Source organism: Ruminococcus sp. AF17-12 (assembly GCF_003479245.1).
GTDB classification, from domain to species: Bacteria; Bacillota; Clostridia; order Lachnospirales; family Lachnospiraceae; genus Blautia_A; species Blautia_A fusiformis.
Window position 1 is genome coordinate 172,345 of record NZ_QUGY01000006.1, and the last position, 57,671, is coordinate 230,015.

A 57,671-nucleotide genomic window follows, 5' to 3' on the forward strand; every position below is an offset into this window, starting at 1 on the left:
AGTGAAAGCCCGGAAAGTCCTGGAAGGGACAAGAATCGGTGACAGTATTGCTGTGAATGGTGTGTGTCTGACAGTTACGTCGATCCAGCCGGACGGATTTACTGCCGATGTGATGGCAGAGACGATCAGAAGAAGCAGTCTTGGCAGTTGCAAAGCTGGAAGCCAGGTAAACCTGGAACGTGCAATGGCTGCAGATGGCAGGTTCGGGGGACACATAGTAAGCGGCCATATTGATGGGACTGGAGTGATACGTTCCATGCTCCGGGAAGAAAATGCCATCTGGGTATCAATTGAGACATCGCCACAGATCTTGCATCTGATCGTGGAAAAAGGATCCGTTTGTATTGATGGGATCAGCCTGACAGTTGCAAGGGTTGATGAAGCTGGTTTTCAGGTGTCGGTCATTCCACATACAGGAGAAGAAACCACCCTTTTGGAAAAGGTGCCGGGGGATCTGGTTAATCTGGAAAATGATGTGATCGGAAAATATGTAGAAAAACTGCTTGGCATCAGAAAAAATGAAGAAGAGAAAAAAGAATCCGGAATTACGATGGAGTTTCTTGAAGAATTCGGGTTTTAGAACAGGAGGATATACACTATGTCACAAAATTATCAGTACAACACAATTGAAGAGGCACTTAGGGATCTTAAGGAAGGAAAAATAGTTCTGGTCACAGATGATCCGGACAGAGAAAATGAGGGAGATCTGATATGTGCGGCAGAGTTTGCGACCCGGGAAAATATTAATTTCATGGCGACTTATGCAAAGGGTCTTATCTGTACACCGATGAGTGCAGAAATTGCGGCGAGATTGAATTTTCCGCCGATGGTTGCTGAGAACACGGACAATCACAGTACAGCATTTACCGTGGCAGTGGATCACGCAGATACAACCACCGGTATCTCTGCGGCAGAACGCTCCTATACCATTATGAAGTGTGTGGATGATCAGTCAAAACCGGAGGATTTCAGAAGACCGGGACATGTGTTTCCGCTTATTTCCAGAAAAGGCGGGGTTCTGGTACGAAATGGCCATACGGAGGCAACAACAGATCTTATGAGACTTGCCGGACTGAAAGAATGCGGCGTGTGCTGTGAAGTTATGAAAGAAGATGGCACTATGATGCGTACATCACAGCTATGGGAAATGGCAAAAGAGCATAACCTTACATTTATTACGATCCGTGATCTGCAGGATTATATAAGAATACATGAAAAGCATGTAAAGGAGGAAGCAGCTGCAAACCTCCCAACGCAGTACGGTGATTTTAAAATGTATGGCTATATCAATGACATTACAGGAGAGCATCATCTGGCACTGGTAAAAGGTGATCTAGGAGATGGTGAGGATGTGCTTTGCCGTGTACATTCGGAGTGCCTGACAGGAGATGCATTCGGATCGCTCAGATGTGACTGCGGCCTGCAGCTGCAGACAGCGATGCGCCAGGTAGAGGCGGAAGGCAGAGGGATCATTCTGTATATGAGACAGGAAGGCAGAGGGATCGGACTGATCAATAAGATCAAAGCCTATGCGCTTCAGGAACAGGGATATGATACCGTGGAGGCTAATGTGAAGTTAGGGTTTGCACCGGATCTCAGAGAGTACTGGGTTGGGGCACAGATACTGTCAGACCTTGGTGTGAAATCATTAAGATTACTGACCAATAACCCGGATAAAGTCTATGGGCTTGGCGAATTCGGGTTGAAGATCAATGAGAGAGTACCATTGGAGATTCCGGTACAAAAGTATGACCGGAAGTATATGAAGACGAAGCAGGAAAAGATGGGTCATATTTTTAAAGAAATAAATTTATAAAAAACAGCAAATAGCAGGAGGAAGAAAAAATGAGACAGATCAATTTAGTAGAAGGAAAAGTAGTAGCACCGGAGGGAATGAAGGTTGGTATCGTGGCAGCGAGATTCAATGAGATCATTGTGAATAAATTATTGGGAGGGGCAGTCGACGGACTGGTAAGACATGGAGTAGAAGAAGAGAATATTACTGCAGCATGGGTGCCGGGAGCATTTGAGATTCCGCTTACAGCACAGAAAATGGCACAGTCAGGAAAATATGATGCAGTTATCTGCGTGGGAGCTGTCATTCGTGGAGATACTTCACATTATGATCTGGTGTGCAATGAATCTGCCAAGGGGATCGCACAGGTTGAACTTGCAACAGGGATCCCGGTCTTATTCGGAGTGATCACGACTGAGAATATCGAGCAGGCTATTGCGCGGGCAGGAAGCAAAGCGGGAAATAAAGGCTATGACTGTGCGTTATCTGCGATCGAGATGGTCAATCTGATGAAGCAGCTCTAATAGATAGGGAAATAAATGATGACAAAAACAATCATATTCGATTATGATGGAACGATCCATCATACCATTGGAATCTATGAACCGGCATTTCGTGAAACCTATCAGTGGCTGACAGAACAGAAGGCTGCAGAAGAACGGGAGATAGGCTCGGCGGAAATTGCCGGCTGGCTGGGATTTAACAGTAAGGAGATGTGGAATACATTTTTGCCGGAGCTGGATCAGAGCTATAAAGAGCAGGCGAGCAGGATGGTAGGAGAACTGATGGTCAGACAGATCAGGAAGCATAAGGCAGTGTGGTATCCGGGAGCAGAGGAGATGCTTACAGCCTTGAAGAACCGGGGATATCATCTTGTGATCTTAAGTAACTGTAAAGCTTCCTATCGTGAGGCGCACTGGAAGGAATTTGGGATGGAACGATGGTTCGATCATTTTTATGACTGCGAATCGTATGGATTCCGTCCAAAGACAGAAATTGTGCAGGAAATCATCCGGGAATATACAGGCCCTTATCTGGTGGTCGGAGACAGGAGGCAGGATCTGGAATGTGCCAGAGCCTGCAAAAGCCCATTTATAGGATGCCTGTATGGATATGGTGAGAGCGGGGAGCTGAACGGAGCAGATCGTCTTGCAGAACATATAGAGGATATACCACAGTTGGTGATATGAGGATGAGTTCAGCTTTATCCGAAAGTAGAAGCTGTACACTGACAGAAGGCATAGGACTGACGGGAACGGCATAAATATTATAAAAATCCGAAGGATCCTGAAATATGATTTCCCTCAGTCTATGTATGATCGTAAAAAATGAAGAAGCAGTTCTTGATAGGATCTTGAAGCCGGTTTCTCAGGTGATGGATGCGATCCTGATCGCAGATACCGGTTCTTCAGACAGAACAAAAGAGATCGCGGAGCAGTATACGTCGCAGGTGTTTGATTTTCCTTGGTGTGATGATTTTTCTGCTCCGCGTAATTTTCTTCTGGAAAAAGTCCGCACCGATTACTGGATGTGGCTGGATGCGGATGATGTCCTGGATGAAGAAAATCTGGAAAAACTGAAGAGTCTTAAAGAAACTCTGGATCCCGGAACAGATGTTGTAATGATGGAATATGCGGCAGGGTTTGACCAGAGCGGGAGAACAACATTTTCTTATTTTCGGGAGCGGATAATGAAAACATCCAGAAATTTCAGATGGAATGGGGCAGTTCATGAAACTGTGATTCCGGAGGGAAACATCATCTATTCAGATGTGGTGATCCGGCACCGGAAATGTGGAAAAGGTGATCCGGACCGTAATCTCCGCATTTATGAAAAAATGCTGGCAGGAGGAGAAAAGCTGGAACCCAGACATCAGCTTTATTATGGGAGAGAACTGTATTATCATCAGCGATATCCGGAGGCAGAGGCTGTGTTGGTGGAGTTCCTGAAAAATCCGTCCGGATGGCTGGAAAATAAGATCGATGCCTGTTTTGTACTTGGACAGTGCTACCGGAAAATGGGAGAGAAAAAGTCCGCACTGGAAGCTTTTTTGTACAGTCTGACTATGGATGTGCCGAGGGCGGAAATCTGTTGTGAGGTCGGAAAGATTTTTCTGGAAAGAGAGCTTCCCAGACAGGCTGGCTATTGGTATGGGCAGGCGCTTACTGTGCCGTCAGATAAGAAAAAATGTGGATTTTTTATGGCTGAGTGTCATGGATTTGTGCCATATATGCAGCTTTGCGTTTGTTATGATAAGATGGGATGTCCGGAGCAGGCATTCTTTTTTCATAAGAAAGCGAAGGGACTGAAGCCGGAAGATCCGGGAGTATTGTATGACCAGAAATATTTCTGGGAAAAATATGGTCTGGTATAAAAGAAAAGATATCTTTATTATATTTTTCCTGGCAGGGTACAAGCTTGCGGGGATCCTATGCACAGGTAAAAGCTGTTGTCATATACTGTAGGGAAAGTTATTTTCCTATGAGGTGATCGAAGAATGCTGTTCAGGCATCGAAAACGTAAGGAAATGGAAATGCAGCAGGACAGTCATGAGGATTTGTCCTGTATGTCCTGTTATGGAAATCATAGTTCCTGTGGATGTGACAGATGTGGAACAAGAGGCTGCCCAGGCCCTGTGGGACCTACAGGACCAACCGGTCCCAGAGGCTGTCCGGGAGTTCCGGGTCCTATGGGTCCTCAGGGACCGCAGGGGGAACCGGGAATACAGGGATATACGGGAGCCACGGGCCCGGCTGGAGCAACGGGTCCAGCGGGAGTCATCGGTCCGACGGGAGCAACAGGAGCCACCGGTCCTGCAGGAGTAACAGGTCCGACGGGAGCAACGGGAGCGACAGGAGCAACAGGAGCCACGGGTCCAGCGGGAACGACGGGGGTAACAGGTCCGGCTGGTGCGATCGGAGCCACGGGTCCAGCAGGTCCAACAGGAGCAACAGGAGCCACCGGCCCTGCCGGAACAGTAACCCCGGCAGCTGCTGTTGGAAATGCAACAACGGTAGATGATATTGTGGAGGATTTTAATGCACTTCTTGCAAACCTTCGTGATGCAGGACTCCTGGAAAGATAGTGAAATGATAAACACACGTTACTGTGCGGCTGCGTATTTTATGCAGCCGCTGCATATTCTCCATAAAAATATTTCATTGTAGCTTTCCGATGAAAGGTGCTATAATATTCTTATGTAAGTATGAACATGGGGGATGAAATCGTGAAAAAAAACAAGTATGAGATCGATATGTGTAATGGATCGATCATGGACAAGCTGATTTCGTTTTCACTGCCGCTGATGCTGTCCGGTATCCTGCAGCTGATGTTCAATGCAGTGGATATCGTGGTAGTGGGACGTTTCAGCGGAAGTGAGGCGCTGGCGGCAGTAGGCTCCACTACCGCACTGATCAATGTGTTTACCAACCTTTTTATCGGGATTTCTCTTGGTGCCAATGTGCTGGCAGCCAGATTTTATGCTGCCGGTAAGGATGAAGAAATGTCAGAAACAGTACATACATCGATCCTGCTGGCTCTGATCAGCGGGATCATCATGGCAGTTCTGGGAGTGATCTTTGCCAGAATCTGCCTGGAACTGATGGATACACCGGACGATGTGATCGATCTTTCTACTCTTTATATGCGTATTTATTTCCTGGGAATGCCGTTTTTTATGCTGTATAACTATGGTGCGGCGATCCTGCGTGCTGTGGGAGATACCAAGCGGCCGCTGGTCTTTCTGATCATTTCCGGCTGTGCCAATGCGCTTTTGAATCTGTTTTTCGTGATCGTGTGTCATTTAAGCGTGGCCGGTGTGGGAATCGGAACGGTGATCTCTCAGCTGATCTCCTGCATTCTTGTCCTTCGGTGTCTGTATCAGACAGAGGGAAGCTATCAGCTGCGTTTTTCAAAACTGTCCATAAAGGGAGAGTACCTGAAGCAGATCTTCCAGGTGGGACTGCCTGCCGGGATCCAGAGTACAGTGATCAATTTTTCCAATGTACTTCTTCAGTCTTCTGTAAACTCCTTTGGTTCCATTGCTATGGCAGGATATACAGCAGCCAATAATATTTTTGGATTTCTGTATGTGTCCGTGAATTCGGTTACCCAGGCCTGCATGAGCTTTACCAGTCAGAATTATGGTGTGCGAAAACCGAAACGTATGGACCGGGTGCTTGTTGACTGTATGATCCTGTCCTTTGTCGTATCCTTTGCCATGGGCTGTGGTGCATACTTTTTCGGTCCGCAGCTTCTGAAGATCTATACGGAAGACCCTAAGGTTATCCAATGCGGAATGGAGATTCTTGTCTATACCACAGTTACCTATTTCCTTTGCGGACAGATGGATCTGTTTCCGGGAGCACTGCGCGGAATGGGACGCTCTGGTGTGCCGATGATCCTGTCTATTATCGGAACGGTCGGCCTTCGAATTGTGTGGATTTTCGGAATTTTCCCGGCTCACAGATCACTGAAAGTACTGTTTATTTCTTATCCGGCATCCTGGATCCTTACGATCATCATGCAGGTGACCTGTTTCTGGTTTGTAAGGCGGAAAGTTCACAGGCAGCTTCTGGGAGAGACTGCAGAATAAAAACGAATACACAGAATATCAGAAAAAGCGGATAGAATTCCGCTTTTCTGTGTTTACGGGGAAAATAAAACAGGTCAACTCATGTCCATTTTGCAAACAGGAGACATTGGAGCTGGAAAATAAAGAATATGGAGGAAACATGGAATTATTAAAACCTGATTATTACGACGAATTTACCTGTATTGCAGACAAATGCACCATCAGCTGCTGCAGGGAATGGAAGATCAACATAGATGATGAAACCTACAGAAACTGGAAAACCATCCAGCCGCCGTCAGAGGTGCCCGGACACAGAAGCTGCCTGCAGGCCTATACCATGAAAAAGGACGGCAGCCGGATCATGAAGATGACGGAAGAGCACGACTGTCCTTTTCTTGCAAAGAACAGACTGTGCTATCTGGTAAGTGCTTATGGGGATTCGATGCTTTCAGAGACCTGCCAGATTTTTCCAAGGGAGATCCACGAATTTCAGGATCATAAGGAAGCGACCATGATGCCCTGTTGCCCGGCTGTCCTGGACATCTGGAAGGAGAAGAAAAGAATCGCTTTTCCGGAAACTCCAAAAGAAAAGGAACAGCCGCTTTTTCTTGTGCGCCGGAAGGTTATGGATCTTATAATGGATCCTGAAAAAACACCGGAGGAAATCCTTCTTGAAAGTTTTTATGTTCTGAAGGAACTTCACTGGAACATGCCGCTTACCACAGAGCTTGTGGAAGATTATTTTTCAGAGAAAACGATTCGCCAACTGGAACATGCTATTAATGAAATAGAGCTGCCTGTTCTGGATACCATGGACGAATGCAATGAACTTTTGCAGGACCTGGCTGTAAATTACCGGAAAGAGGGACTTTACCGGAAATATCTGGAGCCGGTGATGGAACTTGCGGAGGAATTGTCCGAAGAATATGAGGAAGAGGAACTGGTGGAAGCCCGGGAGGATTTTTATCGGAAATTTCGTGTATATGAAGACCTTCTCCGGAGCTTTCTTGCCAACGAAGTATATTCAGATCTTCTGACACCGGAGGGAGATTTGGAAGATGCCCTGGTCCATATGCAGTGGATCGGTATGGAATATGCCACCATCCGCCAGGCTGTTTTTCTTCGGTGGCAGAAAGATGGACGGGGATCTCTTCCCTACGAAACACTCCGGGATTATATGGTAGTGATCTCCAGAATGACCGGATATGAGGAAGACGATATCCGGGAATATCTTGAGAACAGTTTTGAAGAGCTTCTGTGGGAGTGGGGATATTTTGCGCTGATCACAGGGAAATGACTTTATAACTTAAAGTTATATTAAGTATTAAAAATATACATTTTAATTATATGACGTTTTGTGTTAGAATATAGGACGAAAAGGGTAACAGAGGAATGTTAACCCGGAAATGGATAACGATCAGAAAGGAACTTGTTTTATGGATAAGGGAACGATTTTTAAATTTCATAATGACCTTGATACCGATCAGATCATTGCATCCCAGTATCTGCTTCTGCCGAATTTGGATGAAATGAAGGACCACACATTTGAATCACTGGATCCGGATTTTTCCAAAAAGGTTAAACCGGGAGATTTTGTAGTTGGAGGAGAGAACTTCGGATGCGGATCCTCCAGAGAGCAGGCACCGGGTGTTCTTAAGGCACTTGGAGTAAAGGCAGTTATTGCGAAATCTTTTGCTCGTATTTTTTTCCGTAATGCCATTAACATCGGACTTCCGGCAATTGTCTGTAAGGATCTCCCGGATGCTGTGAAGACAGGAGATACCCTGGAGCTTCATATGTCCGAGGGAACTGCTGTTGCCAATGGTAAGACTTATTCCTGCACAAAACTGCCGGAATACATGCAGAATATACTGAATCAGGGCGGCCTTATCGCTTCTCTGAACCGTGAGGAGGAATAAGAGATGGGAATGACGATCGCAGAAAAAATCATCGCGGCAGCGGCTGGAGTGGACAGTGTAAAACCCGGAGATATCTATACGGTTTCACTGGATCATCTGATGAGCAATGACGGAACCACACATCTGACTGTTGATATGTACAACAATAAATTAAAAAATCCTCATATTGCAGATACAAAGAAGCTGGTATTAATCGTAGACCATAACGTACCGTCTGACAGCCCGAAAACAGCGGCATCCCAGAAAAAGATGAGAGATTTTGCAAGAGAAAATAATATTGATTTCTGGGAAGGAAAGGGTGTCTGCCACCAGATCATGATCGAGAATTATGTCCGTCCGGGACAGCTGATCTTCGGTGCTGACAGCCATACCTGTTCCTACGGAGCACTTGGTGCTTTCGGTACCGGTGTAGGATGCACAGATTTCCTTTACGGAATGGTGACCGGAACATCCTGGGTCATGGTTCCGGAAACCGTAAAATTTAACCTGACAGGGAAGCTTCCTGAGGGTGTTTACGCAAGAGATCTGATCCTTACCATTATCGGTGAGATCGGGGCAAACGGCTGCAACTATCAGGCAATGGAGTTTACCGGTGAGGGCGCCAGAACCTTAAGCATCAGCGACCGTATGGCACTTTGCAACATGGCTGTTGAGGCTGGTGCGAAGACAGGAATCTTTGAGGCTGATGATAAAGCTCTGGAATATCTGAAAGAGCATGGACGTGAGCCAAAAGCGGTATATCATAGCGATCCGGATGCTGTTTACGCAAGAGAGTATACCTTTGATCTTTCAAAAGTCCGTCCGGTTGTAGCGAAGCCAGACTTTGTTGACAATGTGGTTCCGGCTGAGGAAACCTGCGGCATCAAGATCAACGAAGCGTTCCTTGGCTCCTGCAATAACGGCCGTATTGAAGACCTCCGTGTAGGCGCAGAGGTGATCAAAGGCAAAAAAGTTGCAGAGGGAGTTCGTTTCCTGGTTGTTCCTGCAAGCCAGACCATTTATCGTCAGGCATTAAAGGAGGGGCTTATCGATATCTTCATGGAAGCAGGGGCTATTGTTATGAACCCGAACTGCAGTGTATGCTGGGGAAGCTGCCAGGGTGTTATCGGCGAGAATGAGGTTCTGATCAGCACAGGAACCCGTAATTTCAAGGGACGTGCAGGGCATCCGAGCTCCAAGGTTTACCTGGGATCTGCGGCAACAGTTACTGCATCTGCCGTTGCAGGTGAGATCGCAACTGCTGACAGAGTATAAGAGTTTCAGAAAAGATTTAAATAATATATTCAGAAATTATCAGAGGATGATCCGTTTCGGCGTGGGTTCTTATAACAGAGCAGACAGAAAACATTTGCCTGATGATACGGAACGGAATAAACAGGAGATATACATATGGAAGCATTTACAGGAAAAGTGTGGGTACTTGGTGATGATATTGATACGGATATCATTATCCCGACGGAGTACCTTGCACTGAAAACCATTGACGATATGAAACAGTACGGATTCAGCCCCCTTCGTCCGGAGCTGGCCGGACAGATCCAAAAGGGCGACATTATTGTAGCAGGAAAGAACTTCGGATGCGGATCCTCCAGAGAGCAGGCACCGGAGATCATCAAGGCACTGGGTGTGCAGTGTGTCATTGCGAAATCTTTTGCCCGGATCTTTTTCCGCAACTCCATTAACAACGGCCTTCTTCTTATTGAGCAGCCGGATCTTCATGACAATGTAAAAGAGGGAGATCAGGTTACGGTAGTAATGAATGAGCATGTAGAGCACAATGGAAAACAGTACCCGATCGCTTCTCTTCCGGAGAATCTGATGGATATCATCCAGGCTGGCGGACTGGTAAAAGCCATGCGTAAGCTGAACGGCCTGGACTAAAAAACGGAGAGGAGAGAAATAATGGGCGAGACGATCATTGAAAAAATTATCAGACATAATACAGGCAAGGCAGTAAAACCTGGTGATATCGTGACGGTCAATGTGGACAGAGTGATGATCCATGATATCTTTATTCCGTTTGTAGCGGAAAAATTTGAGGAGATGGGCTTTCAGAAGCTGTGGGATTCGGACAAGGTTGTTCTGATCTATGACCATCTTGTACCGGCAAGTCAGCAGGATGATACCAGACATTTCCATGTGGGAGATGCTTTTGCAGCTAAATATGGCATGAAAAACGTACACAGAAGTGACGGTATCTGTCATCAGCTTATGACTGAGGCAGGTTATGTTAAACCCGGTAATATTGTATTTGGCACAGACAGCCATACCACGACTTATGGATGTGTCGGTGCGTTTTCTTCCGGCATCGGTTACACAGAGATGGCCAGCATCTTGGGAACAGGAACCATGTGGATCAAGGTTCCGGAAACCATAAAGGTTGTGATCGACGGAGAACTTCCGGAGAATGTCATGTCCAAGGATATCATCCTCCGCCTGATCGGTGACCTTCGTGCAGATGGAGCTACTTACCGTGCTCTGGAATTTTGCGGAAGCACCATTGAAAATATGTCTGTGGCAAGCCGTATGACTATGGCGAATATGGCAATTGAGGCCGGTGCGAAATGTGCACTTTTCACACCGGATGAGAAGACAGCTGCTTACTGCAACGTAGAGCTTGATGATTATCAGAAGAGTCTTGTGGGAGATGAGGATGCTGTCTACATGAAGACCATAAGTTATAAAGCAGAGGATTTTGTGCCGGTAATGGCATGTCCGTCTCAGGTGGACAAGATCCGTGATGTCAGTGAGCTTCAGGGTGAGACCATCGACCAGGTATTCATCGGTTCCTGTACCAACGGACGTCTGGAGGATCTTATGGCGGCAGCAGAGGTGCTGAAGGGCAAAAAGGTTGCAGACTTTGTAAAGCTGATCGTGACTCCTGCCAGCCGCAAAATTTACCGTCAGGCTATTGAGCTTGGCATTCTGGATACTCTTGCGGAAGCAGGGGCTATCATTACACATCCGGGTTGCGGACTTTGCTGCGGAAGGACCGGCGGAATCCTGACAGACGGTGAAAAGGTCGTGGCAACCAACAATCGTAATTTCCTGGGACGTATGGGAACTTCCAAGGTTCAGATCTATCTGGCATCTCCGAAAACAGCAGCAGCCTGTGCCGTTGCAGGCAAGATCGTAATGCCGGAATAAGAAGCAGAAGATCCTGAGAGAAATACTGTTGCCAGAAACAGATAAAGAAACGTATGAGAAAGACAGATTTTCGCAGAGGCGTCAGTCTGTCTTTTTTTACCGGATCAGAAGGATCCGGGATAAGTCATTTTTACAGAAAATGGGATTTATTGTATTATAATAACAGCCAGTGTGACAACATAACATATATTACATAAGACTCGAGGGATAAGGGTATGGAGAAAAGATCAACCATCAGTAAAAAGACACTGAAGATCATACTTGGAATCTGCATTGGCGTAACGATCCTGGCAGTGGCAGGGTTATTTGTCTATGCATACTTGGCAGATCACAATACGCTGGGACGGAAGATTTCCATATGGGGAGTGGATGTTTCCGGACTGGATGCAAAGCAGGCAGAAGAAAAGATCACTGCGGAATTTGCAGATCGTCCGGTATCCTTTCAGGAAAATGATCAGGAAGTTTACAGTACTACTTTGAAAGAGCTGGGCTACAGTCTCAATGAAGAAGCCCTTCTGAGTAAGCTTACAGAAATTCAGAAACAGCGGGAAGAGAGCCGGAAGCTTTTTCCAAAGGAAGAAAATATAGAACCGGAATGTCAGATCGAGGAAGATGAGGAGCAGGAAAAGCAGGCTCTCGATCTTTCAAATTTCGGTACGGAAGAAAGAAAAGCTTCTGTTGATGCAGCCATTCAGTACGATAAGGAGAAAAAAGAATTCACCCTTGTGAAACAGGTACAGGGGACGGAAATCGATCCGGATAAGCTGGAGACTACCGTGGACATAAATCTGAACGCAGCATTTGATACGGCTCTGCTTGGGGATACCATCACAGTACCGATCAACAAGCATGTGTATGTAAGCCCGACGGTCACTGTAACAGAGGATATGAAAAATAAGGTTACAGACCTGAACAGCCAGCTGAAGAAATACCGCAGCAGTACAGTAACTTATACATTCGGAAGTGAAACGGCTGTTCTGGATTCCGATACGATCACATCCTGGCTGAAGGCTGAGGGGGAGACGCTGACTTTAGATGAAGAAGCCATTAAAGCCTACATCAGTGAGCTTGCCAACAAATACAATACCATTTATGTTCCCCGCACTTTTCATACATCTACGGGAACGGATGTGACCATTGAGGGAAATGAGTACGGATACCGGATCAATCAGGACGGAGAATATGCGCAGCTTCTGGAAGACCTGAAAAGTGGTACTGCTGTAACAAGAGAGCCTGTTTACAGCAAAAAAGGATACCAGAGAAACGGAACAGACGATCTGGCAGGCAGTTACATAGAGGTCAGTCTGGATGCACAGCATTTGTGGCTGTATAAGGACGGAAGCCTTGTGACGGAAACAGATATTGTCAGCGGTAAGCCGGTGAAGGGGCGTGAAACATATCGTGGTGCATGGCCGATCGCCTACAAGGCGAGTCCCTTTAACCTTACCAGCAATGAATATGGTTACGATGTAAAGGTTAATTACTGGATGCCTTTTGTCTACGGACAGGGACTTCATGATGCGTCCTGGCAATCATCCTTTGGCGGGAACCGTTATAAAACCAACGGAAGCCACGGCTGCATCAATCTGCCTAAGGATCAGGCAGCACTGATCTATAACACCATTGATGCAGGTTATCCGATCATTATTTACTGATAGGAGCAAAAAAGCTTCGGAGAGATCCGGAGCTTTTTTTATGCCCGAAAATGAAAATTATCATGGAAGCAGGATCGTAAATGATAAGGTTTTTCAAAAGTACGTTAAAAAAAACACAAAAAAATATCGAAAAAGCCTTGTCGAAACAGAAATAACATGATATGATGATTTCGGAAATCGAGCTAATACACTTCTTAATTGCGGAGGAAGAGTGTTTTTCTCTTTTATTTGGGTGCAAATTGATAAAAAAACTCAAATAAGTGTTAGTTGAGATTTCATTTTTTTATTCATATATCGTTAAAAAAAAGACAATATATGAACAAGAATATCTACTATAAACGTCAGATTTTAGACTAAGAAAGGATAATGAAAGGTATGAAGTACAGTTATTATCCGGGTTGCACCCTGAGAACAAAGGCCAAAGATCTGGATGAGTATGCCAGAGCCAGTGCCACAGCCCTTGGGTTTGAGCTTGAGGAGATCGAGGACTGGCAGTGTTGTGGTGGTGTTTATCCGCTTGGCACAGACGAGATCGCCACAAAGCTTTCTTCCGTCCGTGCGTTAAACCAGGCAAAAGAAAAAGGCCAGGATCTGGTGACGATCTGTTCAGCCTGTCATCATGTGATCAAGCGTGTCAATGATGATATGAAAAATGTGGAAGATATCCGGACCAGAGCCAACAATTATATGCAGTTGGAAGCTCCCTATGAAGGAGAGACAACCGTTCTCCATTATCTGGAGGTTCTCCGGGACAGAGTCGGTTTTGATAAACTGAAAGAAAAAGTAGTAAATCCTTTTACCGGAAAGAAGATCGGAGCCTATTACGGATGTCTGCTTCTGAGACCTGGAAAGATCATGGCATTTGATGATCCGGAAAATCCAAGGATCATGGAGGATTTTATCCGTGCCCTTGGCGCTGAGCCTGTGATCTATCCTTACAGAAATGAATGCTGTGGAGGATATATATCCCTGAAAGAAAAAGAAATGTCACAGAATATGTGTGAAAAGATTGAAGAAAGCGCAGCAGGCTTTGGCGCAGATATGCTGATCACTGCCTGTCCGCTCTGCAAATACAATCTGAATAAAAATTCCGGAAATAAAATGCCGGTTTACTATTTTACAGAGCTTCTGGCAGAAGCCCTTGGCGTCAAAGAGGAGGTGGCAAAATGAGAGATAACCATTCTGCTGCGGAAAAAATAAAGGAGATCAGCGGGACCAATCCTCTGAAATGTATGAAGTGTGGCAAATGCTCTGCTACCTGCCCATCCTTTGACGAGATGGATATCAAGCCTCATCAGTTTGTGTCCTACGTGATCAATGAAAATATCGAAGCACTTGTAAATTCAGCATCCCTGTGGAAATGTCTTTCCTGTTTTGCCTGTGTGGAGCGCTGTCCGCGAGACGTAAAACCCGGAAAGATCATTGACGGGGCAAGACAGCTGGTTGTTCGGGAAAAAGGCGGAGACTATCTTTCACCAAATGAAATTCCGGAGCTTCTTGATCCGGAGCTTCCTCAGCAGCTGCTTGTAAGTGCGTTCAGAAGATACAGGAGGTGAGAAAGTGCAGAGAATCGGTGTATTTGTCTGTCATTGCGGAAGTAATATTGCCGCTACGGTAGACGTGAAAAAGGTTGTGGAGATCATTGCAAAAGAGCCAGGAGTTGTCCATGCAGAAGATTATCAGTATATGTGTTCTGAAGCAGGACAGTCCAGGATCCAGGAAGCCATCCGTGAAAAAAATCTCACAGGAGTGGTTGTCTGTTCCTGTTCTCCGCGTATGCATGAGGCAACTTTCCGTAAAGCAGCGGAAAAGGCCGGCCTGAATCCATATATGGTGGAGATCGCAAATATCCGTGAGCACTGTTCCTGGATCCACAAGGATATGCAGGAGGCTACGGAGAAGGCCGTGATCCTTGCAAGAGCAGCAGTAGCAAAAGTCAATTTAAATGCTCCTCTTCAGCCGGGAGAAAGCCAGGTTACAAAGAGAGCCCTGATCATCGGAGGCGGTATCGCCGGAATCCAGACGGCTCTTGATATTGCCGATGCAGGCTATGAAGTTGATATTGTGGAAAAAACACCAAGTATCGGCGGAAGAATGTCACAGCTTGACAAAACCTTCCCTACTCTGGATTGCTCCGCATGTATCCTTACTCCAAAAATGGTGGAGGCTGCAGCTCACGAAAAGATCAATATCTATACATACAGTGAAGTAGAAAAAGTTGCAGGTTTTGTAGGAGATTTTACTGTTGATATCCGCAAAAAAGCGCGAAGTGTCAACATGGACAAATGTACAGGCTGTGGAGTCTGCCAGGAAAAATGTCCTTCCAAAAAGATTCCAAATGAGTTCAACAGAGGGCTGAACAACCGGTCAGCTATTTATACTCCGTTTGCACAGGCGATTCCAAATGTTCCTGTGATCGACAGAGAGCATTGCCTGAAATTTAAGACAGGCAAATGTGGTGTCTGCTCCAAAGTATGTCAGGCAGGAGCCATTGATTACGACCAGCAGGATGAGATCGTAACACAGAAATACGGAGCGATCGTGGTGGCAACCGGATTTGATACCATCAAGCTTGACAAATATGATGAATACGCATATAGCCAGAGCAAGGATGTGATCACATCTCTGGAGCTGGAGCGTATCATGAATGCTGCAGGACCTACAAAAGGACATCTTGAGCGCCTTTCCGATGGAAAAGCACCGAAGGAGATCGTATTTATCCAGTGTGTTGGAAGCCGTTGCTCCGATGACCGCGGGAAGCCATACTGTTCCAAGATCTGCTGTATGTACACAGCTAAGCATGCCATGCTGATCCGTGATAAATATCCGGATACCAATGTGACGGTATTTTATATTGATGTCCGTACACCTGGTAAAAACTTCGATGAGTTTTACAGAAGAGCAGTTGAGCAGTATAACGTAAACTACATCAAAGGTCAGGTAGGAAAAGTAATTCCGCAGCCGGATGGAACACTTCTTGTTCAGGGCTCGGATCTTCTTGATAATAAGCAGATCTTTAAGAAAGCAGATATGGTAGTTCTTGCAACAGCTATTGAGCCAAATCCGGATGTACGTAAGATCGCTACTATGCTTACTGCAAGTATTGACACCAACAATTTCCTTACAGAAGCTCATGCAAAGCTTCGTCCTGTAGAATCACCGACAGCAGGAATTTTCCTTTCCGGTGTATGCCAGGGACCAAAGGATATACCGGAGACAGTTGCCCAGGCAGGAGCTGCGGCTGTAAAGGCCATAGGGCTTCTTGCAAAGGACAAGCTGACAACCAATCCATGTACGGCAAAATCCGACGAGCTTCTCTGTAACGGATGCTCTACCTGTGCAAATGTATGTCCTTACGGAGCGATTTCCTATGAGGAGAAACAGGTCAACGATCACGGTATCCGTGAGACAAGAAGAGTTGCGGTTGTCAATACAGCACTTTGCCAGGGCTGCGGTGCCTGCACAGTAGCCTGCCCGTCAGGAGCCATGGACCTTCAGGGCTTCTCCAACAGACAGATTATCGCGGAGGTGGATGCAATATGTCGATAGAAACAAAGGAAGAATTCAGACCAAAGATCGTGGCATTCTGCTGTAACTGGTGCAGCTACGCCGGAGCAGACCTTGCCGGAAGCAGCCGTTTGAGCTATCCGGCGGATGTAAAGATCATCCGTGTTCCATGTTCCTGCCGTGTCAATCCCATGTTCATCCTCCGTGCCTTTGAAAAAGGAGCCGATGGTGTGATCATGTGCGGATGCCATCCGGGAGACTGCCATTACAGTACCGGAAACTATTATGCAAGAAGACGTATGACACTTCTGTTTTCAATGCTGGATTATATTGGGGTGGAAAACGGAAGAACACGTGTGGAATGGGTATCTGCCGCAGAAGGCGTGAAATTTTCACAGACTATGAATGAGTTTGTTGAGAAGATCCATTCACTTGGTAAAAACGTGAGATTGGAGGATATAAGATGCAGGAGCTGATAAAACGTGCAAAAGAACTGCTTGCAGATGGCACGGTAGTCCGGGTTCTTGGGTGGAAAGCCGGAGATCTTGCCTTTAATCCGGAACCAGCCTATTTTGAAACACCGGAATCTCTGGAGGATTTTGTCTATGATGGATTCTGCGGTGCCAATTTAAGCAAATATATGATCGAAGCTTCCAAGCTGGAAGGAAAAACCATGGTCTGTCTGAAGCCCTGCGATACATATAGCTTTAACCAGCTTTTGAAAGAGCATCGTGTAGACAGAGAAAAAGCCTATATCGTAGGTGTTGGCTGTAAAGGAAAGCTGGATATTGAAAAGATCCGCAAAATGGGGATCAAGGGTATCCGGGGAATTTCCGGAGCAGAGATTACCGGAGATGCTGAGACATTGACTGTGGATACTGTTTACGGAGAAAAAACCTGTGCATACAAAGATGCCATGCTGGAACGCTGCCATGTATGTAAAGGAAAAGAGCATAAAATTTACGATGAACTGATCGGTGAGTCAAAGGAGACAAAGGACGCTGACCGTTTCGCAGAAGTTGAGCGGATCGAGGCAATGAGTCCGGAAGAAAAATTTGCATTCTGGCAGAGCGAGCTGAGTAAATGTATCCGCTGTAATGCCTGCCGTAATGTATGTCCGGCCTGCAGCTGCCGCAAATGCGTTTTTGACAGCAACAAGTTCGACAGCGCCCAGAAGGCAAATGTGGATTCCTTTGAGGAAAAGATGTTCCATGTGATTCGTGCCTTCCATGTAGCCGGAAGATGTACGGACTGTGGCGAGTGCAGCAGAGTCTGCCCGCAGGGAATTCCCCTTCATCTGTTTAACCGTAAGTTTATCAAGGATATTGATGCGTTTTACGGTGAGTATCAGGCAGGCGAGGATGCGGAGTCAAAGGGTCCGCTTACCAGCTTTACCTTTGAGGATGTAGAGCCAGGGATCGTGGCAGAAAGGGGATAATGTATGTATAAGATCGCAGTAGAAAATCTGCCGGCATTATTCCGGAAAATTGCCGCAGACCAGGAATTATATTTACCGGTAAAGGTAAGTGAGCAGGTGAACTTCAAGGCATGGAGCGAGGATGCAGAAGTTTCCCTTGAAACACTGAAAACCGTGAAATCACCGAAGGATGCTTTCTTTCCGCAGAGTGAAAATCTCTATATCTGTAAAAAAGATGGGAAAAATATCAGCATTGAGCCTCAGGCACTAAAAGACCAGAATTTTGTCGTATTCGGAATGAGAGCCTGTGATGTACAGGGCGTGAAAGTTCTCGACAATGTGTTCCTTGGGGATCCGGTGGATACTTTTTACCAGGCAAGAAGAGAACATGGAACTATTGTAGCGCTTGCCTGTCATGAACCGGAGGAAAGCTGCTTCTGTAAAGTATTTGGCATTGACGCTGCAGATCCGGAAGCAGATGTTGCAGCCTGGATCATCGAGGGAGAGCTTTTCTGGAAGCCTCTCACAGAAAAAGGAAATGCTTTGACAGAAGCTGTGAAGGAGCTCTTGGCAGATTCTGATGAGACAAAGGTAGAAGCGGAAAAGAAGGCGATCCGTGATATTATCGAGCTTCTTCCATATACACATCTTTCACTGGAAGGATGGGCGCAGGAAGAATATATGGACCGTTTCAATTCTCCTGTATGGGAGAAACTGTACAAGCCTTGTCTTGCCTGCGGAACCTGTACCTTCGTATGTCCGACCTGTCAGTGCTATGACATTAAGGATTACGACACAGGGCACGGTGTTCACCGTTACCGCTGCTGGGATTCCTGCATGTACTCTGATTTTACCATGATGGCTCACGGAAACAACCGTACCAGCCAGATGCAGAGATTCCGTCAGAGATTTATGCATAAGCTTGTTTATTATCCGTTAAATAATGACGGCATGTTCTCCTGTGTTGGCTGCGGCCGTTGCGTGGAGAAATGTCCGGAATCTTTAAATATCGTAAAAGTCATCAAGGCCTTTGAAAAACAGGGAGGTGAAAAGAATGAGTGAATGTACCTGTCATAAAAATTATACACTGGATACGCTGATCCCCAAGGTTGGCGTGATCACAGATATCCGTCAGGAGACACCGGATGTAAAAACCTTCCGTGTGGAAACACCGGAGGGTGGAAAGCTTTTCGAGCATATGCCAGGACAGTGTGCCATGGTCTGTGCACCAGGTGTCAGTGAAGGTATGTTTTCTATTACTTCTTCTCCTACTGTAAAGGATTATCAGGAATTCAGCATCAAAAAATGCGGATCCCTTACCGATCATCTCCACAGCCTTCAGGTTGGAGATGAGATCGCAGTCCGCGGACCATACGGAAATCATTTTCCTGTGGAAGATAAGTTAAAGGGAAAAAATCTCCTGTTCATCGCAGGTGGAATCGGTCTGGCACCTCTTCGTTCCGTGATCAATTATGTGCTGGATAACCGTGAGGATTACGGAACAGTAGATATTCTCTATGGTTCCCGTTCCGCAGATGATCTGGTGCAGCTTAAGGAAATCCAGGAAGTATGGATGAAAACAGAAGGTGTAAATGTATATCTTACCATTGACCGCGAGCAGGAAGGCTGGGACGGTCATGTGGGATTTGTTCCGAATTATCTGAAGGAGATTGGTTTTGATACCAATAAGACCGCTCTGGTCTGCGGCCCGCCGATCATGATCAAATTTGTTCTGGCAGGACTGGAAGAGCTGGGCTTCTCCAGAGATCAGGTATATACCACACTGGAGCTTCGTATGAAATGCGGTGTCGGAAAATGCGGCCGCTGCAACATCGGAGACAAATACGTCTGCAAAGACGGCCCGGTATTTAGGTGTGATGAGGTTGATGAATTACCTAATGAGTACTAAGTTATAGATTGCACCTTAAGAAACTTTCAAATATATGCGCTGGTTATAGCCAGTACACAGCCATGTGGAACAGCCATCTCGCTAAGATGCCCATTTTAGGAGCGGTTTTAGCGGCGCTGAAATCCAGTACTTACGAAGACTTAGGAGTGAAGTCTCTCCTGAACTCCTTAGTCGCAGTTAGTACTTAGTTCAGCAGAGCGTTGCGATGGGCACGTGTGAGATGGCTGTTCCACATGGCGTACGATTTGGATAAAAGAAAGGACACCAACATGGAAAATAATATGGTAAACGTATATTTTTTCGGTAAAAAATACAGCGTTCCCGGTGATCTGACCATTATGACAGCTATGGAATATGCCGGTTATACATTAAAAAGAGGATGCGGCTGCAGACACGGATTCTGCGGTGCCTGTGCGACCATCTACAGGATCAAGGGACAGAATGAGCTGAAAACCTGTCTCGCCTGTCAGACACAGGTGCAGGAGGGAATGTATGTGGCAAGTATCCCGTTCTTCCCTACAGACAAGAGACTTTATAATATAGAAGATCTTAAGCCGAACCAGCAGGTAATGATGGAGCTTTATCCGGAGATCTACAGCTGCATCGGATGCAATGCCTGCACAAAGGCCTGTACACAGGACTTAAATGTCATGCAGTATATTGCATATGCTCAGAGAGGCGAACTTGAAAAATGTGCAGAGGAATCCTTTGACTGTGTAAGCTGCGGCTGCTGTTCCGTAAGATGTCCGGCAGGAATTTCCCATCCGATGGTAGGCCTTCTGGCAAGACGTCTCACCGGAAAATATATTGCGCCGAAAAGCGAGCATCTGGAGAAACGTGTGGAAGAGATCCACGAGGGCAAATTTGACGATATGATCGAGAAGATCATGCAGAAGCCGATCACAGAGATGCAGGAACTTTACAACAGCAGAGAAATCGAGAAGTAGGAGGGCGTAAAACATGTATGCACCATATCCAGAAAATATGATGGAATCCATCAAAAAGGTAGAGGCTACAAGAGCGGAGCGTATGGCAACAGAGCCAAGACGTCTGAGTGCAGATGAGAAAGATGCTCTTCTCAAAAAATTCCATCCGGACTATAACCCGGATGCATTTGCAGAGATCAAGGTAGGACCGAACAAGGGACAGAAAGCACCACTGGAACTGACAAAAATGCTCCATTCAGAAAGCCGTCTGCTCAACGAAAAAATCGATCTTACAAAAATCGATTATGATGTAGATGTACTGATCATCGGCGGTGGCGGAGCAGGCTCTTCCTGTGCCATCGAGGCCCACAACGCAGGTGCCAACGTTATGATCGTTACAAAGCTCCGTATCGGTGATGCCAACACCATGATGGCAGAAGGCGGGATTCAGGCAGCAGATAAAGAAAATGATTCCCCGGTACAGCATTATCTGGACTGCTTTGGAGGCGGACATTTTGCAGCAAAACCGGAGCTTGTAAAAAGACTGGTAATGGAAGCACCGGATGCGATCAAATGGCTCAACGACCTTGGTGTTGAGTTTGATAAAGCAGAAGACGGAACCATGGTCACTACACATGGCGGCGGTACCTCCAGAAAGAGAATGCATGCTGCAAAGGATTATTCCGGATCAGAGATCATGCGTACTATCCGTGATGAGGTCTTAAATCTTAAGATCCCGGTAGTGGAATTTACCTCCGCTGTAGAACTTCTGAAGGATGAAAAAGGTCAGACTGCTGGTGCAGTTCTTCTCAACATGGAAACCGGAGACTATTCCGTTGCAAGAGCAAAAACAGTTGTAATTGCAACCGGTGGTGCAGGAAGAATGCATTATCAGGGATTCCCGACCTCCAATCACTACGGAGCAACTGCTGACGGACTCGTGCTTGGATACAGAGCAGGCGCTTCCCTTCTTTACCAGGATTCTATCCAGTATCATCCAACAGGTGCGATCTATCCGTCACAGATCCTTGGTGCCCTGGTAACAGAGAAGGTTCGTTCCGTTGGTGCACAGCTTGTAAATGCAAACGGAGAAGCTTATATTCATCCGCTGGAAACCCGTGACGTAAATGCTTCCGGTGTTATCCGCGAGTGTGAGGAAGGCCGTGGCGTGGAAGTTCCAGGTGGACGAAAAGGTGTATGGCTGGATACTCCGATGATCGAGATTCTGGGCGGTGAGGGAACTATCGAAAAGAGGATCCCTGCCATGTTCCGTATGTACATGAATTACGGCATTGATATGAGAAAAGTCCCGATCGTGATCTACCCGACCCTTCATTATCAGAACGGCGGACTTGAGATCAACGGAGACGGCTTTACAAAAGAAATCCCGAACCTTTTGGTTGCAGGAGAGGCAGCAGGCGGAATCCACGGAAGAAACCGACTGATGGGCAACTCTCTTCTTGATGTAATTGTATTCGGACGAAATGCAGGTAAAAAAGCAGCTGCCAAATGCAAAGAGGTAGAGCTTGGCACCATGAATCTGGATCATATCAGAAAATATGAAGAGGAACTGAAAAATGCAGGAGTTGATACAGGAGATGTATCTCCTATGCTTCTGCCGAAATATGCCCGCCACGAACGTTAACAATATGTTATGATAATAAAAACATATGAGATAAGCGAAAGGAGTCTATTATGAGAGAAATCGAAGTAAGCAGACTTACAGAGGTTATCGAAAAACTCTGTATCGAAGCCAATGAACATCTCCCGGAAGATGTGAAGGATGCTATCAAAACCTGCCGTGCCTGCGAGGACGGCGAGATCGCAAAAGGTGTCCTTGATAACATTATCGAGAATTTTGATATTGCGGACAGTGAGAATGTTCCGATCTGTCAGGATACCGGAATGGCATGCGTATTCCTTGAAATTGGTCAGGATGTCCACTTTACAGGCGGAGATTTAAATGATGCCATTAATGAAGGTGTACGCCGCGGATACGATAAAGGTTACCTGAGAAAATCCGTTGTCAAGGATCCGGTACGCCGTGGAAACACAGGTGACAATACACCGGCTATGATCTATACAGAGATCGTTCCTGGAGATCAGGTGAAAGTAACTGTAGGACCAAAAGGCTTCGGAAGCGAGAATATGAGCCAGATCCGTATGTTCAAGCCATCTGCAGGCCTTCAGGGAATCAAGGATTTCATTCTTGAGGTTGTAGAAACTGCAGGTCCGAACCCATGTCCTCCTATGGTAGTTGGTGTTGGTATCGGAGGAACTTTTGACAAATGTGCACTTCTTGCAAAGAAAGCGCTGATGCGTCCTCTGAATACAGAGAACCCGGATCCTTACTATGCAGATCTTGAGAAAGAGATGCTGGAGAAGATCAACAAGCTTGGTATCGGACCTCAGGGCTTTGGCGGAAAGACCACAGCTATCGGTCTGAACATTGAGACTATGCCTACTCATATCGCAGGTATGCCATGTGCAGTTAATATCAACTGCCATGTAACACGTCATAAAACGGAGGTGCTTTAATATGGAAAGAAGAAAGATCACACTGCCTCTGACAAGAGAGCTGGCAAGAACTCTCCATGCAGGCGACCAGGTTTTACTGACAGGAACCATCTATACATCCCGTGATGCAGGTCACAAGAGAATGTGCGAGGCCCTTGCAAAAGGAGAAAAGATTCCTTTTGACCCTACAGATGCTACCATTTACTATGTAGGTCCGACTCCGGCAAAACCAGGCGAAGTCATCGGCTCCGCAGGCCCTACAACCAGCGGCCGTATGGATGCTTATGCACCGACCATGATGTCCGTAGGCGCCAGAGGAATGATCGGAAAAGGTGCCCGCCTTCCGGAAGTCGTAGATGCAATGAAAAAATATGACGGCGTATATTTCGGAGCCATCGGCGGTGCAGGTGCACTTCTTGCAAAATGCATCAAAAAAGCAGAGCTTATCGCTTACGAAGACCTCGGAGCAGAAGCACTCCGCAAGCTTTATGTGGAAGACATGCCGCTTGTAGTCATCATTGACAGCGAGGGAAATAACCTCTATGAAGAGGGGCGTGCAGAGTACCTGAAAGACCACGCAGAATAATCTTTTGCTCTACAATATGATATTGTGATATATTTCAAAAAGGAATAAAAAGGATAAAAGTCCGACAGTAAATGCTGAAGATCCGTGCAGAAGCATTTATTGTTGGGCTTTTTAATTTTATCATTTCACTTTCAATTTAATCATTCTTGCGAAAATGATCAAATTAAAGTTGACAATGATAAGATTGATTTATATACTTGAAGTAAATAAAATCCAAAAAGAGTGATAAAGAAGGTGATGAAAAATATATGAGACAGTTTGATTATCGGGAAAAGTGGAAAAATCTGTTGACTCCTGAAATTGTATCTTACCTGACACAGATACATGAATTTAAAGGAGAACAAACTCTTTTTATTGAGGCCAAAGCAGATACTCTTACACAATTAGTTGAAATCGCCAAGATTCAAAGTACGGAAAGTTCCAACAAAATAGAAGGTATTTATACATCAGACATCAGATTGCGGGAATTGGTAAAAGACAAAACAAGGCCAAGGACAAGAAATGAACAGGAAATTGCCGGATACAGAGATGTACTGAATACAATTCATGAAAGCCATGACCATATCCCACCAAAGTCTGCGATTATTTTACAGCTTCACAGAGATTTGTATAAATTTGAAAGTTACAATATTGGAGGGAAATATAAAACTGCAGATAATGTCATTGAGGAAGAAGATTCTCAGGGAATAAAAAAAATACGGTTTAAACCAGTACCGGCATGGGAAACACCGGAAGCAATGGAAGAACTATGCAGAGCATTTGAAGAGGCAATGGCAACAGGAGAAATAGATCCGCTTCTTTTGATTCCAATGTTTATTCTGGATTTCCTATGCATACATCCGTTTAATGACGGCAATGGAAGAATGAGCCGTTTACTTACACTGTTACTTTTGTACAGATCCGGCTATATTGTGGGAAAATATATCAGTATCGAGAGAATGATAGAAAATTCAAAGGAATTATACTATGAATGTTTAAGGGAAAGTTCTGAGAACTGGTATGAGAATAAGAATGATTATATACCATTTATAAAATATATGCTTGGCGTTATAGTAGGAGCATACAGAGAGTTTTCTTCAAGGATAAAATTGCTGATAACACAGAATATATCAAAACCGGAGCGAATAGAAGAGATTATAAAAAACACTCTGGGAACAATTACAAAAAAGGAAATCGCAGAAAAGTGTCCGGATATCAGTGTGGTAACGATACAGAGAACACTGGCAGAATTACTGACAGCAGAAAAAATTTTAAAAATCGGCGGCGGAAGGTATACGAAATATACCTGGAATAATGAGCGATAGATGGGAGATAAAAAATGATCACTGGTGAATTAAAAAACAAAATAGATGGTTTATGGGATATATTTGCGGCAGGAGGACTTGTCAATCCACTGGAAGTAATCGAACAGATTACATACCTGATGTTTATTCATGATCTGGATGATTCCGATAATATGCGGGCAAGAGAAAGTGCAATGCTTGGATTGTCATTTCAGAGTATTTTTTCCGGAGAAGTAAAAATAGGTGAGAGAACAATTGACGGAAGTCAGCTGAAATGGTCCGTATTCCATGATTTTCCGGCAGACAGAATGTATATGATCATGCAGGAATGGGTATTTCCGTTTATAAAAAATCTTCATAATGATAAAAACAGTGCATATTCCAAATATATGGACGATGCGATATTTAAGCTTCCGACACCACTCCTTTTATCCAAAGTGGTGGATTCTCTGGATGAAATTTACAAACTTATGAATGAAATCCAGACAGCAGATGTCAGAGGAGATGTATATGAATATCTTCTTTCAAAAATAGCTCAGTCCGGACGGAATGGACAGTTCCGTACACCAAGACATATTATCCGGATGATGGTTGAGATGATGGATCCGTCCAGTGATGAGATTATCTGTGATCCGGCATGTGGAACCTCCGGATTTCTGGTTGCAGCAGGAGAATATCTGAAAGAAAAAAGAAAAGAAGAAATTTTTTATGATAAGCAGAAAAAAGATCATTACATGAATCATATGTTCCATGGATACGATATGGACCGCACCATGCTTCGTATTGGAGCCATGAATATGATGACTCACGGAATAGAAAATCCTTATATTGAGTATCGGGATAGCTTATCTGATCAGAATGCAGATAAAGATCAGTATTCCCTTGTGCTGGCAAATCCTCCTTTTAAAGGAAGCCTGGATGCAGAGTCCGTTTCTGGAGATCTTCTTAAAGTTTGCAAGACAAAGAAAACAGAACTTTTATTTCTTGCTTTGTTCCTGAGGATTATGAAAATTGGAGGAAGATGCGCCTGTATTGTACCAGATGGTGTACTTTTCGGATCATCACGGGCACATAAATCCATCCGTAAGGAAATTGTTGAAAATCAGAGACTGGAAGCTGTAATATCTATGCCTTCCGGTGTATTTAAACCCTATGCAGGAGTATCCACAGCAATCCTTATTTTTACAAAAACAGAACACGGCGGAACTGATCAGGTATGGTTCTACGATATGAAAGCAGACGGATTCAGTTTGGACGATAAACGTACTCCGGTCACAGAGAATGACATTCCGGATATTATAGAGCGTTTCAAAAATCTTGATAAAGAAGCGGACCGGAAGCGAACAGACCAGTCATTTATGGTACCGAAAAAAGATATTGTAGAGAATGATTATGATCTCAGCATCAATAAATACAAAGAAATCGAATACACTCCGGTGGAATATCCGCCAACATCAGAAATCATGGCCAATATCCGGGAGCTGGAGCTGGAGATTGGAAAAGAAATGGATGAGTTGGAGCGGTTGTTGGGATTATAGAAGAAAGGATGGCAGATTCGAAAATTCGGGTTTGTAGGGATGATGATATGAAATTAAATGAGATATGCGAGGTGTATTCTGGTTATGCACTCAAGGCATTTAATGATGCTGAAGATGGTTTTCCAGTTATAAAGATTGGCAATATTTTCATGGATGGAACATTAAATCTTGAAGAATGTCAGTATACAACAGATGGTGTTAATGAAAAATATTATTCTCAAAGGGGTGACATTTATATAGCACTTTCAGGAGCAACTACTGGAAAAATTGGAATAATGGATGCCAGTGAGAAGTATGTAATAAATCAGCGAGTAGGAATTGTAAGACAGAAATCAGATGATATTCCACAAGAGTATATAAAGTATTTTTTGTTAAGACAAACTGATAGAATTCTTCAAGAGGCCGCAGGTTGTGCTCAACCTAATATTAGCCCGAGGCAAATTGCAGAGTATGTTGTCCCTGACACATCACAGGAGAAGATGCAAGAAATATGTGAAGTGTTAGATAGAATAAAAAAAATAATAGATAGTCGCAAAGTACAAATTTCTGCGTTAGATAACCTCATCAAAGCCCGATTTGTCGAGATGTTTGGTGACCCTGTCGCTAATGAAAAAGGATGGACAACAAAGCCTTTATTAGATATGGGGAAGTGTAAGAATGGAATGAATTTTCACTATGATGACAAAGGTATTGAAATTAATTGTTTAGGGGTGGGTGATTTTAAGAATCTTTCTATTATTGATAATACAGAAGAACTACCAACAATTTTATTAAATGAAATGCCCTCAGAAGAATATCTGCTAAAAGATGATGATATAGTTTTTGTACGTTCTAATGGCAATAAGGCTCTGGTTGGTCGTAGTTTAGCAGTGTATCCAGGCGATGTTCCAACAACTTTTAGTGGATTTTGCATTAGATATAGAAAACATGACAATGAGATTACAGTTCCGTATTTGTTAAGAGTATTAAAGACAGATTCAATGAGAATGAAGATGGCTGGTAGAGGAGCAAATATTCAGAATTTGAACCAACAGATACTGGGAACGCTTGTTATACCAGTTCCGCCAGTAGAACTTCAAAATCAATTTGCTGCTTTCGTAACAGAGGTCAACAAATCAAAAGTTAAAGTACAAAAAGCACTGGATGAAACACAAAAGTTATTCGATAGTCTGATGCAACAATACTTTGGCTAGAAAGGGGAGAAGCTGAATGGCGATAATGACGGTGTATCATGGTGGATATCAGGCTGTAGAGAAACCGGAAATCAGAAAAGGTCGTAATACAAAAGATTTTGGAACTGGTTTTTACTGTACGATTATAAAAGAACAGGCTCAAAGATGGGCCAGGAGATATGATACGAAGGTTGTATCTGTTTATGATGTGCGTTTAAAATCGAATCTGAAAATAAAAGAATTCAAAGATATGACAGAAGAATGGTTGGATTTTATAATTGCATGTCGGAGTGGGAAAGACCATGAATATGATATTGTAATCGGTGCAATGGCAGACGATCAGATTTATAATTTTGTTTCTGATTACATGGACGGTACGATTACCAGAGAACAGTTCTGGGTTCTGGCAAAGTTCAAGTATCCAACTCATCAGATAGCATTTTGTTCCAAAGAATCATTGAAATGCCTGAAGTATAGAGATTGTGAGGTGCTATAAATGGCAGGAGAAGGACGTGAAAGCAAAAAAGATAATGATTTATTTTACACATGCAGCCTGATTGATTACATTGCACGGAAAACAAAGAATACACGGGCAGATGTTGTAAATAAGCTTGGAAAGCAGAGGATTGATAAAATTTATGACCTGGCAGATGTCTACCATTGTGATAACATTGACAGAGTCAGCGATGATTTTATCGAAGAAGCAGGAATACAAGAGGGAAAATTTGACAATGTGGGTGATTGTAAATACAGCATTCCATCACATTGGGATATTGGAAAGGTATATAAGCGGCTGATAAAAATGGTTGCTACAGACGAAAATATCGGAATCATAGATGCTTTAATAAAAGTATACAATTCCTTTATCGGTGCAAAGATTGATGACTACAACAGCAGTGTATATTACGAAAATCCGTCATATATATTTGAATCGTATCGGGAAAACAGAATGCTATAAACAAAATGGTTGAAAGATGTTGGCATATCTTGAGACAAAAATAAAAGTCAGTTATCAAGGATTCCTTGATAACTGTAGTTGATAAGTACAATTATAAAATAAAACGCTAAAGAGGGAGGTTTCATAATGGTAACAAACTTTGATTACTTAAAAAATGAATCAAAATTCTCTGCATTTGCAAATGTTGCCATATCTGCGGAGAAGATCATATTGGCAGATCCGGATGCGAGTATTCTTAACAGCCGGCGGGCTATGGAATTTGCTGTGAAATGGTTGTATTCTGTGGAGAACAGTTTGCAGATTCCGTACCAGGATAACCTTCACACTTTGATGAATACAGAGGAATTCAGACAGTTAGTGGGACCGGATCTTTGGAAACGGATGGATTATATCCGCAGATGTGGAAATAGTGTGGCACATAGCAATAAAAAACCTGGCAGAGATGCAGCTTTGCTCTGCCTTGAGAATCTGTCAATTTTTTTGGATTATATTGCATACTGTTATGGGGAACAGTATCAGGAGCATTCGTTTGACAGGTCGATGATTGATGGCAGAATTGAGAAGGCAAAGGCATCCAGGGAAACAGCCAGAAAAGCAAAGGAAACACTTCTGAAAGAACAAGAAAAAACTGCCCAGCAGGAACTGGATCTACAAAAATTGATGGCAGAAAATACTTTTCTCAGGGAAGAACTGTCCGCACGCCACGAGAAACAGCAGCAGACATATGTTCCGAAACCTCTGGATCTGTCTGAATATGAAACCAGAAAACTTTACATAGATTCCATGCTCATTGATGCAGGATGGACACAGGGAAAAGACTGGTTAAATGAGATGACTGTGACAGGAATGCCGAATAAATCAGGGATTGGACGTATTGATTATGTTCTCTATGATGATATGAATAAACCTCTGGCAATTATAGAAGCAAAACGTACCTGTAAGGATATTGCTGAGGGTAGGCAGCAGGCGAAACTTTACGCAGATCTGCTGGAAAAAAAATATGAACGGCGTCCGGTAATTTTCCTTACCAATGGTTTTGAAACCCGGATCATAGACGGACAATATCCGGAAAGAAAATGTTCAGTTATTTATTCCAAACGGGATCTGGAGAAATGTTTTAACCTTTTGAGTATGCGGACAAGCCTGCAAAATATTTCTGTAGATAAAAAGATAGCAGACCGCTATTATCAGGAAGCCGCGATAAAAGCAGTATGCCAGAGCTTTGATGAAAAGAATCGGAGAAAAGCCCTGCTTGTTATGGCCACAGGTTCCGGAAAAACCAGAACAGTAATGGCTTTGTGCAAGGTACTGGTTGATGCGGGCTGGGTAAAGAATATACTTTTTCTGGCGGACAGAAATTCACTGGTAACACAGGCGAAAAGAAGTTTTGTAAACTGGATGCAGGATTTTTCCTGTACAAATCTGGTTGAAGAAAAGAATAATTATATGTCGCGATGTGTTTTCTCCACATATCAGACCATGATAAACTGTATTGATACGATAAATGACAAAGAAGGAAAAGTTTTTACCAGTGGTCATTTTGATCTGATCATTTGTGATGAAGCGCACAGATCCATTTATAATAAATATAAAGATATTTTTACATATTTTGATGCACTGCTTGTAGGACTTACTGCAACACCAAAAGATGAGATTGACAAAAATACATATGAAGTATTTGAACTGGCAAATGGAGATCCTACTTATGGTTATGATCTGGCGCAGGCGGTTAAGGATGGATATCTGGTTGATTATCTTTCGGTGGAATCCAGGGTGAAATTTATTGATCAGGGAATTGTATATGATGAACTTTCAGAAGCAGATAAAGAAATCTATGAAAATACTTTTGAAGACGAAAATGGAAAGCTTCCGGAAGCGATAAATTCGGCTGCATTGAATACCTGGATTTTTAACGAAGATACCATTAAAAAAATTCTTCATGTCCTGATGAGAGATGGAATTAAAATTGAATACGGACAGAAGATTGGAAAAACAATTATTTTTGCGAAAAATCATGATCATGCGGAAAAAATTCTTGAGATTTTTAATAAGGAATATCCGCATTTAAAGAATTATGCTATGGTGATCGATAACAGAATGAAATATGCACAGAGTGCAATTGATGAGTTTTCAGATCCGAAAAAACTACCGCAGATCGCAATTTCTGTAGATATGTTAGATACCGGAATTGATGTACTTGAAGTTCTTAATCTTGTATTCTTTAAGAAAGTTATGAGTAAAGCAAAATTCTGGCAGATGATCGGACGAGGAACAAGACTATGCCCGGGATTGTTGGATGGGGAAGATAAGAAAAAGTTTTACATTTTTGATTTTTGTGGAAATTTTGAGTTTTTCCGAATGAATAAAGGAAAAGCAAGCGCAAATCTGATGGCGTTGCAAAGTGCAGTTTTTAATCTTCAGTTTGAGATTTCGTACAAGCTTCAGGATATTAAATATCAGACAGATAAATTAACTGCGTACAGGACTGCACTTGTAAAGCACATGACTGAAAAAGTAAAAGAGCTCCCAAGAGATAGTTTTACAGTTCGCCAACATTTGAAATATGTAGAATTATATTCAGAAGAGTCGAACTATCAGATGCTTACTTATGAAGATACTTTACTTGTACGGGAAGAGGTTGCACCCTTGATTTTGCCTGAAAGTGATGAAGTAACAGCAGTACGTTTTGATGCACTTATGTATGGAATAGAACTTGCATCTCTGGTTGGAAAGAAATATACAAGTGCGCGAAAAGATCTTTTAAAAAAGGTTTCCGGAATTGCCGGAGTGGCAAATATACCGGAGATTCAGGCACAAACAGGGTTGATCGATCAGATTTTGCATACAGATTATGTGGAAAATGCAGGAATTGATGAATTTGAAAATATCAGGAAAAATCTGAGAGATCTTATGAAGTATATTCCGGATAAGAGCAGGAATAAATATATGACCAATTTTACAGACGAAATTCTTTCAACGGAATGGAAAGAAGCAGAATTGGAAAACAATGATCTGGAAAATTATAAGGTACGAGTAGAATATTATGTCCGACAGCATCAGGATAATTATGTGATATCAAAGCTGAAAAAGAATCAGCCACTTACAGAAAAAGATGTAGCTGAACTGGAAAAAATTCTCTGGAGCGAGCTTGGTACAAAAGAGGATTATGAAGCAGAATTTGGCAGAAAGCCATTGGGAGAATTTGTCAGAGAAATGGTAGGTCTTGATATGAATGCAGCAAAGGAAGCTTTTTCAAAGTATCTTGAGGATGTAAATCTGGACAGCAGGCAGATTTATTTTGTAAATCAGATCATTGAGTATATTGTTCATAATGGAATGATGAAAGATCTTTCTGTTTTGCTGGAATCTCCGTTTACGGATCGTGGGAGCATTTCGGAAATCTTTACAGATATGGGTGTTTGGCTTGGAATAAAAAAAGTCATTGATACGATCAACGCAAATGCTGCTGCATAAACATCCACCTCTGTAAAACATAAAATTTCAACCGGATTTACAATAAATTTAACCATAAATCCGGTTGACAAAACCCGGCTGGGAACGTTATAATGGCCGGGTTGATAAAAAAAATTAAGAAAAAAAGGCAGGTGAACAGAATGGACAGTTGTGATTCTCATGGGCGAAGTTGTAGCTCTCAGAGTGAAAGATGGAAAGAACAGAGCGAGATGAGGCTGTTTCATTCTGTTTTAAGTGTACGGAATATCTGTGGGAATATTATATCTATATATCAGAAGGATATATTTGACAGGATGTATCGGTGTCATCAGAATCTGTACGGTATTATTACATTATAATTTCAGCAGGATTATAATAGATATATTTTTCATTCTTCTCATTCTGAGAATCTTACAGTAAGGCGATCATGTATAAATTCATTTCGCTTTATACTCAAATCCCAAGGAAACACAATCGAAAATCAAACAGCACATAGACATGCTTTAACATGTCTGTTTTTGGTGTGCGTGTTTTGTGCGAAACTATGTGAGGAGGATGAGAAAATGACAAAAAGAAATCAGGATTTTTCAAAAGATATTCTGAGTCTGATCCGAAGCAGTGTTTCTCCGGCAGTTTTAAGTGAAAGGCTGCAGGATTTCCACGAAAACGATCTGGCGGAAGTATTAAGAGAATTAAGCACTGCGGAGCGCAGCAGACTATACCGTATCCTGGAAAGCGGTATGCTGGCAGATGTTTTTGAATATCTGGAGGAAGAAGAAACTGTACAATATCTGGAAGAGATGGATGTAAAAAAAGCGGCAGCCATTCTTTCCAAAATGGAAACCGATGCCCTGGCAGATGTTTTAAAGCAGATCGATAAAGAAAAACGCAAGCTTCTGATCCAGCTTCTGGATGAACAGGTGCGGAAAGATATCGAAATGATCCGCTCCTTTGATGAGGATGAGATCGGAAGCAGAATGACAACGAACTGCATTGTGATCCGTGAAAACCTGACCGTAAAGCAGGCCATGAGTGAGCTGGTTTCCCAGGCGGCAGATAATGATAATATTTCTACGATCTTTGCAGTGACGGACAGAGGGGAGTTTTATGGAGCCCTGGATCTGAAGGATCTGATCACAGCAAGACAGGACCACCCTATGGAAGAGCTGATCGTAACTTCCTATCCATATGTGTATGGTACTGAGCAGATCGACGACTGTATGGAACGGCTGAAGGATTATTCTGAAGATTCCATTCCTGTACTGGACGATGACAATCGTTTCCTTGGAGTGATCACATCCGCAGGGATCATCGATCTGGTAGACGATGAGATGGGAGAGGATTATGCAAAGCTGGCCGGTCTGACTGCAGAGGAAGATCTGAAAGAACCTCTTTTTGAAAGCATGAAAAAAAGAATGCCCTGGCTGATCGTTCTTCTGGGCCTTGGTATGGTGGTATCTTCTGTTGTGGGAATGTTTGAAAAAGTAGTTACCTGTCTGCCGATCATCATGTGCTTTCAGTCTCTGATCCTGGATATGGCAGGAAATGTTGGAACCCAGTCCCTGGCTGTAACCATCCGTGTACTGATGGATGAGACGCTGACGGGCAGACAGAAAGCAGAGCTTGTGCTGAAGGAAATGCGGATCGGTCTTTGCAACGGTGGTCTGCTCGGTATTCTGTCTTTTGTACTGATCGGATTGTATATTTTCTTATTCAAAGGAAAAACACTCGTATTTGCCTATGCGGTATCCGGCTGTATCGGATTATCCCTGTTGGTGGCCATGCTGGTATCCAGTGCAGTAGGAACCTGCATACCGCTGTTTTTCAAAAAGGTTGGTGTGGACCCGGCAGTAGCCTCAGGTCCTCTGATCACTACGATGAATGACCTTGTAGCCGTGATAACATACTATGGAATGAGCTGGATATTCCTGATCGAGATGTTCCACCTGGCTGGCTGAGAGTAAAATGCAGCTATGCTTATAAAAACAGACAGATATCAGAAATCTGTCGAATAACAGAAAAGTTACCAATACAAAAAAATTCCGGATCGAAAGATTCGGGATTTTTCTTTACATACAAACAGAAAGCTATTATAATGAAAGACACGCTTTGCCCGTTTAAAACGTTGCAGAAATAAATACAAACAACGGGCAGAAAAAAGAGAACAAAACGATCACATGGGGTGATTGGGGAAAGGAAACAGTAACATGATAGTAACAATGATCGAAAAGGTCTATACATTTCTGTGGGGAGATCTGGTAAAGATTCCGCTTCCGGGAGGAAGTACGCTGGGAATCTCACTTCTGATCCTGCTTCTGATTCCGACCGGTATCTATTTTACCATCAGGACAAAGCTTCTGCCGATCCGTCTTTTTCCGGATATGGTACGAGCCCTGTCAGAAAAGAAAAGTGACAAAAATAATCTTTCAGCATTTCAGACGCTGATCGTATCTACAGCTACCCGTGTGGGAATGGGAAACCTGGTCGGTGTGGTAGCTGCGATCTCGGCAGGAGGTGCAGGAGCGGTATTCTGGATGTGGATCACGGCGCTGATCGGTTCCTCCACTGCTTTTATCGAAGCGACCCTGGCACAGCTCTATAAAGAAAAGGATCCTCTATATGGTGGCTACAGGGGCGGTCCTGCCTACTATATCCACCGCTACTGGGAAGAAAAACAGGGCAGAAAACGAAAAAAGGTTCTGCTTTCCGTTCTGTTTGCCATTTCCGGCCTGATCTGCTGGTGTGGGATCAGTCAGGTTATCAGCAATTCCGTCACGGCGTCTTTCAAAAATGCTTTTGATATTCCGCCGCTGTATACTACCATCGTGCTGGTAGTGATCGCAGCTGTGATCGTGCTTCGGAAGAATGCAACGGTTAAAGTTCTGGATCTTCTGGTGCCGGTGATGGCAGTGCTTTATTTTGTGATCACGCTGTTTATTATATTTACAAATCTTGGAAGTATGCCGGGAGTATTTAAACGGATTTTTGAAGAAGCTTTCGGATTTCGTCAGGCTGTTGCTGGCGGATTTGGCGTCGTGCTGATGAACGGAGTAAAAAGAGGCCTTTTTTCCAATGAGGCGGGAAGCGGCTCCGCTCCCTGTGCAGCAGCGGCAGCAGAATGTGACAGTCCGGTAAAAGCCGGATTTGTCCAGGCCCTGGGTGTATTTGTGGATACGATCGTGATCTGCAGCTGTACAGCTATGATCATGCTTCTGGCCCCGGAAGATCTGGTACAGGGACTTTCCGGAATGGAACTTCTTCAGACTGCCATGCATTATCATATGGGGCAGTTTGGAGTGATCTTTATTGCTGCAACACTGTTTATGTTCAGCTTTTCCACATTCCTGGGAATCCTGTTTTATGCAAGAGGCAATGTGGCTTATCTTTTTGGTGATAACTGGGGTTCACAGACAGGATATAAGGTGCTGGCACTGGTGATGCTGTTTATCGGTGGGATCGCGGCTTACACATTTGTATGGGATCTGGGAGATGTAGGAATCGGCCTGATGACGATCTTTAATATTTTCATGCTGTATCCTCTTGGGGAAAAAGCACTGAAAGAGCTGAAGATCTATGAAGCGGAAAAGAAGAAAAAATAAAACTGTTTACAGACCTTGAGAGCATATGGTAATATCAGGGTAAAGCGCTAAAAGATTAAAGAGTTCTGACAGCCGGAAGGAGTCAGACTCTGTGAAATATCAACGGTAAGTTGGATCAAGAGGAGGATATGAAAGATGTATATTACATGTCTGGACGTAGAAGGTGTACTGGTACCGGAGATCTGGATCGCATTTGCAGAGGCAAGCGGAATCCCGGAGCTCAAGAGAACAACCCGTGATGAGCCGGATTATGATAAGCTGATGAACTGGAGACTTGGAATTCTGAAAGAGCATGGTCTGGGATTGAAAGAGATCCAGGAGACTATTGCAAAGATCGATCCCCTTCCGGGAGCAAAGGAATTTCTGGATGAGCTGAGATCTTTTTCCCAGGTGATACTGATCAGTGATACCTTTACACAGTTTGCAACTCCGCTGATGGAGAAGCTTGGACGGCCGACACTTTTCTGTAATTCCCTGGAAGTAGCAGAGAACGGAGAGATCACAGGCTTTAAGATGCGCTGTGAGAAATCTAAGCTGACAACTGTGAAGGCACTGCAGTCCATGGGATTTGAGACTATCGCAAGCGGAGATTCCTACAATGATCTCGGAATGATCCAGGCAAGCAAAGCAGGATTCCTTTTCCGCAGCACAGAGCAGATCCGTGCAGATCATCCGGAAATTCCGGCTTACGAAGAGTACGATGAACTTCTTGCAGCGATCAGAGAAGCAATGAAATGAAGAAGGGAAAGTCGGAATGATCAACGAAAGAATTGTGATCGAAGAAAAAACAAAGGACTATAATGAGGCATGGATAGAGACCTATTTCTGGCAGGAGTCGGAAGAACTCTATCCGGGACAGAAGCGTCCGGTCATAGTGATCTGTCCGGGCGGAGCTTATGGCATGACTTCTGACAGAGAGGCAGAAGCCATTGCTGTCCGGTTTATGGGAATGGGCTATCACACAGTGGTACTTCGTTATAGTGTGGCACCTGCCAGATATCCGGTGGCTCTCCGTCAGCTGGCAAAAACAGTAGCTCTTCTCAGAGAGAACAGCGATAAGTGGCATATTGAAAAGAATAAGATCATTGTGTCCGGTTTTTCGGCAGGAGGCCATCTGGCAGCTTCTTTGGGAGTATTCTGGAATACGGAGGAGCTTGCAGGGATCACGGGAATGGAAAACGAGAGGATCCGTCCCAATGGCATGATCCTGAATTATCCGGTGATCACTTCAGGGGAAGTTGGTCATGAAGAAAGCTTTCGAAATCTTCTGGGAGATCGTTATGAGGAGCTGAAAGATCGGATGTCTCTGGAATTTCAGGTTACGGAAGATACACCCAGAACCTTTATCTGGCATACCTTTGAGGATCAGACGGTGCTGCTGGATAATACACTTCTCTTTGTTCAGGCACTCTATAAAAAGGGCATTCCAGTGGAGTATCATGTTTTTCCGCAGGGACCCCATGGGATCGGCCTGGCAAATGAGCTGACTGCCAACGAAAACGGCAGAGGAATCGCAAGAGCCTGTGAACCATGGAGTGAGCTTGCAGGAAAATGGCTGAACCGAGAATTCCCATGGTGGAACGGGGCAAAGATCGAAAGATAATACGAGACTGCTGTGTCGGATAAAATATCCTTTTTACCGGGAAACCGGTAGAGAGGGTATTTTTTATGATTGTGATGCATGTGATGACTGCTGTATTTGTCGGCTGTTTTGTCTGGCTCATCTGATGATAAAAGCTTTGCAGGGCTTTGGTGTGGATCTGGATCAACATTCACATTGCAGAAAGAAAGGAATTTTGATAATTATGGATAAAAATCAGATTTTTATTACCAGTGGTACGGAATATAAAAGAATGACAAAGGAGCTTCTGGAAAAAGCGGATCTTCAATCTCATATCGGGGACAGAAAGAAAAAGATCGGGATCAAGCCGAATCTGGTTTCTCCTTCAGAGGCTTCCTGGGGTGCAACGACTCATCCGGAAGTGGTTGCAGGAATTATCGAGTATCTGAAGGAGCATGGCTTCCGGGATATGGTGATGCTGGAGGGATCCTGGGTAGGAGATAAGACAAGGGAGGCCTTTGAGACCTGTGGCTTTGACAGGCTTGAGGAAGAGTATCAGGTGCCGTTCTGGGATATGCAGAAGGATAAGGGTATTTCTGTGGACTGCGGCGGAATGGAGCTGAATGTCTGCGAGCGGGTAAAGGAGCTTGATTTTCTGATCAATGTGCCAGTTCTGAAAGGCCATTGTCAGACAAAGATCACCTGTGCCCTTAAGAATATGAAGGGGTTGATCCCAAATAAGGAAAAGAGACGGTTTCATTCTCTGGGGCTTCATAAACCCATTGCTCATCTGAATATGGGGATACAGCAGGACTTTATTGTTGTGGATAATATCTGCGGGGATCTGGATTTTGAAGATGGCGGAAATCCTGTTGTGATGAACCGGGTGATTGCTGCCTGTGATCCGGTTCTTGTGGATGCATATGTGTGTCAGATGATGCATTATGAGGTAGCTGAGGTTCCTTATGTGAAGCTGGCAGGTGAGCTTGGAGTGGGCTGTTCAGATATTTCAAAAGCAGATGTCAGATTTCTGGAGGATGGTGCGGATCAGAGGATGCCGGTATCCAGAAAGGTTGTGGAGCTTGCAGATGCCGTGGAGGAGGTGGAATCCTGCAGTGCCTGCTACGGGTATCTGATCCCGGCATTGGAGATGCTGAAGGAAGAGGGGCTTTTTGAGAAGCTGGATGAAAAGATCTGCATCGGGCAGGGGTATCGTGGTAAGACGGGAGTGCTTGGTGTGGGACACTGTACCTGTAAGTTTCAGAATTATGTGGAGGGGTGTCCGCCGTTGGAGGGGGATATATATGAGTTTTTGAAAGAGTATATTGGTGAACGGACGCCGGGGAAGTGACAGTCCTCCGGGCCGGACTCCGTCGGGGGATGCTGCTAAGGTTCCGTGAGCCGGCTAAAACCATTGCGGAAGGGTCCAGAACTCGCCTTCGGCTCAAACAGCTGGGCCCTTCCGCAATAACGCCGTCTCCCGCAACCTAACCATCATCACCCCTTCTCCGTAGCAGCCCGGAGGACTGTCACTTCCCCGGCTGACGTTTCAGCCGGAGAGGTAGAAGCGGACGCGTGGTGTCCTGTCCTTACGTTTTGATGAGTTGAGCGTCCGCAGTTGGAGGTGTGGGAAGAATAGCGTCTGGTCAATAAATATTTTGGTGTTGCTCAATGTGTTGGAATGGTGGGAAGGATACGTCTTCTTGTTGAAAGGTGTTATGCCGATGAGATCGGCACAGCCTGGCGTTTTAAACAAACGCAGAATCCATCACCCTGTCAACAACGTAACATAATCAAAACGTACGGTTCATAGCGGGGCCTGAGGGAAGGGGTGCAGGGGAGGGGAAACGGCCTTTCGCAACTACGAGTGCTTCCCCTCCCTTGCGGTTTCACTTACGCTTCCAAAGCGTAAAAACATTTTTCAGAAAAAATTTTCAGAAAAAAAGAATCCTAAAGACATCTCTTTACAATCTCAATAATCTGCTCCATAGAAAACCGGCTGCTGTCAATACAGAGATCATACTGTGTCATATCCAGCCATTTGCTGTCTGTAAAGTATTCATAGTAAGCCTTTCTCTCTTTATCCATTTTTTTGACCAGCTTCCGTGCGCTGGCTTCTTCTCTGCCGGTACGGCGTATCACATTCTGAATTCTTTCCTCAAAAGGTGCATGGATAAAAAGTTTAAGTGATTTATCCTTCAGGATATTGGTCGCACAGCGGCCGACAATTACGCAGTCCTCTCTCTGCGGAAGAGACAGGATGATCTTTCTCTGGAGATCATAGAGCACATCGTTCATTGGTACAAAAGAGAAATTATCTGTAAACTGCAGCTCACTGTCAACGGGAAATACCCACTGACTGGCTTTTTTCTCGTCTACCTTTGCCAGGGTGTCGAAGGGGATATTGTTTTTCTTGGCAGCCATGTCAATCAGTTCTTTATCATAAAAACCGATGTCTAGGTTTTCAGCCAGAGTCTTGCCGATAAGGCGTCCGTTGCTTCCAAACATACGATTGATGGTGATAATACGTTTTGCCATAAAGATACCTCCTTTATTTCGGACCGGAAGCAGGAATATCTGATTTCCGGTAGTTTTTCTTACTTCTTTTATAACATATTTCAGTAAAAAATACCAGAAAATAATATATAATTTTTAAAATAATATTTAATATATACAAAAAATAATGACAGCAGACAGAAAATATAATTAATTATTTGTATTTGTATATGAAAAACAGGATGCCTTTTTCACCGGGTTTTCACAGATCACACAAAGTCTTTATGCATTTTTCTTTTAAAGTATTTTTAAAACAGAGAGAACATACACAGCATATTTTGAGGTTAAGGAAAATGAAACGACGGCGTAAAAGGCTTATGGTGATCATCCCGGTGGCGACTGTCTGTGTGGCAGGTGCGGGAACTGTGGGATATTTTAAAGTGGCGCATACGAAGCCGGCGCAGAAAACAGTAGCGAAAACGTAATCGGCGGAGGCGAAAAAAGGGAACCTTTCCAAGACAATTGTGAGTACCGGTAATCTGGACCTGGCAGAAAATGCGCTTACAGAGCTCCTGATGGAACGCTTTGAGCAGGACGAAGACGCTTTTTCCATTGTGGATCAGTCAGAGATCATGGAAGCCATGTCCGGTGTCACCAACACCATGTCTCTGATGATCAGAACAAATCGCGTTTTTTTATCTGGAAATCCGCACATTGATAAGGTATAATCTATAACAGTTAGAGGAATATCTCTGCCGGGAGGACGGAACTGCCGGCAGGGAACTGCCGAGAAAGGGATGACAGTAAATTTGAACATCGTGGAGAAATGTGTTTCATGCCTGAATATAAAAGAATCTTATGATCTGGCCAGGTGCATGGAACAGGAAAAAACAAATCCGGTTCTGGGATACCGTACAGCAGGCTCCCTGGCAGAGCGAAAAACCGGAGATATGCTTTTGGAAGAAATGAAAAAAGCCGGTCTCACACAGGTAGAAAAAGACAAGATCCGTGTGGATGCATGGGAATTTAAAAAAGCGGTGATGCGCTGCCATGACAGAGAGGGAACCTGCCGGGAGATTCAGCTTGGCGCATATCAGACGGATTTTAAGACCAATGGCTTTCAGAGGTTTGATCTTGTATATCTTGGAAAGGGTACAGCTGACGAATATAAGGATATCGATGTGAAAGGAAAGCTGGTTCTTATCGAGATCAATCAGAGAGAAGAATGGTGGATCAACTACCCGGTGTATCAGGCACACCTGAAGGGTGCAGCAGCTCTGATCGCCGTACAGAGCAGAGGATACGCACAGATCGATGATACGGCTTTGAATGCACAGGATATCGCAGGACCTTCCTGTGCGCCTGCATTTTCCATGTCACGGGCAGATTTTCTTATGATCCGTCAGCTGATGGAGGAAAAAAATGAGAATGGGAATCGTGTTCCGGAGCTTTCCGTGGAATTTGATGCGGACACAGAGGTGATCAAAGACCAGTATACCTACAATATCGTTGGCAAAATCCCGGGAACTGATTCGGATTCCATGATTCTGTTAAGTGCTCACTATGATTCCTATTTTGAGGGATTTCAGGACGATAATGCGGCAGTGGCCATGATCATTGGAATTGCCAGGGCGCTGCTCCGTGGTGGCTATAAACCTCGCCATACTATTGTGGTATGTGCTCTTGCAGCAGAAGAATGGGGGATTTCCGACACAAAATATGACTGGTCCACAGGTGCTTACCGCCAGGTATTTGAGGTGAGACCGGAGTGGCAGGGGCACGTGATCGCAGATCTGAATTTTGAGCTTCCGGCTCATGCACACAGTACCAGAGATGCAGTACGATGTACCTATGAGTATGCGGATTTTGTGCGCAGCTTCGTGGATGCTGTGCAGATGCCGGAGGGGATTTATCCGGAGGGCATGACCACGTTGTATCCCATTGAAACCTGGTCTGATGATTTTACCATGGCTATTTCCGGGATCCCGTCCATGGTTAATGATTTCAGCGGTGGCCCGTTTATGGAAAATTATTATCATTCCCAATACGATAACCAGGATGTTTATGAGGAAGAGGTATACAGATTCCATCATGAATTTTATCTGAAACTTCTTCTGGCTATTGACAGCCTTGCTCTGCCGCCAATGGATTTCGGGCGGGTACTGGACCAAAGTATTAAGACCCTGGATACGGATCTGTGTATGCAGATCGGCGCCGACAGTACACTCCTTCTGAAAAAAACAGAAGAGGCAAAAAAAGCGGCTGCCATCCTTGCAGAGCAGGTACGGCACTTCAACAGCCTTCCGGAAGAAAAACGTGACTGGAAAAAAGCCGATGCCATTACCGAAAAGCTTCTCGGTGTATTCCGGAAATCCCAGGATTATCTGGTACGTCTGGACTGGGATGACAATGTGATCTTTCCGCAGCAGGCAGTGCAGAACAATCTTTATGCACTGAAGAAAGCGATGGGATATCTGGAAAAAGGAGAGATCGCACCTGCGCTGGAGGCTTTTTACAGTATTGACAACAACTGTTATGCCTTTCAGTTTGAGCGGGAAGTCTTTTATCATTTTACGGAATATATCTTGAAGCAGTCCCCGGATCGCCTGATGTGGGGGAAGGGCAGGATCATCCATCATGAGAACCTTTATGATCTGGTGGAAAGCCTGAAGGAAAAGAAACCGGGTGACAGTCTGGAGGCAGAAAAACAGAGCCTGAAAGAAGCCTGGGATAGGCAGAAACATTGCTATGTGGATGATGTTGAATATCTGATCCGCGCAGCGGAAAAACTTACAAACCTGATCTGCGAGGTCAGCGATATGTTTGAAAAAGGAACAGAATAAAACCATACCTGGAGGAAAGAATGGAAAGCCATAATTTATACCGAGTGAAAGAAGAAGATCTGGACAGGTTGATCCGGATATTGACCGTATGTTTTTCGGAGGATCCTCTGTATCATGCACTGATCCCGGACAGGGATACCAGAGAACGTCTGATGCCGGAGCTTTTTACCTGTGATCTTACGGAGTTTTTTGAGACCTGTGAGATCTATGCAGACAGCAGTGAGCTGAACAGCATCCTGGTAGTATCCGACGGAACGGAGCATGAAGCAGCCTTACATAATCTGATGGTGGATTTTTTTGCCCTTCTGAAAACAGATGGCTATCTGATCAAAGAGGATCCAAGTCTTGCGACCCTGCGGAAATTCATCCAGGGAAAAGACTATCTGAATTCCAGCTGGACTTCCCAGCTTCATACAGCAGAAAGGCTTCATGTGATCTATCTGGCAGTGGCGCCGAAGATGCAGCATCACGGTCTTGCTGAAAAGCTGATGGATGAGGTGATCGATTATGCGGACAGGCATAAGCTGATGATCTCTCTGGAAACCCATAATCCGGCAAATGTTTCCATGTATGAGAAATTCGGATTTAAATTATACGGCATTGTACAGAAAAAAGGATTTGATCTGAAGCAGTACTGCATGATCAAACAGGCATAGGAGGAATTACGATGAAACGAAAATGGTGGCATGACAAAGTGGTATATCAGATATACCCCAAGAGCTTTTATGATTCCAACGGAGACGGGATCGGAGACATCCCGGGAATCATCAGCAAGCTTGATTATCTTAAGGAACTGGGAGCAGATATCCTCTGGCTTTCCCCAATCTATAAATCTCCCCTTGCAGACCAGGGATATGACATTGCAGATTATTATGCGATTGATCCGAGGTTTGGGACCATGGAGGATATGGATCGTCTGATCGCAGAAGCAAAAAAAAGAGAAATGTACATCCTTATGGATCTGGTGGTAAATCACTGCTCCGATGAGCATGAGTGGTTTCAGCAGGCCATTAAGGATCCGGACGGAAAGTATGGAAATTTCTTTTATATCCGGGACAAAAAGGATGATAAAGCTCCCTGCAACTGGAGAAGCTATTTCGGTGGTCCGGTATGGGAAGAGCTTCCGGGACATCCTGATAAACAGTATCTCCATGTATTCCACAAGAAGCAGCCGGATCTCAACTGGGAGAATCCTGAAGTAAGAGAGGAAGTCTACAAAAACATCCGCTGGTGGATGGAAAAAGGGCTTGGCGGATTCCGTATTGATGCCATTATCAATATCAAGAAGAAGCTTCCGTTTTCCGATTATCCTGCCGATCGTGCAGATGGGCTCTGCAGCGTCGGGAGGATGCTGGAGGAGGCAGAAGGGATTGGAGAATTTCTGGGAGAGATGGCTGAGAAGTGCTTTCATCCCTATGATGCTTTTACTGTAGGAGAGGTCTTCAATGAAAAGGAAGATGAGATCAAAGATTTTATCGGAGAAAACGGATATTTTTCATCCATGTTTGATTTTGAAGAAACCTGTTACGGAAAGAGCGAGGATGGCTGGTATGCATCCAAACCGTACCTGACTCCGGAAGAGTACAAGAAGTGTATTTTCCATACGCAGAAAAAGATTGGGGATACCGGCATGATCTCCAACATTATTGAGAATCATGATGAGCCAAGAGGTGTCTGTCACTATATTTCTCCGGAAGACCGCTGTCCGGATTCAAGGAAGCTCCTGGCAGGTGTTTATTTTCTGCTGAAGGGAATTCCGTTTATTTATCAGGGTCAGGAGATCGGTATGGAAAATATGGAGTTTACTTCTATGGATCAGATCGATGACATCAGTACCATCGATGAATACCAGGTAGCGCTCCGTGCCGGATGCAGTGAAAAAGAAGCGCTTGATGCTGCTTCCGCATTTTCCAGAGACAATGCCAGAACTCCGGTACAGTGGAGCGCAGAGAAAAATGCGGGATTTTCAGAAGGAGAGCCGTGGCTTGGGGTCAATCCCAATTATAAGGAGATCAATGTAAAGTCCCAGTTAACGGACAGTGATTCCCTCCTTTCTTTCTACAAAAAGCTGACTGCACTGAGAAAAGCTCCGGAATATAAAGAAACGCTTGTATACGGAACATTCGCTCCATATCAGGAAGAACAGAAGAATCTGATCGCCTATACAAGAAACGGTGAGAAGGATCTGCTGATCCTGGGAAATATGCAGGCACAGTCTCAGAAGGTATCTCTTCCCGGAGAAATGAAGAAGGTGCTTCTGAATAATCAGGAAACAGCGGAGATCACAGGAAAAGAGATCATTTTGAAACCGTATCAGTTTATCGTTCTGGAGATCGCTGACTGATACGGCGTCAGAACAGCAGCAGAGAAAAAACAATAGCTATTTAGCTGACGGTCTGTTAAAATAAATGTCTGGCTGAAAAAACAGCCGCGATGAAAGAGAATGAGAATTCAGAAGGGAATAAAGTATGCTGAAGATAAAGAATTACGTAAAGGCAGAAAGCCTTGAACAGGCATATGAACTGAACCAGAAAAGAACAGCCTGTGTGCTGGGCGGTATGGTCTGGCTGAAAATGGGAAACCGGAACATCATGACAGCCATTGACCTGTCAGGTCTTGGGCTGGATACTATTACAGAAACGGAAGACGCATTTGTGATCGGCTGCATGACACCACTTCATGCGCTGGAAACCCATAAAAAGCTGAATGCCTATACAAACGGTGCTATCCGGGAAAGTGTACGGCACATTGTGGGTGTGCAGTTTCGAAACTGTGCCACAGTGGGCGGAAGTATTTTTGGAAGATTCGGATTTTCCGATGTACTGACCATGTTTCTGGCACTGGATACCTGTGTGGAGCTGTACAATGGCGGAACCATTCCGCTTGCACAGTTTGCATCCATGGAAAAGGATAACGATATCCTGGTAAATATCATTGTAAAAAAACAGCCGCTGAACAGTGTGTACTTAAGTCAGCGGAACAATTCCACAGATTTTCCTGTGCTCACCTGTGCGGCCGCTCTTATTGACGGAAAAGCAAGAACTGTCATTGGGGCCAGACCCGGAAAAGCAATGATCGTGGAAGATGAAGAGGAAATCTTAAAAGATTTTGTACAGATGAATGCACAGCAGAAAAAGGATGCAGCAGCATCTTTTGCCGCATATGCAGCGGAACATGTTTCTACAGACAAGAACATGCGTGCTTCAAAAGAATACAGAAGTCTTCTTGTGAAAGTCCTTACAAGAAGAGCCTGGGAAGAGATCGGAGGGAGAGCAGAATGAATATCACTTTCTGGCTGAATGGTGTAAAACGGCAGGCAGAGGTACGTCCGGATGAACTGCTTCTGGATTTCCTGCGGAAAAACAGCTGTTACAGCGTAAAACGTGGCTGTGAGACTGCAAACTGTGGTCTCTGTACTGTGCTGATGGATGAACGTCCGGTACTGTCCTGCTCCATGCTGGCTGCCCGCGCAGACGGGAAACGGATCGTGACTCTGGAGGGAATGCAGGAGGAAGCAAAGGAATTCGGCGCTTTTATGGCAAATGAGGGAGCAGAGCAGTGTGGCTTCTGCAATCCGGGATTTATCATGAATGTATTTGCCATGTTAAAGGAACTGGAAGATCCCACAGAAGAGGATATCCTGGAGTATCTTTCCGGAAATCTGTGCCGTTGCTCGGGATTTGTGGGACAGACCAGAAGTATCCTGAAATTTCTCGACTATAAAAAAGGACAGGAGGAAGGAAAATGAAATACGTAAACAAGCCGGTGCCAAAAACAGATGCAATGTCGCTGGTAACCGGAAAACCGGTCTATACCGATGATCTCGCACCTTCTGACTGCCTGATCGTCAAGATCTTAAGAAGTCCTCATGCCAATGCCTGGGTGGAAGAGATCAAGACAGATGCTGCAAAGAAGATCGAGGGGATTGCCTGTGTTCTGACCTATGAGGATGTTTCCCACAAAAGATTTACCCTGGCCGGGCAGACAGCGCCGGAGATCAGTCCATGGGATCGCTATATCATAGATAAGCATGTGCGTTTTGTAGGGGATCCGGTTGCCATCGTAGCTGGTGAGACAGAAGAGGCAGTAGATAAAGCCCTGAAACGCATTAAGGTAAAATATCGTGTGGAGGAAGCGGTTCTGGATATCCACACAGCCAAGGATAATCCCATTCTGGTGCACCCGGAGGATGATTGGTATATGCCGATCCCGGCCGGCGGAGATAATAAGCGTAATCTCTGTTCCTCCAATGTAGAAGAAGTGGGTGATGTGGATGCCATGCTGGAAAAATGTGCGTATACAGTAGACCAGGTTTACCATACAAAGGCAAATCAGCAGACCATGATGGAGACCTTCCGTACCTACTGTTATATGGACCATTTTCAGAGACTGACGGTGGTTTCTTCCACCCAGATCCCGTTCCATATCCGAAGGATCGTAGGAAATGCGCTGAACATTCCGTCTTCCAAAGTTCGTGTGATCAAGCCTCGTATCGGCGGGGGCTTTGGTGCAAAACAGTCTTCTGTCAGTGAGGTTTTCCCGGCACTGGTAACATGGGTTACCGGGCGTCCGTCCAAGATCGTTTTTTCCAGAAAGGAATCCATGATCGCGTCTTCTCCGCGTCATGAGATGGAAGTCCATATCCGTATGGGTGCAGACGAAAACGGTATTGTAAAGGCGATCGATCTTTATACTCTTTCCAACACCGGTGCCTATGGAGAGCATGGGCCTACAACCGTAGGACTTTCAGGCCATAAATCCATTGCGCTGTATCGTCATACGGAAGCCTACCGTTTTGCCTATGATGTTGTTTACACCAATATGCAGGCAGCTGGCGCTTATCGTGGCTATGGTGCCACACAGGGTATTTTTGCTGTGGAGTCCGCAGCAGATGAGCTGGCTCATAAGATGGGGATGGATCCGGTAAAATTCCGCGAGCTGAACATGCCTATGGAGGGAGAGGCACTTCCGGGATATCCGGATGTACCGATCAACGGCAGCTGTACCATGGATAAATGCCTCGCCCGTGCAAAGGAAATGATCGGATGGGATGAGAAATATCCGTTCCGTGATATGGGTAACGGCAAAGTACGGGGTGTCGGTATCGCTATGGCCATGCAGGGCTCATCTATTGCAGGGATCGATGTCGGCGGAGCAGACATTAAATTAAATGAGGATGGTTCCTATACCCTGGCACTTGGATGTTCTGATATGGGAACCGGCTGTGATACCATTCTTGCTCAGATGGCAGCAGACTGTCTGGATACAGATATGAAAAATATCGTGGTATTCAGTGTGGATACAGATATTTCTCCCTATGATTCCGGTTCTTATGCATCTTCCACAACCTATGCAACCGGAAATGCCGTGATCCAGGCCTGCGGAGAACTCAGAAAGAGAATCCACGCTTTTGGCGCACAGATGCTTGGAGTATCTGCAGAGGATTCTGATTTTGACGGAGAAAAAGTCCGCACAGAAGACGGAAAAGAGGTAACGCTGCAGCAGATCGCAGGAAAAGCGACCTGTGGAGTCTGCAGTGAGCTTCAGGTTGTAAAAGAATATTCTTCTCCGATCTCTCCGCCACCGTTTATGGTAGGTGCCGCTGAAGTGGAGGTCGATAAAGAGACCGGACAGATCGATGTCATTGATTATGTGGGCGTGATCGACTGTGGAACTCCGATCAATCCAAATCTTGCCAGAGTGCAGGCAGAAGGCGGTATCGGTCAGGGAATCGGAATGGTTCTGTATGAGGATGTGCAGTATACAGATAAGGGAAAGATCCGTAACAATTCTTTTATGCAGTATAAGATCCCCAACCGTATGGATATTCCGAAGGTGCGGATCGAGTTTGAGAGCAGCTACGAGAAGACAGGTCCTTTTGGTGCAAAATCCATTGGTGAGCTTGTGATCGATACACCTTGTCCGGCTATTGCCAATGCGGTTTATAATGCAACAGGTGTACGTGTCAGAGAGCTCCCGATCACTCCGGAGAAGGTTGCAATGGGAATCCTTGCCAGAGAAGCCGGGGAGAAGGTGTGAAATGCAGGAGCTGATACTGGCAATTGCCGGACTGATCCTGGAGCTGCTGGTATTTTTCTGTGCAGGAAGTCTGCTGACACGGATACTGAAAATGAAGGCGGAAGTAACCATGGAACTGGTCTTGGGATATCTTCTGTATTTTGCGGTTTTTGAGATACTTGCAGTTCCTATGACACTGAAATGGGTAAAACTGAGTACCTTTTCGTATCTGTGGATGGTGATCATGGCAGCTTGTGTACTGGCAGCATGTCTGTTTGCGCATAAACTTTGGAAAGGACAGCTGGACCGGATAGGAGAAACATTTCGGAAGCATTCACTGCTGCTGCTTTTGACCGCTGCGGCAGTGATCCTGCAGTGTTTTCTGGTGGCTGCATATCAGGACGTTACTGCAGATGCAACACATTATATTGGTGCAGTAAGCACTTCCGTGTATACAGACACTCTTGCCCGATACAGTCCGCTTACCGGTGTTATCCAGAGAAATTTTAATCTCCGCTATGATCTTTCTGCATATCCGATGAACAATGCGGTGTGGTGTGTCCTTCTGGGCATCCACCCGATCGTTCAGTCCAAGGTCGTGATGTCTGTGATCAACATGCTGATGATCAATCTTCTGATCTACCAGATCGGAAAAAGCTTTTTTCGTGGAGATGAAAAAAAAGCAGACCTGATGGTTCTTTTTGTGTGTCTGATGCAATTGTTTTCTTTTTCTATCTATACAACAGGAACCTTTGCGTTTATGCGGGTTTATGAAGGGAAGGCCCTGCTGGCAAATATTTCCATTCCGGCAGCGCTTCTGGTAAGTATACGGCTCTGGCTCAACAAAGATGGCAGAAATAAAGAGAGCTGGGTGCTGCTTTTCATTGCTGCAGTCAGTGCGTTGACGTTTTCAGGATCCTCCCTTATTTATCCTGCAGTAGTCAGTACGGCGATCCTTCCGGTGATGGTGCTGAAGAAAAGGCTTTCCTACGCGATTCCCTATGCGCTTTGTATGCTGCCGGGATTTTTGTATGCCCTGGTTTATTTTTTGGCGAAGCTTGGATGGATCGCATTTCCGGCATCATAGGAAACTGGGAGGATACTATGGATAGGAGAAGAAAATGGCGGGAGTAACGATTGAAGAACTGGGACTGCGTTTTGTGCAGATCTGTATGGAAAATTACTGGAGTGGCTGTCTGCTGCCTGTATTTTTTCTGGCAGGTATACTCTGGGATATTTTTTACCGCAGGAGAAAAGAATCCAGAGTGTTCCTGTATTATCTAGTCTTTCTGGCACTTACGGTATATAATCCGGTTCTTGTAAAATATGTGATACCAAAGGTACATTTTGAAAATGAATATTATCGTTTTATCTGGATCCTTCCGGTGATCCCGGGTGCTGCCTATTATGCTGTACGGATCGTGGAAGCGGTAAGGTTTCGATGGCTGAAGGCTGTAACAGCGCTGATCCTTGCGGCAGTGATCGTCACTACGGGGACACCTGTTCCCGGCATTGCAAAAGATTATGTGATGGCGGAAAACATCTATAAAGTCCCGAATGAGCTGCGCTCAGTATGCGATGTGATCCATCAGGACTGCGATAAAGAACAACCCAAGGTTGTTTTTGACAATGAGCTGAATCTGGTGGCTAGACAGTATGATCCGTCACTGATCCTTGTTCTGGATCGTAATTTTATCCTGTATCGTGCAGGAAGTACTGTGGTAGGAAACTACGAAAACAGCAAGGCCTACCAGATCCAGAAAGTGATCATGGATGTGATCAGTTATCAGATGGATGTAGGGATCGATAAGTTCCGGCAGGTATTGAAAAGAACGGAAACCGATTATCTCGTTCTTCCGGTAGATCTTACAAATCATGACTATATTCGTCAGGCAGGATGTACCCCTATTGCACAGACAGAAAAATATGTGGTATACAGGTTTGAAGGGTGAATGTGTTCGCCCTTCTGGCCTGGAAAAATGACTAAAGTGCGTAAAATGATACGGAGAACGGAGTGAACAGCAACCATAAAATGTGTGATGAATATGTACTGTTTAAAAAAATCTTTACAATTTCATGGATTTGTGTTAAAATCATAAACAGTGTAAACCTACTTTGATAATTTCATACCTGAATTTAGAAGTTATGTTTTTCATTATGCACCTGTAGCTCAGTGGATAGAGCAGTGGTTTCCGGTACCATGTGCGGGGGTTCGATTCCCTTCAGGTGTGTTACCCGGAACAGTGGGAATTGTTCCGGCGTGTTGTTATGATAAGGAGGACAAGAACTTGGATGATTTCAGAGAATGGTTATCAGATAACCTTCGCTATTTTATGTTAGGCGGAGCCATTCTGGTGATCGTGCTTGTTCTGATCTTTGGCGTCCGCGCCTGTGTTGGAGGTAAGAAGGGGAATTCCAATAAAGATCAGACAACAGCCCAAAGTAACCAGGAAAATGATCCTTCTTCTCCGGCAAATGATGGGGAGACAGACGAGAAGAAAGACGCCAGTTCCGCGGCAGATACGGATGCGGAGACAACCATGGAAAAAGCCAGCACGGAAGTAACCGAGCTGATTCAGAGCTATTATAAAGCTTTTGGGGAAAAAGACATTGCAACACTTAAGACGATTGAGGACGGATTTACGCCGGCTGACGAGTCGCAGATTAATTCAAGGGATTATATTGATGGGTATGAGGTACAGAATGTTTACGCTAAGAAGGGACTGACGGACGATTCGTATGTCGTTTATGTAGTCTTTAATTATATCTGTACTGGAATTGAGACTCCGGTTCCGGCACTGAGCCAGTTTTATGTGGAGACGGGCAGTGACGGCAATCTGAAGATCAAAGGTGGTGCTGATGACGATGCAGATATCAGTGCCTATGTGAAAAAACTGGAATCTGAGAAGGATGTGCAGGAGCTTATCACAAAGGTAAAGACGGACTATGAAGCTGCGCAGGAGAGTGATCCCTCTCTGGCAGAATTCCTTCAGGGCCTTGGTGAAGATGCCAGTGCTTCCGCAGATGCAGGAACAATGCTTACAGTTACAGAGGATTGTAATGTTCGTGCTTCCGCAGATTCAGAGGGTGAGGTTATCGGTGGTTTTTCTGTAGGAACGGAAGTTGAAAAGAAAGGGCAGGAAGGCGACTGGATACAGGTTGATTATGATGGACAGACCGGTTATGTTTATAGTGGTCTGTTAGAATAATAAGGGTTAATAAAATGCAGGTTCCGGAAGAACCTGCATTTTTGTTGCTCTGATATAACGAAAGATCATTTTTTGAGTGAACCGTCTGCTGCCAATGTGTATTTTTTTCCATTTACGGTGATGGTTCCGGTCTGCATGATTCCGTCTTCGTCCAGATAATAACGTTTTTTGCCTAGGGTGATCCAGCCGGTCTGCATGATTCCGTCCTTATTGAAATAATATCGATGACCATCTGTGTCGGTAAGCCATCCGGTATAGGCGGTTCCGTCAACCATAAATTTCCAGTTGGTGCCATCCGGTGTCCAGACTCCGTTTTCTGCCTCTGGCGAAACCTTTTCTGTTTCGGGAATCTCTGTGGGAACAGGAGACGGTGTGGCGGAAGGTGAAGGAGCGCCGGAAGATATCCATGCATCTGTATGGTGATCGCGATCTGAACTTGGTTCAATGGCCGAAATATCGCTGGTATTTATGGAAACTACGGAAGTACTGCTGCTTTCAAAAGGACCGGCCGATGACTGGGTAAAGAGAATACCGCAGATCAGACACAGGAAAACAGCGACAAAGATCAGCAGCCGGTTCATACGTGGAGTATGCTCTGACATGTTTTTCCTCCTGATATTTAAGTATATTTCTGTTTATCATACAATAATGAGAAAGAAAATACAAGAAAAATAACCGGTTGCGAACACGTGGGAAAAAATATATAATAGAACAATGGACGAAAAAATCAGAATCAATAAATATTTAAGCGATATAGGAGTCTGCTCAAGAAGAGAGGCAGACCGACTGACAGAAGCGGGGAGAGTTACTGCTAATGGAGAACTGGTTTCCACAGGAATGAAGATCCTTCCGGATGCGGAGATCTGTATTGACGGAAAGCCTGTAAAAAAACAGGAAAAAAAGATCCTGCTTCTTTTTCATAAACCAAAAGGGATTGTCTGCAGCACCAGACAACAGCGGAATGAGATGACAGTAACAGAATATCTGGATTATCCGGTGCGGATCTATCCCATAGGACGGCTGGATAAAGATTCCGAAGGACTGCTTCTCCTTACCAATGAAGGAGATCTGGTGAACCGTATCATGAAGGCGGGGAACTACCATGAAAAGGAATATCAGGTGACCGTGAATAAACCGGTGACAGAAGAATTTATCCGTGGTATGGGCGGCGGAGTGCCGATCCTTGATACGGTCACACGTCCCTGCAAGGTTACAAAAACAGGGAAAAACAGTTTTCGTATCATCCTTACCCAGGGTCTGAACCGCCAGATCCGTCGTATGTGTGAATATTTCGGATATAAAGTCGTAACACTGAAACGTGTTCGGATCATGAATCTGTATATTGATGGCCTGGAAGAGGGGAAATATCGTGAGATCCGACCGGAAGAACGAAAAGAACTGGAGGAGATGCTTTCCTCCGAAAAATCAGAAAAAAGGACGGGAGGAAGCCATGAACGAATCATCCATAAAAAAAATGAAAGAGCTGGGAGAAAAGCTCCGGGAAGCGTCCAGGGCCTATTATCAGGAAGACAGGGAGATCATGTCCAACGTGGAGTACGACGCCCTGTACGACACTCTGAGCGCACTGGAGAAAGAAACAGGGATCGTTCTGGCAGACAGTCCAACCGTTAATGTAGGATATGAGGCAGTGGAGCAGCTCCCCAAGGAGGAACATGAGAGACCGATGCTGTCTCTGGATAAGACCAAAGAGAGAGAAGCTTTGAGAGAGTTTATCGGGGAGCATCCTACACTTTTATCCTGGAAGCTGGATGGCTTAACGATCGTGCTTACCTATGAAAACGGAGAGCTTATAAAGGCAGTTACCAGAGGAAATGGTATTGTGGGAGAGGTTATTACCAATAATGCCAGAGTATTTAAGAACATACCTTTGAAAATTTCTTTTAAAGGGAGACTGGTACTTCGCGGAGAAGCCATCATTACCTATTCGGATTTTGAAAAGATCAACGAAACCATCGGAGATGCAGATGCCAAATACAAAAATCCCAGAAATCTCTGCAGTGGTTCTGTCCGCCAGCTGAATAACGAAATTACAGCGAAGAGAAACGTACGGTTTTATGCTTTTTCTTTAGTGAGTGCGGAAGGCGTGGATTTCCGGAATTCCAGGGAGGTGCAGTTCCGGTGGCTGAATGAACAGGGCTTTGAGGTTGTGGAATATCGAAAAGTCACAGCGGAAACTCTGGATGAAGCGATGGATTACTTTGCGGAAGCAGTTACGACCAATGATTTTCCGTCAGATGGGCTTGTGGCATTGTATGATGATATTGCTTACGGAGAATCTCTGGGAACTACGGCCAAGTTTCCAAGGAACGCCATGGCATTTAAATGGGCCGATGAGATGCGTGATACGAGACTTCTGGAGATTGAGTGGAGCCCGTCCAGGACCGGACTGATCAATCCGGTAGCAATTTTTGAGCCGGTGGAACTGGAAGGAACCACAGTGAGCAGGGCCAGTGTGCATAACATCAGTATCATGAAGGAACTGAAGCTGGGGATCGGAGATACCATTCGTGTATACAAAGCAAATATGATCATTCCTCAGATTGCGGAAAATCTGACCGGAAGCGGTAATGCACCGATTCCGCATACCTGCCCGGCCTGCGGACAGGAAACGGTAGTGAAGAAAGAAAACGATGTGGAATGTCTTTTCTGCGTCAATCCGGGGTGCCCGGCCAAGAAGATCAAATCCTTTGGGCTTTTTACAAGCAGGGATGCCATGAATATCGACGGACTTTCCGAGGCAACACTGGAGAAATTTATTGCCAGGGGATTTATCCATGACTTTGGCGATATTTTTGAGATCAGCCGGTATAAAGATGAGATCGTGGAAATGGAAGGCTTTGGGCAGAAATCCTATGATAATCTTATGGAAAGTCTTGAACGGGCGAAAGAGACTACACTTCCAAGGGTGATCTACAGTCTTGGGATCGCAAATATCGGTCTGGCTAATGCAAAGGTGATCTGCCGTCATTTTGACAATGATTTGGACAGGATACGTCATGCCAGTCTGGAAGAGGTCAGTGATATTGATACCATCGGGCCGGTCATTGCCGGAAATCTGGTAGCTTATTTTAGGGATGAGGATAATAATCGCCGCCTGGATCATCTGATGAACTTTCTTCATATTCAGGAGGACAGTCCCAAACAGGAACAGATCTTTGAAGGAATGAATTTTGTGATCACAGGAAGTCTGGTGCACTTTGGAAATCGAAGTGAGGCCAAAGAGCTGATCGAATCCCTGGGAGGCAAGGTTACCGGTTCAGTTACCAAAAAGACCAATTATCTGATCAATAACGACATCCAGTCCAATTCATCCAAAAACAAAAAGGCAAGAGAACTGGGGATTCCGATCCTTTCAGAAGAAGATTTTCGGAAACTTGCCGGAGTGCAGTAAAGGCCGTACAGACTGGAGATACTTTTTATCTGAAGAAAAAAGCCGAGCGGCTCCTTTATAAGAGACGCTTCATATATAAGGAGGGCAAACAATGCCAATCAAAACACAGGGGGATCTTCCGGTAAAGGAGATCCTGGAGAGAGAAAATATATTTGTAATGGACGAAAAACGTGCCATGCACCAGGATATCCGTCCGATTCAGATTCTGATCCTGAATCTGATGCCGCTGAAAGAAGAAACAGAGCTGCAGCTTCTGCGTTCTCTTTCCAATACACCGCTGCAGGTGGATGTGACATTTATGGCTGTGGAGAGCCATGAAGCCAAGAATACATCTCTCAGCCATCTGAACAAGTTTTATGAAACATTCACCGATATAAAGAAACGTAAATTTGATGGAATGATCATCACAGGAGCACCGGTGGAGCAGATGCCTTTTGAGGAAGTGGATTACTGGAATGAGCTGACTAAGATCATGGATTGGACTGAGAAGCATGTGACTTCCACGATCTTTCTCTGTTGGGCAGCGCAGGCCAGTCTTTATCATTTTTATGGCCTGGAGAAAAAACCTCTGGATAAGAAAATGTTCGGACTTTTCCAGCACAGGGTACTGAACCGTAAGATCCCGCTGGTCCGGGGCTTTGATGATGTATTTCTTGCGCCGCATTCCAGACACACAGAAGTTCCTATTGCAGATATCCATGCATGCAAAGACCTTACGGTCCTGGCGGAAAGCGAAGAGGCTGGTCTGTTCCTTGCAATGGCAGAGGGAGGACGTAAAATCTTTGTTATGGGACATCCGGAATACGACCGCGTGACTTTGGATGGCGAATATAAGAGAGACCTTGCCAAGGGTCTGCCTATTGAAATCCCGAAGAACTATTACAAAGATGACGATCCAAACAACAAACCACTCCTCACCTGGAGGGCCCATGCCAACAACCTGTATACGAACTGGTTGAATTATTACGTATACCAGAGTACTCCGTATGACCTGTACGGGACACCGGATTTTAGGGAAATTTAAGGAATATGAAATAAGTGTTAGCATAAGCTCATAAATCGTAGACAAAGCTATGATTTATGGGCTTATTTTAGATTGCTGCTTACGAAGGTCTTTCCTGAAAAACATTCCTACAAAATGTAGGAATAAATGCAATGTTTATGGTATGAAATGCGGCTGGTTTTTTGCATTTATTTTGATACAATCATTATATAAAAGACATGGAACTGAAATAAGAATTCTTGATGCAGGCCAGAATATGTTAACGGGAGGATAAATAATATGATAATCATAGGTGAAAAAATCAATGGATCCATCCCCTCTGTGGCGGAGGCGATCGCAAACAGAGATGCAGAATTCATCAAGCAGCGGGCACTTGCTCAGGCAAACTCAGGAGCAAGCTATATCGATTGTTGCGCATCTGTTCCGGAAGCAGAAGAAGTAGAAACCTTGAAATGGATGATCGACTGTATTCAGGAAGTGACAGATCTTCCGATTTCCGTAGACAGTCCCAGCGCAGATGTTCTTACAGAAGCTTACAAATTCTGCAGAAAACCGGGTATTTTTAACTCTGTATCCGGTGAAGGGGATAAGATCGATAAGATTTTTCCTCTTATGGCACAGCCTGAAAATAAAGGGTGGCAGGTTATCGCACTTCTAAGCGATGATACAGGTATCCCCAAAAGTGCGGAAGACAGGCTGAAGGTATTTGACAAGATCATGGCAAAAGCGAAAGAGTACGGAATTTCACCGGATCGTATCCATATTGATCCATTGGTTGAGATGCTCTGTACATCTGAAGATGGTATTGCGATGAACGTGGAAGTAATTTCAAGTGTCCGTAAACAGTATCCGATGATCCACATTACAGCGGCGATCAGCAACATTTCCTTCAATCTGCCGGTACGTAAGCTTATCAATTTCGGATTTGTGGTACTTGCAATGAATGCCGGCCTTGACAGTGCGATCATGGATCCTACAAACAGAGATATGCTTGGACTTGTATATGCAACAGAGGCATTGCTTGGTCTGGATGATTACTGTATGGAATACATCGGAGCATACAGAGAAGGTCTGATCGGACCTGTAAAAAAATAAATAAAACGCATATGCGGAATGCGGATAAAAGCGGAGGTGTTTGATTATGTCAAAAATCACAGAAGTAGCAGAATTGGTAG

At 44.6% G+C, this 57,671-nt stretch carries 52 protein-coding genes, 1 tRNA gene and 1 pseudogene (2 of these 54 only partly in view); 52 read left to right on the top strand and 2 right to left on the bottom strand.

Translation table 11 applies throughout. From position 1 onward, the window contains the following. The 35 genes from ribE to DWW77_RS08905 all read left to right on the top strand — a co-directional run. Nucleotides 1-580: the 3' portion of a riboflavin synthase gene (gene ribE / locus DWW77_RS08735; protein ID WP_004844978.1), read on the top strand. Its footprint begins 74 nt before the window's first position; only the last 580 of its 654 coding nucleotides appear in the window; its start codon lies beyond the left edge, outside the window; it ends in the stop codon at nucleotides 578-580. Nucleotides 581-598: 18 nt separating this feature from the next. After that, entirely contained in the window at nucleotides 599-1,816 is a 1,218-nt protein-coding gene (locus DWW77_RS08740; protein WP_118515669.1) for a bifunctional 3,4-dihydroxy-2-butanone-4-phosphate synthase/GTP cyclohydrolase II, read from the top strand. A gap of 38 nt (nucleotides 1,817-1,854) precedes the next feature. Next, a complete protein-coding gene (gene ribH / locus DWW77_RS08745) occupies nucleotides 1,855-2,319 on the top strand; it encodes a 6,7-dimethyl-8-ribityllumazine synthase (RefSeq protein WP_436286269.1) in 465 nt (154 codons plus the stop codon). Nucleotides 2,320-2,337: 18 nt separating this feature from the next. Continuing rightward, complete coding sequence (locus DWW77_RS08750) at nucleotides 2,338-2,985, top strand: HAD family hydrolase (RefSeq protein ID WP_174087829.1); 648 nt, start codon at nucleotides 2,338-2,340, stop codon at nucleotides 2,983-2,985. Between the two features lie 125 nt (nucleotides 2,986-3,110). After that, nucleotides 3,111-4,169 (top strand): tetratricopeptide repeat-containing glycosyltransferase family 2 protein, encoded by a 1,059-nt coding sequence (locus tag DWW77_RS08755; RefSeq protein ID WP_353616929.1) that lies wholly within the window; start codon nucleotides 3,111-3,113, stop codon nucleotides 4,167-4,169. A 123-nt stretch (nucleotides 4,170-4,292) separates the two neighbouring features. Then, nucleotides 4,293-4,880: a collagen-like domain-containing protein gene (locus tag DWW77_RS18615; protein WP_118608532.1), complete on the top strand. Its 588-nt coding sequence runs from the start codon at nucleotides 4,293-4,295 to the stop codon at nucleotides 4,878-4,880. Between the two features lie 141 nt (nucleotides 4,881-5,021). After that, nucleotides 5,022-6,389 carry an MATE family efflux transporter gene (locus DWW77_RS08765; protein WP_330490070.1) on the top strand — a complete coding sequence of 456 codons (1,368 nt, stop codon included), beginning with the start codon at nucleotides 5,022-5,024 and terminating at the stop codon, nucleotides 6,387-6,389. 139 nt (nucleotides 6,390-6,528) lie between these two features. Further along, nucleotides 6,529-7,665 carry a flagellin lysine-N-methylase gene (fliB, locus tag DWW77_RS08770; protein ID WP_059086870.1) on the top strand — a complete coding sequence of 379 codons (1,137 nt, stop codon included), beginning with the start codon at nucleotides 6,529-6,531 and terminating at the stop codon, nucleotides 7,663-7,665. A 109-nt stretch (nucleotides 7,666-7,774) separates the two neighbouring features. Then, nucleotides 7,775-8,287, top strand: a complete 513-nt coding sequence (locus DWW77_RS08775) for a LeuD/DmdB family oxidoreductase small subunit (RefSeq protein WP_330418275.1) — start codon at nucleotides 7,775-7,777, stop codon at nucleotides 8,285-8,287. A gap of 3 nt (nucleotides 8,288-8,290) precedes the next feature. Continuing rightward, nucleotides 8,291-9,541, top strand: a complete 1,251-nt coding sequence (locus DWW77_RS08780; protein ID WP_114002618.1) for a 3-isopropylmalate dehydratase large subunit — start codon at nucleotides 8,291-8,293, stop codon at nucleotides 9,539-9,541. A 135-nt stretch (nucleotides 9,542-9,676) separates the two neighbouring features. Continuing rightward, nucleotides 9,677-10,168 carry a LeuD/DmdB family oxidoreductase small subunit gene (locus tag DWW77_RS08785; RefSeq protein WP_015524680.1) on the top strand — a complete coding sequence of 164 codons (492 nt, stop codon included), beginning with the start codon at nucleotides 9,677-9,679 and terminating at the stop codon, nucleotides 10,166-10,168. 21 nt (nucleotides 10,169-10,189) lie between these two features. After that, nucleotides 10,190-11,434 carry a 3-isopropylmalate dehydratase large subunit gene (locus DWW77_RS08790; protein WP_118608534.1) on the top strand — a complete coding sequence of 415 codons (1,245 nt, stop codon included), beginning with the start codon at nucleotides 10,190-10,192 and terminating at the stop codon, nucleotides 11,432-11,434. A 215-nt stretch (nucleotides 11,435-11,649) separates the two neighbouring features. Continuing rightward, the gene (locus tag DWW77_RS08795; protein ID WP_118608535.1) at nucleotides 11,650-13,089 is read left to right on the top strand and encodes a L,D-transpeptidase family protein; all 1,440 of its coding nucleotides are present in this window, start codon (nucleotides 11,650-11,652) and stop codon (nucleotides 13,087-13,089) included. A gap of 375 nt (nucleotides 13,090-13,464) precedes the next feature. Further along, the gene (locus tag DWW77_RS08800) at nucleotides 13,465-14,259 is read left to right on the top strand and encodes a CoB--CoM heterodisulfide reductase iron-sulfur subunit B family protein (protein ID WP_022426047.1); all 795 of its coding nucleotides are present in this window, start codon (nucleotides 13,465-13,467) and stop codon (nucleotides 14,257-14,259) included. Then, nucleotides 14,256-14,645, top strand: a complete 390-nt coding sequence (locus DWW77_RS08805) for a 4Fe-4S dicluster domain-containing protein (RefSeq protein WP_015524685.1) — start codon at nucleotides 14,256-14,258, stop codon at nucleotides 14,643-14,645. Before DWW77_RS08800 ends, DWW77_RS08805 begins: the two co-directional genes overlap by 4 nt. A 4-nt stretch (nucleotides 14,646-14,649) precedes the next feature. After that, nucleotides 14,650-16,638: a CoB--CoM heterodisulfide reductase iron-sulfur subunit A family protein gene (locus DWW77_RS08810; RefSeq protein ID WP_059085575.1), complete on the top strand. Its 1,989-nt coding sequence runs from the start codon at nucleotides 14,650-14,652 to the stop codon at nucleotides 16,636-16,638. Further along, nucleotides 16,629-17,072: a hydrogenase iron-sulfur subunit gene (locus DWW77_RS08815; protein ID WP_015524686.1), complete on the top strand. Its 444-nt coding sequence runs from the start codon at nucleotides 16,629-16,631 to the stop codon at nucleotides 17,070-17,072. The genes DWW77_RS08810 and DWW77_RS08815 overlap by 10 nt, the downstream gene beginning before the upstream one ends. Further along, complete coding sequence (locus DWW77_RS08820) at nucleotides 17,060-18,034, top strand: 4Fe-4S dicluster domain-containing protein (protein ID WP_015524687.1); 975 nt, start codon at nucleotides 17,060-17,062, stop codon at nucleotides 18,032-18,034. Before DWW77_RS08815 ends, DWW77_RS08820 begins: the two co-directional genes overlap by 13 nt. Nucleotides 18,035-18,037: 3 nt before the next feature. Next, nucleotides 18,038-19,075, top strand: coding sequence for a 4Fe-4S dicluster domain-containing protein (locus tag DWW77_RS08825; RefSeq protein ID WP_118608536.1), 1,038 nt, complete (start codon nucleotides 18,038-18,040; stop codon nucleotides 19,073-19,075). After that, nucleotides 19,068-19,922 (top strand): FAD/NAD(P)-binding protein, encoded by an 855-nt coding sequence (locus DWW77_RS08830; protein ID WP_118608537.1) that lies wholly within the window; start codon nucleotides 19,068-19,070, stop codon nucleotides 19,920-19,922. Before DWW77_RS08825 ends, DWW77_RS08830 begins: the two co-directional genes overlap by 8 nt. Nucleotides 19,923-20,155: 233 nt before the next feature. Then, a complete protein-coding gene (locus tag DWW77_RS08835; protein ID WP_330383239.1) occupies nucleotides 20,156-20,869 on the top strand; it encodes a 2Fe-2S iron-sulfur cluster-binding protein in 714 nt (237 codons plus the stop codon). Nucleotides 20,870-20,882: 13 nt separating this feature from the next. Beyond that, nucleotides 20,883-22,493: an FAD-dependent oxidoreductase gene (locus tag DWW77_RS08840; RefSeq protein ID WP_022426050.1), complete on the top strand. Its 1,611-nt coding sequence runs from the start codon at nucleotides 20,883-20,885 to the stop codon at nucleotides 22,491-22,493. Nucleotides 22,494-22,543: 50 nt separating this feature from the next. After that, nucleotides 22,544-23,386: a fumarate hydratase gene (locus tag DWW77_RS08845; RefSeq protein ID WP_092068932.1), complete on the top strand. Its 843-nt coding sequence runs from the start codon at nucleotides 22,544-22,546 to the stop codon at nucleotides 23,384-23,386. A gap of 1 nt (nucleotide 23,387) precedes the next feature. After that, entirely contained in the window at nucleotides 23,388-23,951 is a 564-nt protein-coding gene (locus DWW77_RS08850) for a Fe-S-containing hydro-lyase (protein ID WP_022426051.1), read from the top strand. Nucleotides 23,952-24,199: 248 nt separating this feature from the next. Continuing rightward, the gene (locus tag DWW77_RS08855) at nucleotides 24,200-25,255 is read left to right on the top strand and encodes a Fic family protein (protein ID WP_118608538.1); all 1,056 of its coding nucleotides are present in this window, start codon (nucleotides 24,200-24,202) and stop codon (nucleotides 25,253-25,255) included. Between the two features lie 14 nt (nucleotides 25,256-25,269). Next, nucleotides 25,270-26,772: a class I SAM-dependent DNA methyltransferase gene (locus DWW77_RS08860; RefSeq protein WP_118608539.1), complete on the top strand. Its 1,503-nt coding sequence runs from the start codon at nucleotides 25,270-25,272 to the stop codon at nucleotides 26,770-26,772. Nucleotides 26,773-26,819: 47 nt separating this feature from the next. After that, nucleotides 26,820-27,965 (top strand): restriction endonuclease subunit S, encoded by a 1,146-nt coding sequence (locus tag DWW77_RS08865; protein ID WP_182431209.1) that lies wholly within the window; start codon nucleotides 26,820-26,822, stop codon nucleotides 27,963-27,965. Nucleotides 27,966-27,981: 16 nt separating this feature from the next. Beyond that, nucleotides 27,982-28,440, top strand: coding sequence for a DUF3990 domain-containing protein (locus DWW77_RS08870; protein ID WP_118064813.1), 459 nt, complete (start codon nucleotides 27,982-27,984; stop codon nucleotides 28,438-28,440). Continuing rightward, a complete protein-coding gene (locus DWW77_RS08875; protein ID WP_092068949.1) occupies nucleotides 28,441-28,902 on the top strand; it encodes a hypothetical protein in 462 nt (153 codons plus the stop codon). Nucleotides 28,903-29,028: 126 nt separating this feature from the next. After that, complete coding sequence (locus DWW77_RS08880; RefSeq protein WP_118608541.1) at nucleotides 29,029-32,376, top strand: DEAD/DEAH box helicase family protein; 3,348 nt, start codon at nucleotides 29,029-29,031, stop codon at nucleotides 32,374-32,376. 542 nt (nucleotides 32,377-32,918) lie between these two features. Next, nucleotides 32,919-34,313 (top strand): magnesium transporter, encoded by a 1,395-nt coding sequence (gene mgtE, locus DWW77_RS08885; RefSeq protein ID WP_118608542.1) that lies wholly within the window; start codon nucleotides 32,919-32,921, stop codon nucleotides 34,311-34,313. A 249-nt stretch (nucleotides 34,314-34,562) separates the two neighbouring features. After that, nucleotides 34,563-35,954, top strand: a complete 1,392-nt coding sequence (locus DWW77_RS08890; protein WP_114002633.1) for an alanine/glycine:cation symporter family protein — start codon at nucleotides 34,563-34,565, stop codon at nucleotides 35,952-35,954. Nucleotides 35,955-36,089: 135 nt separating this feature from the next. After that, complete coding sequence (gene thrH / locus DWW77_RS08895; RefSeq protein ID WP_015524708.1) at nucleotides 36,090-36,692, top strand: bifunctional phosphoserine phosphatase/homoserine phosphotransferase ThrH; 603 nt, start codon at nucleotides 36,090-36,092, stop codon at nucleotides 36,690-36,692. Nucleotides 36,693-36,708: 16 nt separating this feature from the next. Then, entirely contained in the window at nucleotides 36,709-37,557 is an 849-nt protein-coding gene (locus tag DWW77_RS08900) for an alpha/beta hydrolase (protein ID WP_015524709.1), read from the top strand. 202 nt (nucleotides 37,558-37,759) lie between these two features. Continuing rightward, nucleotides 37,760-38,866 (top strand): DUF362 domain-containing protein, encoded by a 1,107-nt coding sequence (locus DWW77_RS08905; protein WP_118608543.1) that lies wholly within the window; start codon nucleotides 37,760-37,762, stop codon nucleotides 38,864-38,866. A gap of 599 nt (nucleotides 38,867-39,465) precedes the next feature. Here DWW77_RS08905 and DWW77_RS08910 read toward each other — a convergent pair. Beyond that, nucleotides 39,466-40,053 (bottom strand): cytidylate kinase-like family protein, encoded by a 588-nt coding sequence (locus DWW77_RS08910; RefSeq protein ID WP_059085584.1) that lies wholly within the window; start codon nucleotides 40,051-40,053, stop codon nucleotides 39,466-39,468. A 311-nt stretch (nucleotides 40,054-40,364) separates the two neighbouring features. Here DWW77_RS08910 and DWW77_RS18310 point away from each other — a divergent pair, with 311 nt between their 5' ends. The 12 genes from DWW77_RS18310 to DWW77_RS08970 all read left to right on the top strand — a co-directional run bounded on the left by DWW77_RS18310 (nucleotide 40,365) and on the right by DWW77_RS08970 (nucleotide 52,081). Next, nucleotides 40,365-40,496: a hypothetical protein gene (locus DWW77_RS18310; protein ID WP_256443690.1), complete on the top strand. Its 132-nt coding sequence runs from the start codon at nucleotides 40,365-40,367 to the stop codon at nucleotides 40,494-40,496. A 39-nt stretch (nucleotides 40,497-40,535) separates the two neighbouring features. Then, the gene (locus DWW77_RS08920) at nucleotides 40,536-40,739 is read left to right on the top strand and encodes a hypothetical protein (protein WP_118608545.1); all 204 of its coding nucleotides are present in this window, start codon (nucleotides 40,536-40,538) and stop codon (nucleotides 40,737-40,739) included. A gap of 69 nt (nucleotides 40,740-40,808) precedes the next feature. Further along, complete coding sequence (locus DWW77_RS08925) at nucleotides 40,809-42,854, top strand: M28 family peptidase (RefSeq protein WP_286188007.1); 2,046 nt, start codon at nucleotides 40,809-40,811, stop codon at nucleotides 42,852-42,854. Between the two features lie 20 nt (nucleotides 42,855-42,874). After that, entirely contained in the window at nucleotides 42,875-43,510 is a 636-nt protein-coding gene (locus DWW77_RS08930; protein ID WP_118070498.1) for a GNAT family N-acetyltransferase, read from the top strand. An 11-nt stretch (nucleotides 43,511-43,521) separates the two neighbouring features. Continuing rightward, nucleotides 43,522-45,198, top strand: a complete 1,677-nt coding sequence (locus tag DWW77_RS08935; protein ID WP_118608546.1) for an alpha-glucosidase — start codon at nucleotides 43,522-43,524, stop codon at nucleotides 45,196-45,198. A gap of 124 nt (nucleotides 45,199-45,322) precedes the next feature. Next, nucleotides 45,323-46,135: an FAD binding domain-containing protein gene (locus DWW77_RS08940; protein ID WP_118608547.1), complete on the top strand. Its 813-nt coding sequence runs from the start codon at nucleotides 45,323-45,325 to the stop codon at nucleotides 46,133-46,135. Beyond that, the gene (locus tag DWW77_RS08945; RefSeq protein ID WP_015524717.1) at nucleotides 46,132-46,602 is read left to right on the top strand and encodes a (2Fe-2S)-binding protein; all 471 of its coding nucleotides are present in this window, start codon (nucleotides 46,132-46,134) and stop codon (nucleotides 46,600-46,602) included. The genes DWW77_RS08940 and DWW77_RS08945 overlap by 4 nt, the downstream gene beginning before the upstream one ends. Next, entirely contained in the window at nucleotides 46,599-48,893 is a 2,295-nt protein-coding gene (locus DWW77_RS08950) for a xanthine dehydrogenase family protein molybdopterin-binding subunit (RefSeq protein ID WP_015524718.1), read from the top strand. The genes DWW77_RS08945 and DWW77_RS08950 overlap by 4 nt, the downstream gene beginning before the upstream one ends. A 1-nt stretch (nucleotide 48,894) precedes the next feature. Beyond that, a complete protein-coding gene (locus tag DWW77_RS08955; protein ID WP_118608548.1) occupies nucleotides 48,895-49,959 on the top strand; it encodes a DUF6077 domain-containing protein in 1,065 nt (354 codons plus the stop codon). Between the two features lie 34 nt (nucleotides 49,960-49,993). After that, nucleotides 49,994-50,824, top strand: a complete 831-nt coding sequence (locus tag DWW77_RS08960) for a hypothetical protein (protein ID WP_118608549.1) — start codon at nucleotides 49,994-49,996, stop codon at nucleotides 50,822-50,824. A gap of 207 nt (nucleotides 50,825-51,031) precedes the next feature. Further along, nucleotides 51,032-51,103 (top strand) — tRNA-Arg (locus tag DWW77_RS08965). Between the two features lie 57 nt (nucleotides 51,104-51,160). Then, entirely contained in the window at nucleotides 51,161-52,081 is a 921-nt protein-coding gene (locus tag DWW77_RS08970) for an SH3 domain-containing protein (protein WP_286188008.1), read from the top strand. A gap of 65 nt (nucleotides 52,082-52,146) precedes the next feature. Here the strand turns inward: DWW77_RS08970 and DWW77_RS08975 are convergent, their stop codons facing one another. Next, nucleotides 52,147-52,683, bottom strand: a complete 537-nt coding sequence (locus tag DWW77_RS08975; RefSeq protein WP_110102174.1) for an N-acetylmuramoyl-L-alanine amidase family protein — start codon at nucleotides 52,681-52,683, stop codon at nucleotides 52,147-52,149. Between the two features lie 112 nt (nucleotides 52,684-52,795). Here DWW77_RS08975 and DWW77_RS08980 point away from each other — a divergent pair. From DWW77_RS08980 to DWW77_RS09000, 5 genes and pseudogenes are all read left to right on the top strand, one after another. Further along, nucleotides 52,796-53,446: pseudogene (locus tag DWW77_RS08980) on the top strand (pseudouridine synthase); the annotation flags it as partial. Between the two features lie 85 nt (nucleotides 53,447-53,531). Beyond that, the gene (gene ligA, locus DWW77_RS08985; protein WP_114002561.1) at nucleotides 53,532-55,493 is read left to right on the top strand and encodes an NAD-dependent DNA ligase LigA; all 1,962 of its coding nucleotides are present in this window, start codon (nucleotides 53,532-53,534) and stop codon (nucleotides 55,491-55,493) included. Between the two features lie 91 nt (nucleotides 55,494-55,584). Next, the gene (gene metA / locus DWW77_RS08990; protein WP_118608550.1) at nucleotides 55,585-56,517 is read left to right on the top strand and encodes a homoserine O-acetyltransferase MetA; all 933 of its coding nucleotides are present in this window, start codon (nucleotides 55,585-55,587) and stop codon (nucleotides 56,515-56,517) included. Nucleotides 56,518-56,775: 258 nt separating this feature from the next. After that, nucleotides 56,776-57,591, top strand: coding sequence for a methyltetrahydrofolate cobalamin methyltransferase (locus tag DWW77_RS08995; protein WP_021650848.1), 816 nt, complete (start codon nucleotides 56,776-56,778; stop codon nucleotides 57,589-57,591). A 46-nt stretch (nucleotides 57,592-57,637) separates the two neighbouring features. Next, nucleotides 57,638-57,671 carry the start of a cobalamin B12-binding domain-containing protein gene (locus DWW77_RS09000; RefSeq protein ID WP_015524728.1) on the top strand. 599 nt of this gene lie beyond the right edge of the window, so only the first 34 of its 633 coding nucleotides appear in the window; its start codon is at nucleotides 57,638-57,640; its stop codon lies beyond the right edge, outside the window.

Coding starts and splice junctions, on each gene's coding strand:
- DWW77_RS08880 (WP_118608541.1), top strand. CDS start 29,029: ATGGTAACAAACTTTGATTACTTAAAAAATGAATCAAAATTCTCTGCA.
- DWW77_RS08860 (WP_118608539.1), top strand. CDS start 25,270: ATGATCACTGGTGAATTAAAAAACAAAATAGATGGTTTATGGGATATA.
- DWW77_RS08750 (WP_174087829.1), top strand. CDS start 2,338: ATGACAAAAACAATCATATTCGATTATGATGGAACGATCCATCATACC.
- DWW77_RS08780 (WP_114002618.1), top strand. CDS start 8,291: ATGGGAATGACGATCGCAGAAAAAATCATCGCGGCAGCGGCTGGAGTG.
- ligA (WP_114002561.1), top strand. CDS start 53,532: ATGAACGAATCATCCATAAAAAAAATGAAAGAGCTGGGAGAAAAGCTC.
- fliB (WP_059086870.1), top strand. CDS start 6,529: ATGGAATTATTAAAACCTGATTATTACGACGAATTTACCTGTATTGCA.
- DWW77_RS08960 (WP_118608549.1), top strand. CDS start 49,994: ATGGCGGGAGTAACGATTGAAGAACTGGGACTGCGTTTTGTGCAGATC.
- DWW77_RS08835 (WP_330383239.1), top strand. CDS start 20,156: ATGGCGTACGATTTGGATAAAAGAAAGGACACCAACATGGAAAATAAT.
- DWW77_RS08975 (WP_110102174.1), bottom strand. CDS start 52,683: ATGTCAGAGCATACTCCACGTATGAACCGGCTGCTGATCTTTGTCGCT.
- DWW77_RS08900 (WP_015524709.1), top strand. CDS start 36,709: ATGATCAACGAAAGAATTGTGATCGAAGAAAAAACAAAGGACTATAAT.
- DWW77_RS08840 (WP_022426050.1), top strand. CDS start 20,883: ATGTATGCACCATATCCAGAAAATATGATGGAATCCATCAAAAAGGTA.
- DWW77_RS08950 (WP_015524718.1), top strand. CDS start 46,599: ATGAAATACGTAAACAAGCCGGTGCCAAAAACAGATGCAATGTCGCTG.
- DWW77_RS08865 (WP_182431209.1), top strand. CDS start 26,820: ATGAAATTAAATGAGATATGCGAGGTGTATTCTGGTTATGCACTCAAG.
- DWW77_RS08740 (WP_118515669.1), top strand. CDS start 599: ATGTCACAAAATTATCAGTACAACACAATTGAAGAGGCACTTAGGGAT.
- DWW77_RS08945 (WP_015524717.1), top strand. CDS start 46,132: ATGAATATCACTTTCTGGCTGAATGGTGTAAAACGGCAGGCAGAGGTA.
- DWW77_RS08935 (WP_118608546.1), top strand. CDS start 43,522: ATGAAACGAAAATGGTGGCATGACAAAGTGGTATATCAGATATACCCC.
- DWW77_RS08785 (WP_015524680.1), top strand. CDS start 9,677: ATGGAAGCATTTACAGGAAAAGTGTGGGTACTTGGTGATGATATTGAT.
- DWW77_RS08790 (WP_118608534.1), top strand. CDS start 10,190: ATGGGCGAGACGATCATTGAAAAAATTATCAGACATAATACAGGCAAG.
- DWW77_RS08940 (WP_118608547.1), top strand. CDS start 45,323: ATGCTGAAGATAAAGAATTACGTAAAGGCAGAAAGCCTTGAACAGGCA.
- DWW77_RS08775 (WP_330418275.1), top strand. CDS start 7,775: ATGGATAACGATCAGAAAGGAACTTGTTTTATGGATAAGGGAACGATT.
- DWW77_RS08805 (WP_015524685.1), top strand. CDS start 14,256: ATGAGAGATAACCATTCTGCTGCGGAAAAAATAAAGGAGATCAGCGGG.
- DWW77_RS08820 (WP_015524687.1), top strand. CDS start 17,060: ATGCAGGAGCTGATAAAACGTGCAAAAGAACTGCTTGCAGATGGCACG.
- DWW77_RS08955 (WP_118608548.1), top strand. CDS start 48,895: ATGCAGGAGCTGATACTGGCAATTGCCGGACTGATCCTGGAGCTGCTG.
- DWW77_RS08870 (WP_118064813.1), top strand. CDS start 27,982: ATGGCGATAATGACGGTGTATCATGGTGGATATCAGGCTGTAGAGAAA.
- DWW77_RS08850 (WP_022426051.1), top strand. CDS start 23,388: ATGGAAAGAAGAAAGATCACACTGCCTCTGACAAGAGAGCTGGCAAGA.
- DWW77_RS08910 (WP_059085584.1), bottom strand. CDS start 40,053: ATGGCAAAACGTATTATCACCATCAATCGTATGTTTGGAAGCAACGGA.
- thrH (WP_015524708.1), top strand. CDS start 36,090: ATGTATATTACATGTCTGGACGTAGAAGGTGTACTGGTACCGGAGATC.
- DWW77_RS08875 (WP_092068949.1), top strand. CDS start 28,441: ATGGCAGGAGAAGGACGTGAAAGCAAAAAAGATAATGATTTATTTTAC.
- DWW77_RS08890 (WP_114002633.1), top strand. CDS start 34,563: ATGATAGTAACAATGATCGAAAAGGTCTATACATTTCTGTGGGGAGAT.
- DWW77_RS18615 (WP_118608532.1), top strand. CDS start 4,293: ATGCTGTTCAGGCATCGAAAACGTAAGGAAATGGAAATGCAGCAGGAC.
- DWW77_RS08795 (WP_118608535.1), top strand. CDS start 11,650: ATGGAGAAAAGATCAACCATCAGTAAAAAGACACTGAAGATCATACTT.
- DWW77_RS18310 (WP_256443690.1), top strand. CDS start 40,365: ATGAAACGACGGCGTAAAAGGCTTATGGTGATCATCCCGGTGGCGACT.
- DWW77_RS08845 (WP_092068932.1), top strand. CDS start 22,544: ATGAGAGAAATCGAAGTAAGCAGACTTACAGAGGTTATCGAAAAACTC.
- DWW77_RS08930 (WP_118070498.1), top strand. CDS start 42,875: ATGGAAAGCCATAATTTATACCGAGTGAAAGAAGAAGATCTGGACAGG.
- DWW77_RS08815 (WP_015524686.1), top strand. CDS start 16,629: ATGTCGATAGAAACAAAGGAAGAATTCAGACCAAAGATCGTGGCATTC.
- DWW77_RS08755 (WP_353616929.1), top strand. CDS start 3,111: ATGATCGTAAAAAATGAAGAAGCAGTTCTTGATAGGATCTTGAAGCCG.
- DWW77_RS08995 (WP_021650848.1), top strand. CDS start 56,776: ATGATAATCATAGGTGAAAAAATCAATGGATCCATCCCCTCTGTGGCG.
- DWW77_RS08925 (WP_286188007.1), top strand. CDS start 40,809: ATGACAGTAAATTTGAACATCGTGGAGAAATGTGTTTCATGCCTGAAT.
- mgtE (WP_118608542.1), top strand. CDS start 32,919: ATGACAAAAAGAAATCAGGATTTTTCAAAAGATATTCTGAGTCTGATC.
- metA (WP_118608550.1), top strand. CDS start 55,585: ATGCCAATCAAAACACAGGGGGATCTTCCGGTAAAGGAGATCCTGGAG.
- DWW77_RS08855 (WP_118608538.1), top strand. CDS start 24,200: ATGAGACAGTTTGATTATCGGGAAAAGTGGAAAAATCTGTTGACTCCT.
- DWW77_RS08905 (WP_118608543.1), top strand. CDS start 37,760: ATGGATAAAAATCAGATTTTTATTACCAGTGGTACGGAATATAAAAGA.
- DWW77_RS08825 (WP_118608536.1), top strand. CDS start 18,038: ATGTATAAGATCGCAGTAGAAAATCTGCCGGCATTATTCCGGAAAATT.
- DWW77_RS08830 (WP_118608537.1), top strand. CDS start 19,068: ATGAGTGAATGTACCTGTCATAAAAATTATACACTGGATACGCTGATC.
- DWW77_RS08800 (WP_022426047.1), top strand. CDS start 13,465: ATGAAGTACAGTTATTATCCGGGTTGCACCCTGAGAACAAAGGCCAAA.